41 protein-coding genes and 2 pseudogenes (1 of these 43 running past the window's edge) are annotated in these 57,671 nt (G+C 61.5%); 14 read left to right on the forward strand and 29 right to left on the reverse strand.

Annotated elements, in window-relative coordinates:
• On the reverse strand, positions 1 to 1,683 hold a 1,683-nt coding region (locus tag FJ527_RS26885), incomplete at its 3' end, for a DUF4347 domain-containing protein (protein ID WP_246677823.1).
• Here FJ527_RS26885 and FJ527_RS29755 point away from each other — a divergent pair.
• Positions 1,570 to 1,815: a hypothetical protein gene (locus FJ527_RS29755; protein ID WP_246677825.1), complete on the forward strand. Its 246-nt coding sequence runs from the start codon at positions 1,570 to 1,572 to the stop codon at positions 1,813 to 1,815. The two genes, FJ527_RS26885 and FJ527_RS29755, sit on opposite strands and share 114 nt — an antisense overlap.
• A gap of 26 nt (positions 1,816 to 1,841) precedes the next feature.
• On the opposite strand, the gene FJ527_RS26890 is transcribed toward FJ527_RS29755, so the two are convergent.
• Complete coding sequence (locus FJ527_RS26890; RefSeq protein ID WP_140824469.1) at positions 1,842 to 2,156, reverse strand: hypothetical protein; 315 nt, start codon at positions 2,154 to 2,156, stop codon at positions 1,842 to 1,844.
• 813 nt (positions 2,157 to 2,969) lie between these two features.
• On the opposite strand from FJ527_RS26890, the gene FJ527_RS26895 reads away from it, so the two are divergent.
• The 6 genes and pseudogenes from FJ527_RS26895 to FJ527_RS26920 form a co-directional block, all read left to right on the forward strand.
• Positions 2,970 to 6,779, forward strand: coding sequence for a glycosyltransferase (locus FJ527_RS26895; RefSeq protein WP_140824470.1), 3,810 nt, complete (start codon positions 2,970 to 2,972; stop codon positions 6,777 to 6,779).
• Entirely contained in the window at positions 6,772 to 7,548 is a 777-nt protein-coding gene (locus FJ527_RS26900) for a hypothetical protein (RefSeq protein WP_140824471.1), read from the forward strand. The genes FJ527_RS26895 and FJ527_RS26900 overlap by 8 nt, the downstream gene beginning before the upstream one ends.
• 25 nt (positions 7,549 to 7,573) lie before the next feature.
• Positions 7,574 to 8,650 carry a glycosyltransferase gene (locus FJ527_RS26905; RefSeq protein ID WP_181166503.1) on the forward strand — a complete coding sequence of 359 codons (1,077 nt, stop codon included), beginning with the start codon at positions 7,574 to 7,576 and terminating at the stop codon, positions 8,648 to 8,650.
• Positions 8,647 to 10,755, forward strand: coding sequence for a class I SAM-dependent methyltransferase (locus FJ527_RS29515; RefSeq protein WP_210241270.1), 2,109 nt, complete (start codon positions 8,647 to 8,649; stop codon positions 10,753 to 10,755). The genes FJ527_RS26905 and FJ527_RS29515 overlap by 4 nt, the downstream gene beginning before the upstream one ends.
• 167 nt (positions 10,756 to 10,922) lie before the next feature.
• Complete coding sequence (locus tag FJ527_RS26915) at positions 10,923 to 12,884, forward strand: hypothetical protein (RefSeq protein WP_140824473.1); 1,962 nt, start codon at positions 10,923 to 10,925, stop codon at positions 12,882 to 12,884.
• A 25-nt stretch (positions 12,885 to 12,909) separates the two neighbouring features.
• A pseudogene (locus FJ527_RS26920) lies at positions 12,910 to 13,053 on the forward strand (IS5/IS1182 family transposase); the annotation flags it as partial.
• A 23-nt stretch (positions 13,054 to 13,076) separates the two neighbouring features.
• Here the strand turns inward: FJ527_RS26920 and FJ527_RS26925 are convergent.
• A pseudogene (locus FJ527_RS26925) lies at positions 13,077 to 13,997 on the reverse strand (IS630 family transposase); the annotation flags it as partial.
• A gap of 470 nt (positions 13,998 to 14,467) precedes the next feature.
• Complete coding sequence (locus FJ527_RS29760; protein ID WP_246677815.1) at positions 14,468 to 14,632, reverse strand: hypothetical protein; 165 nt, start codon at positions 14,630 to 14,632, stop codon at positions 14,468 to 14,470.
• 45 nt (positions 14,633 to 14,677) lie between these two features.
• Between FJ527_RS29760 and FJ527_RS26930 the strand changes: the two genes are divergently transcribed.
• The 4 genes from FJ527_RS26930 (at position 14,678) to FJ527_RS26945 (ending at position 21,403) form a co-directional block, all read left to right on the forward strand.
• On the forward strand, positions 14,678 to 15,253 hold the full coding sequence (locus FJ527_RS26930; protein ID WP_246677816.1) for a hypothetical protein: 576 nt from the start codon (positions 14,678 to 14,680) through the stop codon (positions 15,251 to 15,253).
• 825 nt (positions 15,254 to 16,078) lie between these two features.
• Complete coding sequence (locus tag FJ527_RS26935; protein WP_140824475.1) at positions 16,079 to 18,628, forward strand: caspase family protein; 2,550 nt, start codon at positions 16,079 to 16,081, stop codon at positions 18,626 to 18,628.
• A gap of 431 nt (positions 18,629 to 19,059) precedes the next feature.
• Positions 19,060 to 20,157 (forward strand): OmpA family protein, encoded by a 1,098-nt coding sequence (locus FJ527_RS26940; protein ID WP_140824476.1) that lies wholly within the window; start codon positions 19,060 to 19,062, stop codon positions 20,155 to 20,157.
• A 67-nt stretch (positions 20,158 to 20,224) separates the two neighbouring features.
• Positions 20,225 to 21,403, forward strand: coding sequence for a caspase domain-containing protein (locus tag FJ527_RS26945; RefSeq protein WP_181166514.1), 1,179 nt, complete (start codon positions 20,225 to 20,227; stop codon positions 21,401 to 21,403).
• A 61-nt stretch (positions 21,404 to 21,464) separates the two neighbouring features.
• Here FJ527_RS26945 and FJ527_RS26950 read toward each other — a convergent pair whose 3' ends face one another.
• Entirely contained in the window at positions 21,465 to 22,001 is a 537-nt protein-coding gene (locus FJ527_RS26950) for a hypothetical protein (RefSeq protein ID WP_246677817.1), read from the reverse strand.
• Positions 22,002 to 22,177: 176 nt separating this feature from the next.
• Between FJ527_RS26950 and FJ527_RS26955 the strand changes: the two genes are divergently transcribed.
• Positions 22,178 to 22,717, forward strand: a complete 540-nt coding sequence (locus tag FJ527_RS26955) for an OmpA family protein (RefSeq protein ID WP_224644304.1) — start codon at positions 22,178 to 22,180, stop codon at positions 22,715 to 22,717.
• 24 nt (positions 22,718 to 22,741) lie between these two features.
• On the opposite strand, the gene FJ527_RS26960 is transcribed toward FJ527_RS26955, so the two are convergent.
• The 7 genes from FJ527_RS26960 to tagH (FJ527_RS26990) all read right to left on the reverse strand — a co-directional run bounded on the left by FJ527_RS26960 (position 22,742) and on the right by tagH (FJ527_RS26990) (position 35,676).
• The gene (locus tag FJ527_RS26960; RefSeq protein ID WP_140824514.1) at positions 22,742 to 25,183 is read right to left on the reverse strand and encodes a M23 family metallopeptidase; all 2,442 of its coding nucleotides are present in this window, start codon (positions 25,181 to 25,183) and stop codon (positions 22,742 to 22,744) included.
• Entirely contained in the window at positions 25,180 to 25,674 is a 495-nt protein-coding gene (locus FJ527_RS26965) for a DUF1036 domain-containing protein (RefSeq protein WP_181166504.1), read from the reverse strand. Before FJ527_RS26965 ends, FJ527_RS26960 begins: the two co-directional genes overlap by 4 nt.
• Positions 25,675 to 25,686: 12 nt before the next feature.
• Positions 25,687 to 28,368, reverse strand: a complete 2,682-nt coding sequence (locus FJ527_RS26970; protein ID WP_140824516.1) for a serine/threonine-protein kinase — start codon at positions 28,366 to 28,368, stop codon at positions 25,687 to 25,689.
• Entirely contained in the window at positions 28,365 to 29,144 is a 780-nt protein-coding gene (locus FJ527_RS26975) for a PP2C family serine/threonine-protein phosphatase (protein WP_140824477.1), read from the reverse strand. Before FJ527_RS26975 ends, FJ527_RS26970 begins: the two co-directional genes overlap by 4 nt.
• Positions 29,145 to 29,279: 135 nt before the next feature.
• Positions 29,280 to 32,822, reverse strand: coding sequence for a type VI secretion system membrane subunit TssM (gene tssM, locus FJ527_RS26980; protein ID WP_181166505.1), 3,543 nt, complete (start codon positions 32,820 to 32,822; stop codon positions 29,280 to 29,282).
• A complete protein-coding gene (tssL, locus tag FJ527_RS26985) occupies positions 32,819 to 34,174 on the reverse strand; it encodes a type VI secretion system protein TssL, long form (RefSeq protein ID WP_348642626.1) in 1,356 nt (451 codons plus the stop codon). The genes tssM (FJ527_RS26980) and tssL (FJ527_RS26985) overlap by 4 nt, the downstream gene beginning before the upstream one ends.
• A gap of 422 nt (positions 34,175 to 34,596) precedes the next feature.
• Positions 34,597 to 35,676 carry a type VI secretion system-associated FHA domain protein TagH gene (gene tagH, locus FJ527_RS26990; protein WP_140824479.1) on the reverse strand — a complete coding sequence of 360 codons (1,080 nt, stop codon included), beginning with the start codon at positions 35,674 to 35,676 and terminating at the stop codon, positions 34,597 to 34,599.
• Between the two features lie 225 nt (positions 35,677 to 35,901).
• Here tagH (FJ527_RS26990) and tssI point away from each other — a divergent pair, with 225 nt between their 5' ends.
• Complete coding sequence (gene tssI / locus FJ527_RS26995) at positions 35,902 to 38,229, forward strand: type VI secretion system tip protein VgrG (protein ID WP_140620129.1); 2,328 nt, start codon at positions 35,902 to 35,904, stop codon at positions 38,227 to 38,229.
• An 87-nt stretch (positions 38,230 to 38,316) separates the two neighbouring features.
• Positions 38,317 to 39,357, forward strand: a complete 1,041-nt coding sequence (locus FJ527_RS27000) for a HEAT repeat domain-containing protein (protein WP_140824480.1) — start codon at positions 38,317 to 38,319, stop codon at positions 39,355 to 39,357.
• A 42-nt stretch (positions 39,358 to 39,399) separates the two neighbouring features.
• Here the strand turns inward: FJ527_RS27000 and FJ527_RS27005 are convergent, their stop codons facing one another.
• The 17 genes in view from FJ527_RS27005 to tssE are tightly spaced (at most 39 nt apart) and all read right to left on the reverse strand, a layout consistent with a single transcriptional unit that may run on beyond the window.
• On the reverse strand, positions 39,400 to 40,608 hold the full coding sequence (locus FJ527_RS27005; RefSeq protein ID WP_140620078.1) for a TIGR02270 family protein: 1,209 nt from the start codon (positions 40,606 to 40,608) through the stop codon (positions 39,400 to 39,402).
• Between the two features lie 8 nt (positions 40,609 to 40,616).
• Entirely contained in the window at positions 40,617 to 41,099 is a 483-nt protein-coding gene (locus FJ527_RS27010) for a DUF6484 domain-containing protein (protein ID WP_140824481.1), read from the reverse strand.
• A gap of 39 nt (positions 41,100 to 41,138) precedes the next feature.
• Positions 41,139 to 42,116 carry a hypothetical protein gene (locus FJ527_RS27015; protein ID WP_140824482.1) on the reverse strand — a complete coding sequence of 326 codons (978 nt, stop codon included), beginning with the start codon at positions 42,114 to 42,116 and terminating at the stop codon, positions 41,139 to 41,141.
• A 22-nt stretch (positions 42,117 to 42,138) separates the two neighbouring features.
• Complete coding sequence (locus FJ527_RS27020) at positions 42,139 to 42,606, reverse strand: hypothetical protein (RefSeq protein WP_140620072.1); 468 nt, start codon at positions 42,604 to 42,606, stop codon at positions 42,139 to 42,141.
• 22 nt (positions 42,607 to 42,628) lie between these two features.
• The gene (locus FJ527_RS27025) at positions 42,629 to 43,138 is read right to left on the reverse strand and encodes a hypothetical protein (protein WP_140620070.1); all 510 of its coding nucleotides are present in this window, start codon (positions 43,136 to 43,138) and stop codon (positions 42,629 to 42,631) included.
• Complete coding sequence (locus FJ527_RS27030) at positions 43,128 to 43,517, reverse strand: PAAR-like domain-containing protein (RefSeq protein ID WP_246673924.1); 390 nt, start codon at positions 43,515 to 43,517, stop codon at positions 43,128 to 43,130. Before FJ527_RS27030 ends, FJ527_RS27025 begins: the two co-directional genes overlap by 11 nt.
• Positions 43,517 to 44,626: a beta-ketoacyl synthase N-terminal-like domain-containing protein gene (locus FJ527_RS27035; RefSeq protein ID WP_246677824.1), complete on the reverse strand. Its 1,110-nt coding sequence runs from the start codon at positions 44,624 to 44,626 to the stop codon at positions 43,517 to 43,519. Before FJ527_RS27035 ends, FJ527_RS27030 begins: the two co-directional genes overlap by 1 nt.
• Complete coding sequence (locus FJ527_RS27040) at positions 44,626 to 45,645, reverse strand: DUF2169 domain-containing protein (RefSeq protein WP_140620064.1); 1,020 nt, start codon at positions 45,643 to 45,645, stop codon at positions 44,626 to 44,628. The genes FJ527_RS27035 and FJ527_RS27040 overlap by 1 nt, the downstream gene beginning before the upstream one ends.
• On the reverse strand, positions 45,645 to 46,187 hold the full coding sequence (gene tagF / locus FJ527_RS27045) for a type VI secretion system-associated protein TagF (protein ID WP_140715972.1): 543 nt from the start codon (positions 46,185 to 46,187) through the stop codon (positions 45,645 to 45,647). The genes FJ527_RS27040 and tagF overlap by 1 nt, the downstream gene beginning before the upstream one ends.
• Entirely contained in the window at positions 46,169 to 49,711 is a 3,543-nt protein-coding gene (gene tssM, locus FJ527_RS27050) for a type VI secretion system membrane subunit TssM (RefSeq protein ID WP_140824483.1), read from the reverse strand. Before tssM (FJ527_RS27050) ends, tagF begins: the two co-directional genes overlap by 19 nt.
• A 1-nt stretch (position 49,712) precedes the next feature.
• Positions 49,713 to 51,041, reverse strand: a complete 1,329-nt coding sequence (tssL, locus tag FJ527_RS27055; protein ID WP_140824484.1) for a type VI secretion system protein TssL, long form — start codon at positions 51,039 to 51,041, stop codon at positions 49,713 to 49,715.
• The gene (gene tssK, locus FJ527_RS27060; protein WP_140824485.1) at positions 51,041 to 52,375 is read right to left on the reverse strand and encodes a type VI secretion system baseplate subunit TssK; all 1,335 of its coding nucleotides are present in this window, start codon (positions 52,373 to 52,375) and stop codon (positions 51,041 to 51,043) included. Before tssK ends, tssL (FJ527_RS27055) begins: the two co-directional genes overlap by 1 nt.
• A 39-nt stretch (positions 52,376 to 52,414) precedes the next feature.
• Complete coding sequence (gene tssJ / locus FJ527_RS27065; protein ID WP_140620055.1) at positions 52,415 to 52,867, reverse strand: type VI secretion system lipoprotein TssJ; 453 nt, start codon at positions 52,865 to 52,867, stop codon at positions 52,415 to 52,417.
• A 3-nt stretch (positions 52,868 to 52,870) separates the two neighbouring features.
• On the reverse strand, positions 52,871 to 54,328 hold the full coding sequence (gene tagH, locus FJ527_RS27070; RefSeq protein ID WP_140824486.1) for a type VI secretion system-associated FHA domain protein TagH: 1,458 nt from the start codon (positions 54,326 to 54,328) through the stop codon (positions 52,871 to 52,873).
• The gene (tssG, locus tag FJ527_RS27075; RefSeq protein ID WP_140824487.1) at positions 54,325 to 55,392 is read right to left on the reverse strand and encodes a type VI secretion system baseplate subunit TssG; all 1,068 of its coding nucleotides are present in this window, start codon (positions 55,390 to 55,392) and stop codon (positions 54,325 to 54,327) included. Before tssG ends, tagH (FJ527_RS27070) begins: the two co-directional genes overlap by 4 nt.
• Positions 55,356 to 57,230 (reverse strand): type VI secretion system baseplate subunit TssF, encoded by a 1,875-nt coding sequence (gene tssF, locus FJ527_RS27080; RefSeq protein ID WP_140824488.1) that lies wholly within the window; start codon positions 57,228 to 57,230, stop codon positions 55,356 to 55,358. The genes tssG and tssF overlap by 37 nt, the downstream gene beginning before the upstream one ends.
• 1 nt (position 57,231) lies before the next feature.
• A protein-coding gene (gene tssE / locus FJ527_RS27085) for a type VI secretion system baseplate subunit TssE (RefSeq protein ID WP_140824489.1) crosses the window boundary here: on the reverse strand, positions 57,232 to 57,671 show its 3' portion. Its footprint extends 313 nt past the window's final position; 440 of the gene's 753 nt are visible here — the last part of the coding sequence; the start codon falls outside the window, past its right edge; it ends in the stop codon at positions 57,232 to 57,234.

Here is a 57,671-nt window from a genome sequence, read left to right on the forward strand (position 1 = left end):
GGTCGCGCCGGTGGCACCTGTCGATCCTGTTGCTCCGGTATCGCCGGTTGCGCCGGTCGAACCTGTCGCTCCGGTATCACCCGTGGCGCCGGTCGAACCAGTCGCTCCGGTGGAGCCTGTCGTACCAGTAGAGCCGGTCGCCCCGGTCGCCCCTGTGGCACCTGTATCGCCGGTCGCACCTGTGGCTCCGGTTGCACCAGTCGAGCCAGTCGCGCCGGTAGAGCCCGTTGCACCGCTCGCTCCGGTCGAACCTGTGGCGCCGGACGACCCTGTGGCACCTGTATCGCCGGTCGCACCTGTGGTTCCGGTCGCGCCAGTGGAGCCGGTTGCACCGCTCGCTCCGGTCGCACCGGTCGAACCAGTGGCGCCGGACGACCCTGTGGCACCTGTATCGCCGGTCGCACCTGTGGCTCCGGTCGCGCCAGTGGAGCCGGTTGCACCGCTCGCTCCGGTCGCGCCGGTCGAACCTGTGGCTCCGGACGAACCTGTGGCACCCGTATCGCCGGTCGCACCTGTGGCTCCCGTCGCCCCCGTCGCACCTGTGGCACCTGTCGCGCCAGTCGGTCCCGTCGAACCGCTCGCGCCAGTAGAGCCCGTGGCTCCTGTCGCGCCCGTGGCGCCGGTCGAGCCGGTCGCACCCGATGAGCCGCTCGCGCCAGTAGAGCCTGTGGCCCCAGTCGAACCCGTGGCGCCAGTCGAGCCGGTCGCACCCGATGAGCCGCTCGCGCCAGTAGAGCCCGTGGCTCCTGTCGCGCCCGTGGCTCCAGTTGCACCCGTTGCGCCGGTCGAGCCCGTTGCGCCAGTAGCGCCGGTCGGGCCCGCGGGGCCAGTCGCCCCCGGGGTGCCAGCACTGGCGACAGTTAGGGTGCCACCAGCAAAGTGATTACCATCATTGCCCGGCCCGAATTCGTTGATAGGCGTGGTGACGAAAGAATAAGTCGGCGGGTTGGTCAGTTGGAGGCCATTGGCCGGATTGAAGTCGGCGTCGACAGGAGTAAGTGTACCGTACAGGTCAAAGCCACTATCGTAAATTAAATAGGTATGCGTAACGTCTGGAACTGTAATAGTTGCGGAAAAAGTTGGTACTCTTCCGTTGCTTCCAGATGGAAGGTTAAAGCTACCGACGACTGTGTCGTCGGAATTAAGGGTTGTACCATTTGTATCGACCAGGTAGTACGTGTTAATATTGTTTCCGTTACCAGTAGCTATAAGTCCAGCAAGTGTCAGATCGCCCGATGTTGCAAGCACGCCGGTGTAACTTGCCACACCATACGAAGTCAGCGGCGGCAAAGGCGCAGAGGCTCTAGCCTGTGTGGATAATTCCCAGGTGCCGCCCAAAGCCGCTGCGCCGACCAGCGATCTCGATGCGAAGACGTCTGCGCCGATTGCCTCTTCCAGTGCAGCCACGAAGGTCTCGCCAGCATTCCCCGAAGCCGTCTCGCAGCTCCACAGCCGCAGTTCGCCGTCCGCGGTAAGCGCCCTGCCGATTGCGGCAAGATCCTCAGCCTCTTCCTTCAGTGTGGCGACCGACCATTCTCCCGCGGCCAAACTAACCCGGCCAGGCGCGCCATGCGCCAAGACGTGCACCGCGTCGAGCCCTTCGTGCCGCGAGAGCGCGGCGGCAATCTGCCGTGCCGCCGGTCGGCGGCCATCCAGCACTATTGCCTGGACTTCGGGTCGCAAATTGCCAAGGACGGTCTGGAGGTCGGAGATCGAAGGATCGATAAAAAGAATTTCAGAGGCGCGGGCCATGACTGGCTCCTGTTGGCTTTGAATTCAGTTCAAGGGAAAACCGCCCATCGGCTTGGCCGGTGAGCGGTCAGGAGAAGGAGCTTGGGCAGTCATCGTCCAGACGGCCCGACGGCGCCGTCGGGACGTGCAACAGTGGGGCTGTCTACGCGGAGGAAGCTGCAGGCCTGGAAAGTCCCGCCGTCGTCAAACGTGCCAATCGCCAATGAGCCGGCCGCGGCCGGAACCTTGACGGCGACAGCGACGGCGAGGCTTCGCTTGACGGCTTTGGGAAGAATGACCTGACCGACGATGGCGCTCTTGGCCGTGTCGACGATAAAATAAGGCACATTTTCGGTCGTGTCGCCGATAGGCAAGACGCCTCTAACGGCAACTTCCATGACCGCAAACCCTGTTATGTAGCTCATCTGGTCCTCCTCGGTAGCGGCGACTGCGCCGCGCCTTTCGTGTTCGGCCTTCTACAAGCCGCCCGACCGAGCGCGACGCGGACGGTCTGCGGGATGGGTGGGCATCATGGATGAGTGGGCAGATGCCGGGCGCCTTTGTGCGCCACGTGTTCCAATGGCGCGCCGAGCTGGTTTTTGATTGTTCGTCTGGCAAGCGGCAGCTCGATATCCGATCTCTAGATCGGTTCCGATGTCCAGCCGCGACTGGTTGGGTGGTGGCGAAGCTAAGGCTTCACGTTTCCTGCGATGCGCACGCGATCTTACCCGACTCACGAATTCACTCCCGTCATGTTCACGCCGATGTCTCGGCGAAAACTTGAGAGGGACCTCCGGAACGGGAACCCGTCCGCCTCCAGCAGAAGGACAAACGCATACGCGGCAGCGGACGCTTAGCGAACGCACCTGCTTCAGCCGCGAAGTGGCCTAGCTACTCCAGAACTTCTAAAACCCTCTCAAGAACGCCAACCCACCCGCGAACTGCGCGAGTGCCCTCAAGGCTGTACATTAGTAAACAGAAAATTAGGGATTTGTAAACTATAAGCGAACGGATAATTGATCAGGGGGCGGGTGCGGGGCCATTCTTTAACGCAGTTGCTGAAAATTGTTCTTCAGAACCCTGCCCTTAACGTCTCCTCTCCAGCCCTTGCCATGTTGCAAATGTGATCAACGTCAAGCGTGGCACTCCTCTGGCGGGACGCCACTTAGAACCTCCGATCAACATTTCTCGATCTTGACGACACCTGGCAAATGGCGGTGAACTAATCGAGGGGCGGCGTGACGGACCGCCGCACGGAGCCGACGATTCAGATGACAAGCCGCAAGCGCCTCTGCCTCAACATGATCGTAAAGAACGAGATGGCGAACCTTCAGCGCTGCCTCGCAGCGGTGACCGACCACATCGACTGCTGGGTCATCGGCGATACGGGCTCGAGCGACGGGACGCAGGATTTCATCAAATCGTTCTTCGCTGCCCGCAACCTGCCGGGCGAGTTGCATGAGTTTCCCTTCCTGAATTTCGAGCAGGCGCGTAATGCAGCACTTGATCACGCCTACGCCTCGGCACTCGCGTACGACTATCTGCTATTTGACGACGCCGACATGGAACTGGTGGTCGTGGACGTAGGCTTCCGAGAACAACTCGTCAGTCCTGGCTACCGGCTGCTGCAGCGATCGGATTCCGGCCTGGCCTATTGGAACACCCGCCTGGTCAGGCGCGACTCCGGTGCGCGCTACCATGGCGTGACCCATGAATATCTCGACGTGCCCGACGGTGTGCTGGAACTGCGCAGTGCCTGGTACAAGGACCACGCCAGCGGATCGAACCGGGTCGACAAGTTCGAGCGCGACGCGAAGCTGTTGCTCGAAGCTCTTGAGACGGATCCTGAAAATCAGCGCTATTGGTTCTATCTGGCGCAATCCTATCGCGACGCGGGGCGGACGGCTGAGGCTGCGGTGGCCTACGCCAAACGCGCTGCCATGGGCGGTTGGGACGAGGAAGCGTGGAACGCACGCCTGCAGGGGGCCCGCTGCTTGCGCAAGCTCGGCGACGAGCCAGGCTTCGTTGAGCAGGCGCTTGCCGCCTTCAATCAACGGCCGCAACGTGCTGAGCCGCTCTATGACCTGGCCAGGTTCTACCGCGACAAGGGAATGAACGATGCCAGTGTGCTGTTTTCCGAAGCGGGGCTGGCGATCAAGCGGCCCGAGCAGGACATCCTGTTTCTCGAGGACTACGTCTACACGACAGGCCTGCTGGAAGAGTTTGCGATCGCCGCGAACTATTCGCGCGATCCTGTGCGCAAGGACCGCGGCTTCGCGGCTTGCAACTGGCTGGCGCTGAACCGGACCATTGGCGACGGCCCTAGGGAACTGGCGTGGTCCAACCTGTTCTTCTATGTGCAGCCCGCCAAGACGATGATGCCGTCCTTCAGCGCGCGTCCGGTGGGCTTCACGGCGCCCGATGGCTATCGACCGTCAAACCCGTCAGTGGCTCGATTGGGTGACCAGATCGTGCTCTTGCAGCGGACGGTCAACTACACCCTGGCCGAAGACAACCTGCAATATGACACGCCGGGTGGAGTGCCGGTTCACACGCGCAATTTCCTTCTCCGATTGAGTGATGAGTTCGCCATCCAGTCCGCAAGCGAGGTTTTGCCACCGGCCGATATGCCGGAACCCGCTAACGACCGTGTTCTCGGATTTGAGGACATGCGCCTGTTCGCTTGGCGCGATGCGTTGTGGGGCGTCTCTTGCGTGCGCGAATTGACGGAGGAGGGTTGGTGCGAGCAGGTCGTCGCGCGCATTGACGAGGGCGCTTCCTGCCGCCTGGCCGATTGGCGCGTGCTCCGTCCGGCGGGGCCGCGGGTGCACGAGAAGAACTGGATGCCGCAAGTCAGGCCGGGCACGGTGGGGGCAGGGGCGTTGCAATTCATCTACCTCTGCGATCCCACCCGGATCGTCGACGAGCGGGGCTCGACCCTCAGCGAGACTCCTCCCGCAATTGCCGCCACGAGTTTCAGGGGTGGAACGCAGCTGATCGCATTTGCCGGCGGGTGGCTCGCATTGATTCATGAAGTCCAGTGGCGGGCCGCCGAGAAGCGGCGTTACTACCTGCATCGATTCGTCTGGTTCGATGAAGCCAACACCTTGCGAAAAGTAAGCCGTCCGTTCTTCTTCGACAAAAAGGGCGTCGAATTCGCTGCCGGGCTGGCGTGGCACCCTGACGAAAGGCGTCTGCTGATTTCCTACAGCGTCACCGACAGCGAGTCCTGGATCGCGACCGTCGACGAGGCGGAGGTGAGGTCGCTGCTGGAGGATGTGGACAGCCTGCCATTGGGCGCGGCCGGTACAGCGTCCAGGCTGACGGTGGCCTCTGGGCATGGCGCTCCGCAACCGAAAGCAGCGATCAAGCCTGACCGCGCTGACGATGGAGCCATGAGCCACACAAGCCAAGCGCCGTCGGAAGGCAAAGACCTCGGCGCCAGCGGCATGAAGTCGACAGACGAAATCTTTCATGAACTCGCGCCATTTCTGCGCGAGGTCGATTCTTCGCTGCAGCGGCGGGAACGATCGCGCCAATTCGACGCGCGGATGTCCCGCTTCCTTGGCAGCGACGACACGGCACTTCCGCAGATCAACTGCTTTTACCAGGTGATGTTCGACAAGGCCGAGCATCGTACATTGATCGCCGCCACAACGTCGATGCGAGCGACAGGCCATCCGGTGCGGGTATGGAGCTACGCGCCCGAGAAGCTCGATTTCCTCGTCCCCCACGGGATCGAAGTCCGCAATGCCGACGACGTCATGCCGCGGGCCTTGTTCGAGCGCATCGTCGCCGGTTCCGAGATCCGGTACTTCAGCGATATCTTCCGCTACGCCCTGCTTTACGAGCATGGCGGGCTATGGATGGATTCCGACGTCATCCTGCTGCGTCCCTTTCCCTTTTGCGGCGAATACTTCTTCAATCTGCAGTGGCGCGGATCGCACAAGGGTCATTTTGTTTGCGGCAACGTCATCTATGCCAGACCCTACAGCAGTCATCTCAGGGCGCTGTATGAGTTGTCGATCGAACGCTTTCACGCCGCACACGGCAAGGAGTTCGGCGACATCGGCCCCAAGCTTCTGTCCGATTACATTGCTTCCGATGCGGGAGCCGCGCTGCGGGAATGGGTGTTCAGCCCGATGTTCTTCAACACCATCGATTGGAATGAGATCGATCGGTTCGAGAAGCCGATTGGGGAATTGGCCGACTATCTGAACGATGAGCGGGTGTTCGGCATCCACCTGTGGACGGCACGCAACGAGGCCCGGCATGCCGGCGAAGGGGCGCCACTGATCTCGTCGCTGATCCGCCCGCTCGATCGCTTTCCCACGTTCGCGAGCCTCGCCGACCGCTTCAATACCGACAAGAACAGGCACACAGGCAACCGTCACTGCTATGCGAGGATCTACGATCGCCTTCTGTCGCCCCGGCGCTTGTCCATGCAGCGGCTGATGGAGATCGGCCTGTGCCGCGGTCTGGCCGAAGGCAACCAGACCGAGACCCCATCCGTCTCGCTGTGGCAGAGCTATTTTCCCTTCTGCCAGGTGATCGGTGTCGACCTGACGGATTTTTCGCGGCTCAACAACGAAAGGTTCAAATCGTTCATCGGTGACCAATCCAAGCTGGACGATCTGCGCGGCATCGCCGCCAAGCTCGAGCCGGGCTCGCTCGACGTGATCATCGACGACGGCAGCCACGCCTCGTTCGACGAACAACTGACGCTGCGCGAGTTTTTCCCGCTGCTCGCCGAGGGCGGCTGGTATTTCCTGGAAGACCTCGACTGGCAGCCGCCCGGTGAGGACCTCGGCAAGATCACGCTGACCAAGACCCTCCTGCGGGAAATCCAACAGCACGGCACGGCCCGCTCCGTCGATCCGCTGGGGGTGAGCGTGCTTGCCGACCAGTTCTCCGAGATCCTGTTCTTCGACAGCCACTATGAGTTGAACAGGGCAAAGCTGCTTGGTGGCCTTGTGGCTATCCGCAAAGCGCGGGAACTGGGGACATTCGATAACAATCGGAACGAGAACCGTCGGCTCAATGTTTGAGAATTCGAACGATATCCACCTGTTGTCGGTCCCGAGCGACCCGAGGCGATATCTGATTCTGATACGCGCTGGATCGAAGCGTCGCCCTTCCTTTTTTTCCGTGATTCCGCAAGCGGAGCGCCAGTATGACCTCGCGATAAATTACTACGCCACGCCACACCCGGACGATATTCTTCGAAATAGGGCCGAAATCGTTTTTGCTGGCGGCCGATCAAAAATGCATGGCGCTAAACGGTTCTTCGAGACTACAGGTCTTCATAATATCTATGAGGGAGTTCTATTCCTTGATGACGATATAGAAATTCTTTTCAATCCTGATGCGTTTTTTGCCATTTGCGAAGAATATTCGCTTGATCTCGCTCAACCCGCCTTGACCCCGGATTGCATCGACGCGATGGGGCTGACGCGCGAGCATCCCGGCCTCAAGCTGCGGACCACGAATTGGGTCGAGGTCATGGCCCCGTTCTTCAGGCGTGCGTTCCTGAAGGAGATGCTTCATTCCTTTGACCTATCGATCTCGGGATGGGGACTCGATCTATATTGGGGTCATCACCTCTCGGATCGCTGGACGGCGGGCATCGTCGACGAATTTCTTATGCGGCATACCCAAGTAAGCAATCACGAGACGGGTGCATTTTACTCGTATCTTCACTCAATCGGCGTTGATCCTTATGAGGAGATGAAATCAATTCTTACCATGATTGATACCAATCCTTACATGGCTAGGCCGATACGTTTTGTCTACCGAACGTATTCCTTTCGAGCATAGAACCTATGCAAGGCTTCGTGTGAAAGTGGCCGTTTACACCATTGCGTTGAACGAGGCAGCAAACGCGGAGCGCTGGGCCAATTCGGCCGTCGACGCCGACTATCGCATTGTCGCCGACACCGGCAGCACCGATGACACGGTGGCGCGGCTGACCGCTGCCGGCGTTACCGTGCACCGGATATCGGTCCGCCCATGGCGTTTCGACGATGCCCGCAACGCCGCCATGGCACTGATCCCGCCCGACGTTGATGTCTGCTGCACAATGGACATGGATCGATTTCTCGAGCCCGGCTGGCGGCCGAAGCTGGAGGCGGCCTGGACGTCAGAGACGACGGCCCTTTATTGCCAGACCGTCTACAGATCGAGTGTTGATGATCCGACGCCGCTACGAAGCTGGCCGGCGAAAAACTTTCATCATCGGTGGGGCTATCGGTTCAATCGACCTGTCCATGAGGCCCTGGTCTTCACCGGAGAAAGGGAAGTCACGGCGAACAGCAACGACATCGTCATGTTCGAGGTGCAGGATCTCACCAAGCCAACAAGGAGCAGCTACCTGCCGCTGATGGAAGTGGCGCACAGGGAAAATCCCGACGACACACAGATCTGCTTTTGGCTCGGGCGGGATTTGATGTGGGCCAACCAACAGGAGCGGGCCGTTCCGTTGCTCCAGCGCTACCTCGCATTGCCGACAAGCAAGTGGGCGGAAGAACGCTCCGAGGCGATGCGCTACATCGCCCGCATGCTACCGGAGCAAAGATTGTCCTGGCTGGACAAAGCCCGGATGGAAGCGCCTCATCGCCGCGAAATTTGGCTCGACATTGCCGAGGAGTTCCACGGCAAGGCTGACTGGCTGAACCTCTTCTGGGCCTGCGCCAACGGGATCGAGAAGACGCACCGTACCGGGAGCTATCTCGACGACCCTAACTGCTGGGGCTTTCGACTGCATGACCTCGGTGCGATCGCGTCGTGGCGCCTCAATGTCATGGACCGGGCGGTGGAGTGGGGGAGAAGAGCGCTTGAACTCGATCCGAACAATCAGCGGCTCAAAGACAACCTCGATTTCTTTGTTGGTCACCGAGACAGCTTGCGGGCAGGCACATGAACGGTTCGTCTTTCAACCCCGCGCGGCTATTCACGGTATTCGGCACCGTCATGTACGTCGAGCCCATCACGGGTGAGTTGCGACACGGCCCTATCGAGAGCAGCCCGGCGAACGCATTTTTTGAGTCGGACAGGAGTTCGGGAGGTACAAACCGCCAGGGTCGGCTGATCCACGACGTCGACAGTTCGCCAGTACCGATCGCCTGCTATCCTGACACCTGTTTTTCCGTCTCACAGTCGCAACGTGAAAATCGGCCAGTCGATCCCACGGTATTCGAATTGATTCCGCTGGAGCGTGGTTTGCTGACGCTGAAATCCCGGGGGCTTTTTTTGTCGGCCATACCCGACGGCCACGTAAGGCTTGTGGCGTCTGTCTGCAGCACATGGGAATTGTTCATTGCTTCAGAGAACTGGTGCACTGAAGCCACCCCCGAAGATAGCGAGATGTGGCGCGGCACCGAACCCGACTTCGATGGTAAGAGGATAAAAAGCTACATAATCCATCCGAAAATAAGAGCCGCGTCTAATAGACACCCTATCGGCCTCAAGGTTCTAATATATGGCTACACGAAATGGTCGCACGGTCGGGTCTACTATGATCTATCACGCCGCCTACAAGGCAGGGGATTTGTCGTCGATATACTTGATTGGCAAACAAATCACGTCGCATATATAGATAAATTGTCGACGTACTATGACCTGTATATAACGTCTCTTGATGGTGTTTCGACGCTTGCGGACACATACAATATTCCTTACGATAAGATAATTGCTATATCCCATTCAGAATTTGATATTCGTATGCTAATTGACCAGAAAGGGTTGGATGTATTCAAGAAATTCGCAAATTTTGGGGTGGTTAGTGAACAGGTATATTCTGCCTCGGTAACCCGCGGTGTACCGAGAATGCCAAAAGTAGTGCCGCTGGGAATTGACTATCAAAGCTTCTTTTCCAAGCTGCCTGAACGTTTGGAAACAGTCGGGTACGCCACGTCAATGTCCCTAAAGATTTATGATGTGGAGTTGAAGCGCGGAGAACTCGCCGAGGCGGCCACGCGGGAAGCCGGCTTGGCGTTCAAGGTGGCCGGCTCGACAGAAAACCAGATTTCATTTCACGATATGCCAGAGTTCTATCGGAGCGTCGACGCGATTGTGACAAGTTCCGTCAGCGAGTCCGGTCCGCTATCGGTCATGGAAGGGGCGGCCGCGGGAAGGCTCGTAATCGGCACGCCAGTAGGCCACTTTCCTCTAAAGGCCTATCAGGGCGGCGGCATCATAGCGCCGATCGAACCCGACAAATTCAAGGCTTTCACCAGCGCCACCCTTCGCTATTATAAGGAAAATCCCGCTGCCTTTGCCGAGAAGTGTCACGTAACGAGGGAGATTGCGCGGAAGTTCGACTGGCAACACGCAATTGACGAGTGGATCGAGTTAATAGAGAATGCTAGACCGCCGTCCTCGCAGCACACTCAAAGATCAGACCTGGATCCTGGCGAAGAATACCAATTTACTTCAGACTGGTTCTCCAACAATGTACCGGTTTGGAATTCGTTGATTGACGACATAAAACCTGCAAGGATCCTTGAGGTGGGGTCGTTTGAGGGTCGATCAACTTGCTATCTAATCGAGAATTGCTCGAAGTTCGGGCCAATCGAGATTTATTGTGTCGACACCTGGGAGGGAGGGGTCGAGCACGACAAAGACTCTATGGGCGAAGTGGAACGGCGCTTTGATTACAACTCTGCTCTTGCGGGGCGACGAGCCACCCATGTGGCGTCTGTGACGAAGTTGAAAAAAACCTCAACGGAGGCGCTTTCCGAGATGATTGCGCGACGAGACGCAGCGTTCGATTTCGTCTATATTGATGGGTCGCATCAGGCTCCCGACGTGCTTGCAGACGCTGTACTTGCCTTTAAGATGCTTCGCGTTGGCGGCATCATGATATTCGATGACTATCTATGGGGATTGGGGCCGGCTGGCCAGCAAAATCCGCTAAACATGCCAAAACCGGCGATAGATGCATTCGTAAATATGTTCCAACGAAAATTAAGAATCATATCCGGCCTTCCAATTTGGCAATTGTATATCGAAAAGAAATTTAATTGATCTTAGTTTGAATCCACAAGGGTGCTGGTGCGTTGTCTTTATGGCATCATCTGATAGTGTCTGAGCGAGCACAAACAGCTCGCATTCTATGCGCCATCACTTTCCATTTCGATCTGACCCGCCTTGGTTACTTGGCGGAAGTCCTGCGTTCGCTTGCGGAATATCCAGTGGCCGCCATGGACGTGATAATCGTAACTAACACGCTCCACAAAGATGAATTGGGCCTACTCAATCGCCTATCTAGAGAGACGCTGACGAAGAACGGGGTGTCGGTCCGCAGTTACGGTGATCTGACTGACGGTTGGGATCTAACGTGGTGTCACAAGTCGATTATCGCTAGGGAATTCATTGAGGAGAATCACGGCCGCTACACGCATTTCATCTATCTCGAGAACGACATTCGCCTTAGTTTTCTCAATTTTTGCTATTTCGTAAAGTACCGCGAGGCGCTCCGCGGATTTGGGCTACTGCCGTCGTTCATTCGGGTGGAATACAGCACAGCCCTCGGCGGCTTCACCTCCAGCGACGTTTTTTGGCCGGTTTACGTACCGGTTCAATCCCATGTGTTACTAGGTGATATGGTGCTGGTGAACATGCCGAATCCTTACAATCCCCTGTTCATCCTCGATCTCGAACTGGGTGTGGAATATGTCCAATCGCCCTCATTCGACCGACAGGCAAGCAGGACAGTATGTCGATGGGGTGTGGCGGAGCGGGCAGCTATGGGGCTGTGCTTGGAGAATGTCCCGGCACCCTTCCAAAGTCGATACGTTACGCCAATTTATCAGAAAACCGACACAGTTCCGGCCTTTGCATGGGTATGGCACATGCCGAATAACTATGCCGACAATCCGCGCTCGGCTCTGGGTAAGGTTCGGATGGATCGGATGTTCGTCGGCGCGGGAGAACTGGGGCAAGACGGCCGCTGGAGCACAACAGATCCCGTCGCAATCGACGTTGGCGATCGGGACGGTGGGCGTTCGGCTACCGCCGGTCGGCCTGATCAAAGTCACCACGAAAAGCCCGCTGTAGCGGACGTCGATGCTGTCAGTGTCCACGCCTCGGCGGTAGTCGAAAATGTGCAAGCATTCCGGGATCTGTATTACCTCGTGACTCGTCACGATACTGTTATGTTTGTAAATGACGGTTCGGTTTGCCACGCACCTTTTGGTGTCGCGCCGTGGAACCTCGTGATTGAGCTGGCCGCTCAGAAGGGCCGATTGCTGAAGCGAGAAAAATCCCTAGGAGAGGTTCGCCAGTTATCGGTCGGGAGATCGGATAGCGATATGGGTCACACGGATCTTGATTGCGATATTGAGAATTTTTCCGATGGAAGCATCGGCGTCCGGACTGGCGACCACTATCTAGGATCGGACCTCGATGGCGTGGTTCGCGCAAAGAATTGGTGTCGGGATTGGGAGCGTTACCAGCTAGTTAGAGCCGACACGATCGAAGGTTTGGCGCTTCTACGCCGTTATTCCTGGCTATGCCATACTGATCGACAAATATACTCTTTGGCCGCGCAGCCGATTGACTTCGGCAGAGAACTCGCCGCTGAGTCCAGCGCGCTGGCGGCGTCGCTTGCACCAGGAGCAATTGCGTTCCGTCGCAAAATCGCATTTGGGCCAGTTGCTCTGAAACTGACCGAGAGGCGCCCGCAAATCGTCTTTGAGCCATGCAATCCGGCTCTCGGGCAAATCATTCCCGAGCGACTAGAAATACTCGACAGCAACACGGAGGCTCAAAGCGATTTCTCGCTCTTTCGACCGCTCATCCATTTCTCGCTCGGAAACGAGAATTCGGAGCTTGAAAAGCTTCGGCATTCTCTGGACTCGTTAAGCCGCGAGGCAGGGCTTGGTGCCACAATTTGCATTACGAGCGCCCAATCCGCTACTGACCTAATGCAGTTGGTTCCGGAGCAATATCGAAGTGGCGCGCTATTTTTGGATGCCGAGATGACAGGTGCTTTGGTCGGCATACTCGACTTTCATCCTGTGGTTCATGCTGATGCGGGATGCACATTTGGTACCGATCTCAAGGGAGACCTTATAGAGCTGCTCGTCTCGCCCAAGGGAGAGTTGGTGCTAGGCTCTGGATTAAAAGCGTACGCGAGCGCACAAACTATCTGAGACCTGGATGGTCCATGCCGTACTCTATCGTCAGCGCCACAAGATGGAGAACATGTTCGGCAAGCTCAAGGATTGGCGGTGCATCCACACCCGCTATGACCGTTGTGCGCACACCTTCATGTCTGCAATCTGCATCGCAGCCACCGTGATCTTCTGGATCAACCAATGAGTCCTGAGCCTAGTCACCTGAATCTAAAATTCACTGCATAAGGTCTGTTCGGCCTTTTGGCAGAAGCGCTTGACGGATGAGAGGATGTCGTCGGCGGATTTGACCCAGCGATATGGCTTTGGGTTCTCATTGTGCCGCTGAATGAGGCTGGTCGAGGTGTGGACGCCGCGGCGCAACTGCTTGCGGGTGAGTTCGGCAAACCACCGTTCAACCTGGTTGATCCAGGATGCCGATGTCGGCGTGAAGTGGACATGGTAATGCGGCCGTCGCGCCAGCCATGCCCTAACCAGCGCGGTTTTATGAGTCGCGTAGTTATCCATAACGATGTGGACGTCGAGGTCCGGCGGAATACTGGCATCAACCTGCTTCAGGAAGTCGAGGAACTCGGTGGCCCGGTGCCGTTTGTAGCACTTGCCAATAACGAAGCCGGAGGCTACGTCGAGCGCTGCAAACAGCGAGGTGGTGCCGTGCCGGACAGAGCCATGTGTCCGGCGCTCGGGGATGCCCGGCATCATCGGCAGCACGGGCTGCTCACGATCGAGCGCCTGAATCTGGCTCTTCTCGTCGACGCTGAGAACGAGCGCCCTATTGGGTGGCGAGAGGTAGAGCCCGACGATGTCGCGCACCTTGTCGACGAACAGCGGATCCCTCGACAGCTTGAACGTCTCCGAGCGGTGCGGTTGCAGCCCGAAGGCGGTCCAGATCCTGCGGATCGTCGTGTGCGAGAAGCCGGTCGCACCGGCCATATATCGGATCGACCAATGGGTCGCATCGCTGGGCGTGGAGCGCAACGTCCGCTCGATCACGGCTGCGACCTGATCGTCATCGATCGTCCGGGGCCTGCCTGGCCGGGTTTCGTCCAGTAGACCCTCGACGCGATCCTTGAGGAAGCGGCGCCTCCACTTGCCGACCGTATGCTCGTGGACCCCCAGCTCAGCTGCGACGCGGTGGAATTGGGAGGAAGGGCGAATCCGTGACACCCTCCCCCTTCTCCTATCAGGAAATATTTCGGTGTTCTTCGATGCATGCGGCATTCCAAAGGAGGATGGTTCATAAGCCGCTTCGCTAGCAAGTCCGCGATTCATCACTTACCGCCTTCGCAGGTTCAGCCTAAGTGGTGTTCGATGGGGAGGGTTGCGGTACCCTGCGACGAACGCCAGAAAGCAATTGTTGTCTAACGGAGACTTTTTTGGTCAGAATTCAGAATAATGAGGCGCGTCCTCCAGGAGAAAGTTCTCGATGACGCTCCGGCCCGGATAAGTACGTTTGGACAAAGGGGCACCCGCTGACGAACAGGCGAAAGTTTTGCATACGAGCTGCCGTCTCATTGGCTACTTGGCTGGCACCAGCTACGCTTCGGAGCCACTCGCGGAAAGCCTACGCAGCCATGTCTCTCAAGTCTCCCTCGGCCACCTCACCGCCAACCCTCCTCTCCGCCCCAATCGAACTCGCCGGCGATTGGGGCCACATGCTTCCTCGCTCGGCGGATCAGGTCGTCGAGCGCATGCGGCACGCCTGCCTGGATGGCGTCCGCCTGGTCTCCGATCGCCAGCCGACGCGGCTTCGCGTCGACGAGCATACGTCAGGCCCACCGTCTGTTTGGCTGCATCCGGACGGTAGCAGCATGGCGTGGATCATTGTGGATATTGGCGAGCGCGACTGGTCGAAGCTCGCCTACCAGTTCGGCCATGAGCTCGGCCATGTCGCCGCCAACAGCTGGCAGGCCGATGCCAAGCCCGCACCGCCTTGCCAGTGGCTTGAGGAAGCAATGGTGGAAGCCTTTTCGTTGCGTGGCCTGGAGCGCTTGGCGAGAAGCTGGAAGGAGAACCCACCCTTTGCCGGCGACAGCGCTTTCGGCGATGCCATCGCCGAGTATCGCCAGAACGTCATTCGAGGCTATACCGCGCTCGCCGACAGCCAGGGGCTCATCGGCGACGCCGCGGCGTGGTTCGCCGGCCATCGCGGCGAGATCGAAATGCCCGGCCTCAATCCATTCGCTCAGGCGATGTCGGTGACCATCCTCGCCGAATACGACCGGGCGCCGGACTGTGTCGAGGCGCTGGGCGCACTCAACCGCTGGCCCGGCCGCACTGGTGTCCCGATCGCCGACTATCTGAAGCTATGGGAGGCGAGCTGTGCCGAACTGCAAGCCTCGCCTCGACTGCCGGTCCGCCTGCGCGAGTTCTTGCGCATCTCGTAATCAGGCAAGGGGTGCCGGAACAGGTTCGCGCCGCAAGAGCAGGCGCGTTGATAGTTTCTCCTGCCACTTGGCAGCCCAAGCGCGTCGTCTTGGCCGCCGATCCTGCGGATATAGGTGAACTTACGACCTTACGACGACCTCTTTGCGTCGTCCTTTACGGACACGCTGATCGCAGGAGGCGGCTGATCGCGTGAAACGTTCAGGAGGTTCCAGCCCGCCTGTGCCAATCCAGGCCACAGCATCGGCACTGGCTGCGATGCGCAGCGGTGCAGAGGGATCGTCGGCGGGCCGCCAGATCGCTTGGGCGATTTCAGATGACCGGGTCGTCGGACCCGAGCTGTCGCGGATGCTCGCCACCGTGCACTTCGATCTTCGGCATAAAGCCCTCGATCTTCGGCATAAAGCCAGGATTGTTGCGGTCGCGAAGGTGCGGAAACGGACTTCCACCGAAGCGCTCTCGGATGCCGGCACACGGCGCGCGAGAAGCCCGGGGCTAGTCTAAATGGCTCCCAAAGCGGGGAGGGCAGCGGCCGCGACGCAACGGGCCGAGGCGAGATAATGTCATTCAGCCCCGTCCTTTGTTGACCTAGCGGGCGACAGCAACCAGCCCTACAAGGTCCGATCACGCCGCAGCCTCGGTCGCATTCACCCCGCTTGTTGCGGTACCCACGCCACTGGGTTATTTTAGGAGTTGTGGGAACAGCACCTGCCATCCATCGCGGGTGCGACCTTGCCGTTTTGGGCAGATTGTGAAGTCTTTAACAGACCAGGTAGTCGCAAGCTGTGTCTTGTGCCCTCCAGGTCATGAGCAGTTAAGGATGCGCCATGCTGCGATGTTTTGCGTTCATTGCGGCCCTGATGCTCGCGAGCTTCACGGCATTCCAAGCTTGTGCCGATCGTAGGGTGGCCCTTGTCATCGGCAATTCCGAGTACCGCGAGATTCCGGCCCTCAAGAACCCGGACAAGGATGCCGAGGACGTGTCGAACACCTTTCGGCTGGCCGGGTTCGATGTGTTCGTCGCCAAGGATCTCACCAGGATCCAATTCGAAAAGCAGTTCCGCAACTACCTCGCAGCGGCGGACGGTGCCGACCTGGCGATCGTGTATTATTCCGGCCACGGCTTTCAGATCGGCGGAGAAAATTTCCTAATCCCGGTCGATGCATCGCTCAAGAACGCGGCCGACATTGAGGTCCAGGCCATCAAGCTCGACGATGTGCTGCAGCAGTTGCGGACGAAATCGAAGATCCAGGTGATCATCCTCGATGCCTGCCGCAACAATCCGTTTCCGCGCAAGGACTATTGGTTGCGAGACCAGCTGATCGTTGCTGGCAACACCGGCCTTGCCCAGGTGAAAAGTTCGCTGAACACGCTTATAGCCTTCGCCACCGAGCCCGGCGCCGTCGCTTATGACGGAAATGGCGACCTCAGCCCCTTCTCCTCCGCTTTCTCCCGTCGCGCGCTGGCGCCGAATCAGGAGATACGCTCGGTCATGGCGGCCGTTCGCAGGGATGTGGTCCAGGCTACGGCCGGTAAGCAGGTGCCTTGGGAAAACTCATCGCTGATCGACGAGGTCGTCCTCATGCGTCGCGCCAACCGGCCTGCACTGCCGCCGGTCTTGGAAAAGGTCGTACCGTCCGGCGTCGGGCCTGTCTCGCTCGACTTGCCGGAGCCCGTCGATGTCGATGGCGGTGCGGTCACCGTCAGCATCGACAGGCAGCCGTCGCTGGGGCATCTGATTCTGGACGGCAAGCCGGTTGCGGCGGGGGAGCCGATTGCCGGCAAGGATCTCCCGCGATTGCGAATGGACGTGCCCAAAGGTGTGGGTGCCCAGGAAGAAGTCGACATGCTGGCCTATTCAACGCGCGACAATTGGGGTGGCGAATCCCAGGGCATCCTGGTGTTCCGGGTCAAGAATGGTGAGGGCGCCGAGGGCAAGCAAGTTATAGCCTCGCTGGAGTCCGAGCAGAAGCAGCAAGCGGTGGAACGCGGCATTCACATTGCTGGCGCCGCCGAAGCGATCGAGAATCGTGAAGTCCATGTTCCAGTTGGCGTCGGCCCGGTTCCGTTGCAACTGGATTTCCCAACCGCGGATCCGGCGGTCACGCTGAAACTTGCGGGCTATCCGGCAACGGGAACGCTGTCGCTGCCGGATCGGACCTTGTCGCCGGATTCGAGCCTGATGGCCGATGAAGTCGATCACTTACGCTATGAACCCCAGGTTGGCGCCGTCCAGCCACTGATCGTCGGCTTCGAAATCAGGGCCGACAACACATCGTCGAAGCCGGCGACGATGAAGCTCTCGCCAAGCGTCGACCCCTGCGACAGGGAGGCCGGTGAGCCACTTGACCTGCAGGGCGTCGTCCCCGGCCTGTTGCCGAATGAGATCAGCAGCAACGCCGTAGACGTCTGCCGGGCGGCGGTGAAAGCCTATCCCGATGTCCCTCGCTTCCACTACCAGCTTGGCCGGGCATTGCTTGCGGTTGGTAAGGTCGATGAGGCCAAGAAGGCGATCCAGGATGCTGCCGACAAGGGGCATGTGCGGGCACTGTTCGAGATGGGCTATATTGCCGCTTCGGGGATAGGGGCTGCCGTGGATCCCAAACAGGCGAATGGCTTCTATGCGAAGGCGTCCGACAAAGGCGATCCCTATGGGATGACTGCCTGGGGACGTGCTCTGTTCAATGGTTTGGGAGTAGAACGCGATACCCGCAAGGGATTGGATCTACTGCTGAAGGCTGCCGCTATGGGGCATACCTATTCTATGAACGAGCTTGCTTCGATCTTCACCGAAGGTCGTGGCGACGTGCCCGCGGATTATGATCGCGCGGTCGCCTTTCTCAAAGCGGGAGTTGAACGGCAAGACATGTACTCGATGAACCTTCTAGGCCGCAGCTATCTCAGCGGACGTGGCGTCGAGAAGAATCCGAAGCAGGCACAGGCGCTTTTCCAGAAAGCGATGGATCTCGGCCAGCCCTATGCGCCGGGCAGTCTCGGCCGCATGTATCGGGATGGAGTAGGCGTGACGCAGAATTTCGATGAGGCGACAAGGCTTTTCGAGCTTGCGAGCGCTCGCGGAGATTATTCCGGCGCATATGACCGCGCGGCGATCGAGATGCAGAAGGGCGACAAGGCCGATCAGGCTCTGGTCGTCCGTTATTTGGCGTTCAGCATAGGGCTCGATCTTCGCAACGAATTGCCGAGTGCTCGCACGACGCTGGCGCAATTCAGCGCGAAGCCGAAAACAGCCGCCTTGAAGCAGCTGCGCTCGGAACTCAAATCGAAAATTCCGGCGGGCGGCTCTGTGGACGACCAACTTGTCAAGACGGCCAGAGCCGTCTGGGAGCAAGACAACCCGCGCCGGGACCTGTTCTGAACAACAAGGAGGCAATGTGGTGGGCTGGGCATTGAAGCAGGCAATCGTCGCAACAGTTCTATCCGGCGCTCTGGCCGTAGCGGGGTGCACAACGGTGACGCCCACGGTCGAGCCGACCCCGGCGACGAAACACCACCATCGGGCCAGGACCGTTCGCACGACGGCTGCACCGAAGACCATCAAGCGCAAAAAGGTGACGGCCACGAAATTGATCAAGCCGGCCCAAGACGAAGCCCCGCCGGTCGTCACTCCTTTGGGTGGCGGTAGCGGTGGGGGCAGTTCGGGCGGCGGTAGCAGCTGGTGACGGAAATCACCAGCAGGTAACTTCATATTCTGGCATCGCCGCTGCCATGGCCTCGCCAAGCAGGAACAAGTGCTCTATGGTTGCGCCAAGCCGTTAGTGGGATCGGGTTGCCTGGCGGGGGCGTTCCATGTTCGAAGTCGTTGCATTCTGGCGAGCGCGAGCAAAAGCGCAGCGTCGTGGACTTGTCGTCTTAGCGATATTGGGACTGCTATCCCTCGCACCGCAGACGGCGAGTGCCGCGCCGAACTGGACGCTCGATCCGGACGCTTCGGTACTTACCTATCAGTCGGTCAAGAAGAACACGATCGTCGAAACCAACAAGATCAGGAATATCGCCGGCACGCTGACTTCCGCCGGTGATGCCAAGGTCAGCTTCGATCTCAATTCCGTCGACACCGGCGTCGACCTCCGCAATGTGCGCATGCGCTTCCTGTTCTTCGAAACGTTCAAGTACCCGACGGCCGAGCTGACGGCAAAGGTGGACCCGGCGGCCTTTGCCGACTTGCCAGCTAAGCGCCGCATCAAGGTAAGCTTGCCCTTCCGGCTCAGCCTGCATGGCGTCGACAAGGATCTGGAGGCGAGCGTCGTCATCACCATGATCAGCGACACTCAGGTTTCGGTTGCTTCCGAGGCTCCCGTTGCGGTGCATGTGGAGGACTTCGGCCTGCTGCCGAATGTCGACAAGCTGCAGCAGGCCGCCAATGTGACGAACATAGTGCCCACTGCGTCAGTGTCCTTCGACTTCGTCTTTGTTGCCGAGGGCAGCAAGCCGGGTGCTGTGCAGACAGTCGCGGCCAACGCCGCCGAAGTCGGTCCCGTGGCCACCGACGCCGCGAAAGCCAATTTCAGCGACGAGGAGTGCCTCAACCGGTTTGCTGTTTTGTCGCGCACCGGCGCCATCTACTTCCGTGCAGCCAGCGCCCGACTTGATGCCAAGAGCCGCCCGTTGCTCGCCGAGGTCGAGGGGGTGGTCGGCAAATGCCCGACCCTGAATGTTGAGGTCGCCGGCTATACGGACTCGGACGGTTCGCCAGAGGCGAACAAGGCGCTCTCCGAAAGGCGCGCCAGGGCGGTTGCCGATGCGCTGGTCGCCGATGGCGTGCAGCGCCGCCAGATCAGTGCCACCGGCTATGGCGAGGAGCGGCCGGTTGCCGCCAACGATACGGCAAAGAACAAGGCGCTCAATCGGCGCATCGAATTCTCCGCCACGAAGCTCGCGAACTGAGGTCAGGGTGGGCTCCCGTCCATTGGCGTTTTGCGCAGGCTTGTTTCGCGGCACTGGCCTTGTCACGATGGTCTTGCTTTTCACCTTGACCGCCTCCACTGCCGAGCGTCGTGTCGCGCTGGTGCTGGGCAACTCGCAATATCAGCACGCCGCGCCGCTCGCCAATCCCGCGCGCGACGCGCAGGCCATGGTCGAGCGCCTGCAGAACCTTGGTTTCGAGGTGGTCTCCGGTTTCGACCTTACCAGGCAGCAGACGCAAGCGACCGTCGCCCAGTTCGCCAAGCAGGTGCGCGGCGCCGATATCGCGCTTTTCTTCTATGCCGGACATGGCTTGCAGGTCTCCGGCAAGAACTACCTGCTTCCGGTGGATGCCGCACTCGAGGACGAAACCTCGCTCGACTTTGAGGCCGTGTCGGTCGATTTCATTTTGCGGCAGATGTCTCGCGAGACCAGCATCGGGCTGGTATTTCTGGACGCTTGCCGGGACAATCCTTTGGTCGATGTGCTGGCCAAGACCGCGGGCATCAAAGGTGCAAGCAGCGGGCTTGCGGAAATTGGGATTGAGAACGGCGGTGCGGGAACGCTCATTGCGTTCGCTGCCAGTCCCAACCAGCTCGTCTATGACGGGGCCGGCGACCACTCGCCCTTCACGACGGCGTTGCTTCAGCACATTGGGGAATCCAATGTCTCCATTACCGAAGCGATGAACAGGGTAACCAGCGACGTCTTCAGGGCGACAGGCGGTAAGCAGCGCCCCTGGACCAATGTCTCCCTGACCACCGAGGTTGTCCTGCACAAGGTCGATCTCAACGCGCCGCTGATCGTGGGTGAAGCGAGCACCTCGCCTGATGAAGCCAGCTCCGGGACGCGCAACACCGGCGGCTCGTCAGCCCAGACTGACGACCAGCTTGCGCTCGATGTTCTTCGAGCGAAGATCCCGAAGCTTGCCACTGACGGGCCAATCTTTTTCGATCGCCCGGTCACGTTCGGGGATCCGGTGATCGACGGCAAGAGCATCGCCCAATTGATCAAGGGCGAACCGCTTTTCAGTCCGGTCGAAGGTCTCGACAAGTCGGTGTGGGAAGGCAAGCACTGCGACAGCTGCCATGAGTGGAACGAGGCCCGGCTTTGCGAGCAGGCGAAGAATTTCGCTGCCAACGACGTCTCGGTCCTTCGCCTGCAGCATCCGCTGGGTACCCGATTCAAGGTCGCGCTGGCCAGATGGGCGCAAGGCGGCTGCCAGTAGTAGTGCTGGGCTGGTGCCAGCGACGAGGGAGGGCAAGCAGGGGAGGCGAACGGCGAACCCGTTACGCCTCAAGCTGAGCCATCTCGATGCCCATTTCGACAAAGGCGGAAAGCAAGGTAAATCGGTCCGCCAGCGCCGCGCGGGCCAGTCCCGCCAGGATTGCGGCATTGACGGCATGGGCGGCGGGGAATCCGCTGGACTCCATTTTGAGCGTCGGGTGACGCCATACCGCTGCCAGTGCGATCCAGGCGGCCGGGGTTGCCGGCGGCAGCTGCAAGGAATTGCTCAAGGCTGCTTGATGTTGAACATTGTCAGGCTCGCCGACGCGGGCATGGACAAGCGCTAGCAATTCGAGGTCCTGCCCAGCGAGCAGCTCGGCGACATTGCTCAAGCATTCATGTCCCCACCAGACGGCGGCTCGCTCGGGTAGCAGGTAGGCACAGAACGTGACTGCTTCTTCCGGCACGCGCCCGGCAAGCAGGCTGCGGCAAAAATCTAGGGGCGGCTGACCCGTCGCCGGCGATTTCATGTCCCTGGCGATGGCGGGACAAGCAATGAACAGATCCCGTGCCGTTCTGTACCCGAGTTCATTAGCCATGGCTGCCACATCCCCACGAGCCAGCAGAGAAGCACTCAAGCCTGTGGGCGAGCGCCGGTCAAGCGTCAGACCTCAACAGGTGGTCGCCACGAGCAGCATGCGTTTGGTCACAGACAATCGCTTCCCAATTTGCTATGGTAGGCGCCAGCAAATCCACTCACACTGGAGTGACGGTCATGCGATGGGTCAGTTCAGCCTTGGCATTAGCGGCCATGCTTCTTGCAACGCACGTCTGTGCCGATCCGCTTCAAAATTCGGAAGACATCGTGAAGTTCTTCGCCAATCAGCCCGGCAATCTCGGTGCCTCGCGCGGCATCTGCGTCGGTACGGAGGAAGAGTGCAAGAGCAAGGCGGAGAAGACCGGTTCAGCCCCACAAAAAGCTGGTCTCGACATGATGATCAATTTCGCCCTTGATTCGGCTCAACTCGACCAGATCGCGCGCACCGAACTCGATGAGTTCGCAAAGGCGCTCAAGGACAATCGGTTGAGCACGTTCAGCTTTGTCGTCGAGGGGCATACCGATGCGACGGGCTCGGATCGGTACAACCAGGACCTTTCGCAGCGAAGGGCGCAATCGGTGGCGGCATTCTTGACAGCCAACGGGGTAGAACCTGCCAGACTGGAAGCAATCGGCGTTGGCAAATCGCATCCGCGGGTCGCTAACCCTTACGATCCGGTCAACCGCCGCGTGGAGATGCGTGTCAGGACCGAGTAGGCTCGCCGACCGGCCGATCCTTAATTAGCCCGGCTCAAGCACACCTTGGATCGAATTGAGCAGCGCTGTTATCGCCTGCTTGTATTTTTCGAACTCCGGTGACGTCTGCCGAACTTCGGTGGTCGTCGCCGGCTGGCCCGCATCCGTCACCACGCGCGGCACTTTTTGACCCATCTTCCGCTCGGCCCAGTCGATGACATAGCCAGCGGTCTTGCCGATGAGGAAGGGATTGGCCTCGATCACCGCTGAACCCAAAACGGCGCTCAATTGCGACGTGCCGGACGCGGCCAGCACCTGGTGCGCTCCTTCCATGCCAAGGAAGTGGCACAGGTAAAGGCGACCCGCCGTTATCTGGTGGCCGCGGGCGCGCAGATAGGCTTCGCCTTCGCGCGCCAGATTGCGCACCATTTCACGCGACAACGTCACGTCATAGCGAAGCGCGAGCAGGTCGGCGGTCGAGAGCGAACGGGCTAGATCGGGACGATAGGTGTTCATCATCCGTATCCAGGTCTTGGTGATGAACTGGCCAGCCCCGGTTGCCGACGAGTTGGGATTCTTGGCGCGGGCGCTGCCGCCGCTTTCAACATGTACGATCCGGTCGGTTAGCGTTTCGACCGCGGCATCGCCAGAGCCTGCGGATCGGCCAGAGCTGGGGGACTCAGCGCTGGCAACCGTGGTAACCGTCCCGAGCGGATCGATCGCCTCGCCGTTTTGATAAAGTTCGAAATGCAGATGCGGTCCGGTCGAGAGCCCGGTCGTGCCAATATAGCCGATGACGTCGCCTGCCTTCACTTTGGTGCCGACGCCGCTGGCAATGGCGAATTTCTGCATATGGGCGTAGCGCGTCTCGCGCCCGTTTGAATGGGTGATCTTGACCAGATTGCCATAGCTGCCGCCGTCGCCTTGGAAGCTGATCTCGCCGTCGTAGGCGGCCATGATGGGCGTGCCGACCGGGGCTGCCCAGTCGACGCCTTTGTGGATTCGAACCGTTCCGAGGATTGGATGTCTACGCGGGCCGAAGGTCGACGTCATCACCCCGCTCACTGGCGTGATCATGCCGTTGGTGACGGTCTGCGAACGAACCTGATCATCGGCGGTGACGCAGGCATACTGCCCGTCGGCTTGCTGGTAGACGAAGCAGTCGAGGTTTTTGTCCTTACCCAGGACGCCGACGTAAAGCACCCGTCCGGAAATCTCGCCTTGGCCGCGCGGGGTCTGCGAGTAGATCAGCACCAGGCGTTGGTCCTCGCCGGCGAAGGCGTCCAGATCCTGTCCTCTCGACAGATACATGATCGCTTCGCCGATCACGCTGGTCGGCACCTTGTTGCGCGCCGCCGTCGAGTAGATTGCGTCGAGCAGACGGTACTGCCGCTTCGGCCCACCCTGATCCGAACCACCGGAATAGTTGAAGAGGTCCTCGCGCACCCAGGGATCGACGCCTGCAACAAAGGCGCCCCCGACGTTGCGGGTCAGTGTGCCGACGTAAAGGTTCCTTGCGTAGACGGAGACCTGCATCAGCGACATGGTCGTCGTCTCACGGTTCGGCCGGAAACCGCGCAGGGCGACCACAAAACCAGGCTCCAGCCGATCGCGGTTGAACACCGCTTTCAGCGCCTCGCCCGCAAGCCTGGCATCGTCCGCGGAGAAATGCGCGTCGAGCGCGACGCTGTCCAGACTGCGCTCGTTGAGGACTTTCACGAAAGTGTCCTCTGTGGCCTCGTAGCGCTGATAATCGCTGATGACGGTCGCGACCGTGGTGTTGTTCTCAATGGCGGTCTTCTCAAAGGCGGGCAGCGCTTTCTCGCCTTGGTCAATGGTCTCGCCCCAGCCGGCCTCGGGGTCGTCCGCGTCAGCTTTGGGCGCCGAACCCGGGGACATCTCCCCCCCTTCAGGCGCCGCCTGCAGGTCGTTCGCCAGATCATCGCGTTGATCCTCGGACGCGACGGCAGGTTCGGGCGCGGTCGGCTCGTGGCCCTCGGGTGCCGCGGCGGAGGGCTTCGGCGCAGCCTGCCGCTGCGCCTGGAAGAAGGCAAAATCCTCCTGCGTGGAGGGGATCGTCGTCATGAACTTCTCGCTGGCGCTCAACATCACGTCGGACAGGATCTCGATCTGCGGCGAAGCCCCGGAACTGTCGAGTTCAGCCGGGCGCGCAATCGTGCGGCCCTTCGTGGCGGTCTCGTCATCGGGTGCCAGCGTGATCCACATCGGGTCACCGGCAAGATCGATGATGGCCGGCACATAGACCGAGGCGTCGGGGGGTATGTCATCCAAACCTTCGACGGGATGCAGCTCTTCATTCTCGTCGCCGAACGACCAGTCATCCCGGGTGAGATAAAACCCGGTGGCAATCGCAATGACGATGAGCGCGGCAAGGCCAGCAAGAAAGCGGTGCCAAAGTTTGCGTTTGCGCTCACTCTGGCGCGCCAGCTTCTTTTGTTTGAAGCTCGTGTCGATACCGTGCGTCACGGGCCGTTTCCGGTCAGGAAATAGGTCCAACGCACCTGCTCGAGCGTATCGACTTCGACGAAACGGGCCGCGATATGACCGCGCTGCCAGCACTCGTCGATGCCACGGATAGAGAAGCGGTGTCGATCAACACACATTTCAGTCGATCCGCTGAGGATCGCATGGCCGAACACGTCGGTCGCGTAGAGGTATACGTACCGGTTGGTCAGTTCCTCGCGGATGACGTTCACGCATTGGTTGGCGCCAATGGTCCACCAGCCGTCGGTCTGGTCGGCATCGTCGATCTTTTGTCCGAGGGCGAGATTGACGACGTCGAGGGTCTGGTTGCAGACGGTGAATTCCGCATGCGCGCTGTCGGTCGAGACGGCAAGGAGCAGTGCTGCGCCCAACAGCGCGGAAAACGCGACGCGGTTGGCCAGCAAGCGTCCAGACCAGCTACGCTTTATGCGTGCGGAAGGCGGGCAAAATAAATGCAAACCGCGAAGGTCCATCGCTTTTCAAATCTATCCGCCGAGCCTGAAATACTTCGCGGCGGCGGAGAATTGCGAGCCGTCGGCCTCGATCTCCTCGAGGATCTTTGGCAAAAGGTCGGAGGCTGGTGTCGGCCTGGAGAAGCTCGCGGCCCGAATGTCGTGCGGTCCGGTGATCACCAGCATGATCTGCGGCAGGGCTTTGCCGGTCGCCTTGTCGGCGGCGCCCAAACCAATCGGTATGCTGAAAGTCGCCTTGTCAGCTTGCGCCACCATGCGGTCATCAAGGTTGAAGGCGATGCCTCTGTGGTCGATCAGCATAACGTTGGAAACGAGCCCGCCATGGGTTGCCAGCGTGCCCCTGATCGGCGCGCCGTCCGGCACCGCCGTCCGGTCGAGAACCAGTTGCGGCCTTTCCACCTGGTTGCGGTCGAGCAAGCGCAGGAACCTGGTCACTTCACACTGGGGCTGGTCGATGACACGGACGCTGATATCGGGCTCGAGATGGAACCTCGACTGAAAGTCATTGAGCATCTGCTCGAAGGGCTGCACGGCGGTTGCGAAGCCTTCGATTGCGGCGGCGCTGGCGCTTTGGGATGTCAGCGACGCGTAGAAACAGTCGCCGCCACTGAAGTCGCGCACCCACGACGCACGTTGCACCGTCTCGTCGACTGCCGCCGCTGGCGGCACCGCCGGCTTGGGCATGTTGATGGCGACGTCGGTGTGTTCGGGCTGCGTGGTCAACGGCGGCCGCGGTTGCTGGGACGGTTGCGGCGTGTTCGCCGCTTCGGTCGGCGCGGCTGGCAGCGGCTTGCTGGCGATCGCAGTCGGCGGCACCGGCTGAGCCGGCGGGCTGACCGGCAGCGCCGGCACTGGGCTTTGCGCAATCGTCGGCGATGAAGCCTCCGGCTTGGCCATTTTGGAAAGCTTATCGACCAGCTCGGTTGCGCTTGGTTTCGTCGCCGGCGGGTTTGCTTCCCGCGCCGGCTTGCCCTCTGCCTGCGTCTGACTTGGCGCCGACGTCCCCGGCGGCTCACCGACTGGCTGCGGCGGGTTCGCGTTCGCCTCGGGCTTTGGCACCGACACCGCGTTTGACCGGGTCGCGGTGGGCGTCTCGGCAGGCTTGATCTCGACCGGCGGAGTAGCCGTTGCTTCGGGTTGAGCCATGGAAGGTGCGGTCTCGCCGATGGGCGGCACCATAGGCGCCTGCCTGTCGGCGGTCACCGGCTGGCCCGTCGGCTCCTGGCCGGCGACCTGCTGTGATTTTGTTGCCGATGGCAGCTCGGGGCGCGGGGTCGGCACCGGCATTTCGGGGGGCTTGGCCTGATGCCGTTTCTGCTCGCCTGCTGCGTCCGCCTGGTCCGCGGCCGGTATTGGGGTCTTCACCTGAGCATCCGGCAGCGCAGGTGGCATTGCCGTTTGGTCAGTGGCAGCGTTGTCTTGTTTTGACGGCTCCGGTTGCAGCGGTGATGATGGCGCCGGTTGCGATGCTTCCGGTTGCGGCGTCTGCACCACCGGTTTTGATGTCAGGGGCTTGAGGGCCCCTTCGTCCGGCGGCCGCGCCAGGATGCCACTGACATAAATGCCGCCCACCAACAGGACCGCCAGCGTTACCAGGCCGGCAGCGATGGCTGGCATCCGCCCCGACTTTCGCGGCTTAGCCGGAACGGTCGTGCCGGGCGTCGACGCCGACTCTGGTTGCGACAGATGCGCCGGCCGCACATGCTCGACAAAGCGTTGTTCGCCCGGAGATGCCGAAGGCTCGAGCCTGGAGGTGGGCAGTGCCGTCCACCCGGCGCGCGGCAAACCGGAGCGTTCCCGCGAACCATACGATACGGGCGGCAATGTGAGCTCGACATCCTCGCCACGCGTTGCCCTGGCGATCTCGGCCATGCTGGCGGGCCGATCGCGCGGGTCGGGCTGCAGCATGGCGCCGAGGAGATCGTGGAACTCGGGATCGATGTCAGACAGGTCTGGGACGTTCCGGCGTTTTTCGATGACCTCGTACTGCGAGCCGCTCATGTCGAGTGGCTTTCCGCGCAGTGCGGCGGCGAGTACCAAGCCGAGGCTATAGATATCGGACTGCTCACTGACCTCGCCGCCATAGAGGCCGAGCTGTTCGGGCGATACGTAATTGTATTTGCCGGCGAACTTCCCACCGATCAGCGTTTCACCGCCTGCGGTCGCGGAGCGAGCGATACCGAAATCAATGATTTTGGCGTGCTCCACCCGCCCGCCAGGCAGGATGATGTTGTCCGGCGAAAGGTCGCGGTGAATCGCGCCCGCCTGATGCACAGCCGCCAGCCCCGAGGTCAAGCGATGGCAAAGGCGCCGCACATCCTCCCCCTGCATCGCTCCGTGACGCATCACGTCAAACAGTGATTGGCCATCCACGAACTCCATTGCCAGGTAGGGGCGGCCGATCTTCGGATCGATAGTGAAGACGTGATAGCGAACCACCGCATCATGCGACAGATGGTTGAGGATCGATGCTTCCTTGCGGAACAGCGACAGGATCGTCTGGTCACGGGCGAATTCGGGCAGGACGATCTTAATCGCCACGTGATCGCCGGTTTGGATGTTGTGGCCGCGATAGACTTCTCCCATGCCGCCGGACGCGATCCTCTCGTCGAGTTCGTAGATGCCGCTGAGCTGCGTGCCGGCGCCGGCATAGGTAACGTTGGTCGATATCCGTGTTTGATCGTCGTCGCTCATCTCGCCAGGCTCTCCGGTCGGGACCGATCCGGATGGGGCGCACCGTTGCGCCCGCCGCCGATCTTCACGAGTACGATGGTCACATTGTCGGTCCCGCCGCGCGCCAGCACCGTCTCCAGCAGGCTTTGGCACGCCGCCTGCGGCGTTGCCGATCTGACTGCGGCTTCGATCTCGGCGTCGCTGACATGAGCCGTCAGTCCGTCGGTGCTCAGGACAAAAACATCCCCCGCCATCAGCTCGCCCTGCTGGAAATCGATCTCGAGCTCGTCGCTCACCCCGACTGCATGGGTGATGACGTGGCGGCGCGGCCAGGTAAGCGCCTCTTGCGCGCTGATCATGCCGCGATCCACCAGTTCCTGGACCTCGGTGTGATCCTTCGAGACCTGAAAGATTGTCCCGTCACGGATCAGATAGATGCGGCTGTCGCCGGCCCACAGGCCGGCGAACCGTCCATCCATGGCAAGCAAGGCGGCGAAGGTCGAGCCGATGGTGATGCCGCGGGATCGCGAGATCTCGCGGATCTCGGAATTGGCGCGGCTCAGCCGGTCCTCGAAGCGCGCACGAAGGTCGGGTGCCGAGCTCGCTATGCCGATCGTTGCCAGATGGTCGACGATGCTGGCCGACGCGACCTCGCCGGCTTCGTGCCCGCCCATGCCATCCGCCACCACCCAGAGACCGGTCTGCGGCTCTATCAGGTAGTTGTCCTCGTTGTGGTCGCGCACGCAGCCTCTATGGGTCACGCCGAAGCTTTCGATGGAAAGGGCGACAGTGCTCAATTTGCCACCTAGCGCTTCGCGAGCGTCCCCTGTGACCAACCCCGGGCAGCGTGCCCAGGCCACTTTGCCATAAGCGCATCCATTAGAGTACCAAAATGAGTGCCGCAGCCGCCGCTGCGCTTGAACAAAGCCGTGTCAGAACGCCTTCGGACAGCTGAAGTCGGCCAGGGCTGGCAAAAGGAAGGGATTTGCCGCCGGTCCGGTCTGGATCATGTAAGCGACGTCGCGTCCACCGATCACGAAGCGGGCTTCGCCGCTGGCGGTGATGGTCGCCTTGTCCAGCAGACGTTTGAACGCCCACGGTCCCTCGAATTTGATAGCCGAGTCGCGGCCGGGCATTTGCGGCATCAAGGTGAGGCTGGCGGAAGCCGAGGTAGTGCTGTTTGGCCACGTCACCGTGCTCGGCGCGTTGCCCGTCTGACTGCTCTGGATGGTCTGGCCGTCAATGTTGAGAACGGCGTTGTCTGCGTCTCCATTGAGCGTAGACGGCGTGATGGTCATCGAAACCGAGGGCACAGAGCCGCCGGACGGAAAGAAGGCGCTGCGGATCTCTGCGGCCGACTGAAAGGATTTCAGGGTCGACTTCGCCAAGTCGTGGCCGACGCGGGCATCCTGTCTCCAGGTCCATTCCTGGCCGCTCATGTCGATGAGCGACGCAAGGTTTTGCGCAAAGAAACGGTCAATCAGCCCGCCCGGCGCGAAAAGCTTCGCGAAATCCGCTATCGAGATCTCTTGCGTGGCGTCCCTTGCGAAGGGATAGCGACCGCCGACCGCCTCCTCGCAGGCTCGTGTGACCGTCTGGTCGAGGTTCTGGTTGAGGTTGGCCAGCGAGGCTTCGGCGACACTGCCAGCAAACTCGTCCGCTGCCGCGTTGACCATGCGCGCAAGCGGCTTCGGAAGACGCGAGACATTGGCGCGCAGCGTGGAGATCTGCAGCTGCAGGTTGGCGTTGAGGCGTTCGGTTTGTGAAGGATCATCGGCCGAAAGCCTCAGGCTTTGAAAGATATCGCGGAAATTCCGCGTCAACGCATCGATTGGCCGCCCTCCGTTGGCGCCGCTGACCAGGGACTGGAACGATCGAAACTGCGCCTCGACGTTCGCACCGGCACTGTGTGCGACAGCCGAGCCAGAGCCGGCACGGCTCTGCGACTTGCCGCCAGCGATCTGCAGGCCGATGCGAGCGAGGCCTTTGGCCATGCTGGCGAGATCCTCTTGCGCCGCGCCGCCTTCGCCCTCGACCATCTTGTCCTTTGTCAACGCGGTCTCGTCGGCGATCGCCGTGGAGAGCTGAGCAAGAGGCGAGTCCGGCGCGGCGAGAGCGGAAAGCGGCAGATATCGCGGCTTGTCTTCGAGCAATGCCTTGAACATCAGCTGGTCAAGGACGCCGTTCCACGCGGCGGAGAATTCCTTGCCGTAGCGGTCGATCAGTTCTGGACCGAGCTTGGGCAGATCCTGGTCGATGCCGCCCTGTTCCCCGCCGCCGCCAAGCACCCATTGGTCATTGACGAGGATTTGCGCGATGCGCGAGAGCTGCGGCAGTAAGAAACGGTTGAAGCCATCGCGCGTGTAAAGCCCGGGAACGTCGAGATCCGCGAGATCGCCGCCATCCGCGCGTTCGAACACGAGCTGTGCCTCAGGGCCGGCTTTTGCTGCGACTGGGAAGCTCTGCAGCCTTGCCGCGTAGACCGCCGACCTGATCAGCGCTGAAGCGCGGTCGGCAAGGCTCATGCGGCCAAGCGAGCGCTGCGCGGCTTCGATCAATGGCTGGTTGAGCTCGAAGACGGGATCGGAGGCGTCATCCAGGGCAAGCATCGCGCGCAGATGCTTTTCGAGCTGCGCGCGGCCCTCGCGGTTGTTCTCGCCCGGATAGCGGTTCACTTCCCAATCCTGCTTCATCCAGGAAACAATCAACTCGTTCTCGACCTTCGGAGCCTTTCCGCCGAGCATCAGATAGATCTTCAGCGGCTCGTAGAGTGCGATTGGATCGGCAATCTTGGCCTGGATGGTCCGCTCGGCCTGCACCAGGAGGCGGGAGCGGAATGTCCGCTCGAGCGCTTGTCGATAGGCATCCTTGGAGGCCGACAGCAGCCTGTCGCGCTGGCCAAGCCCGAACGTCTCCTCGATCGGCTTTCCCTGGTCGCCGGTCTCGAATCCCGCTGGCAGGTTGCGCAACTGGTCGAGCGGGCCGATGACATTTTCGAGGTCGACGTCGCTCACCATGGTGCTCTTGAGCAGCGCATCGGCGCTGTCGCGATAGTGGGCCATGGCCTGCCTGGTGGACGTGATCAGGGACTGGTTGGCGAAGAAGCTCAGCCCAAGCACGCCGAGCGCCGTCAACATCGCCAGCGCAATCGCGGCGAGGCCACCAAATCTCGCAAGTCTGGCGCGCCGTTCGGCCGCCCGGTCGAAAGATACCCAACCTGATTCCGGGAAGATCACCTTGGTCAGGAGATCGTGCAGGAAGAAGCTCTTGCCGGTGCCCGAAAGATGCGCCTGCGAGGCGGTGCCGAAGCTGCGCCCGATTGTGCCCAGTACCTGGTCGAACGGTGTTCCTTCCTGAGTACCCGAAGAGAAATAGAGGCCCCGCAAGCTGACATTCACCCGCGATCGGGAGGCATCGAACAAACTGCCGATGAAATGCGCGGTCCGGTTCCTGAGGGCGCCGAACTGCGCCGGGAAGTCGAAGATGGCGATGCGCGCCACCGGGTCGGCCTCTTCCTGCAAGCGCTCGACGAGTTCTTCTGCCAAGCGCTGCGCCAGGCCGTCGAACTCAGCCGCTGCCTCGCCGGCCATGTTCCTTGTGCGATCGGCGGTCTGGAACGTCGCGCCCCATACCTGGCGCCTGCGCACGTCATCAAAGCCGCCGAAATAATCCATGAAGCCCGACAAGAGGTCGGCTTTGGTGAAAAGCAGATAGACGGGAAACTGGATCTTGAGCGTCTCGTGCAATTCGCGCAGACGGCTCCTTATCTCGGTGACATGCGCATCGATATGCTGGTCGTCGAGGCTGATGAGATCGGCGAGGCTGATGGCGAGGATCACCCCGTTGATTGGTTGCCTGGGGCGGGTTTTCTTCAGCAATCCCAGGAATGCAAGCCAGCTCCCCTGGTCGCGTTCGCGGTCCGATTCGTGCGTCGTGTAGCGGCCGGCCGTATCGATCAGCACGGCTTCATCGGTAAACCACCAGTCGCATGACCGCGTGCCGCCGACGCCAGTCACCGGCTGGGCGTTGCCGGAGCCCGCAAGCGGAAAGTTGAGGCCGGAGTTGACCAGCGCCGTCGTCTTGCCGGCGCCTGGCGGACCGATGACGACGTACCAGGGGACATCATAAAGGAAGTTGCGCTTGCGGCTGGTCCGCCTGAGCGTCGCGATGGCTTCGCTCATGCGCGCTTCGAGCATCAGTGAATCGTCGTTGCGCTCGTCGTCGCGCGCAATGGCCGTTTCGAGCGCCTGTTGCGCCTTGCGTCTTTGCCAGAAGCCAATGCCGTAGAAAGACGCAAGCACGATCGCGGTCGTGCCGATGATGAGTGCCCTGAGCCACACCGACCCAAGCGGGCGGGTGTCGGCGAAGCGGATCAGGGGTCCGGCATACCAGACGGCGGCCGAGAAGCCGACCAGGGCAAGCGCGCTGAAGATCCGCAGCACCCAGCCGATCAGCTCCTCGCCGCGCCGGCTCATAACGCGTCCTGCTTTGGGAGTATCACGTCGACGCGGCGGTTCTTGGCCCGGCCGTCGGCGGTCGCATTGTCGGCAATGGGTTCGTCTTCGCCCTTGCCTTCGACGCTCAGGCGCGACGGGTCCTTCAATTGCTTGGCCATCATGGCCTGCACCGCTTTTGCACGTGCAACAGAAAGGTCGAAATTCGACTTGAATGTGCTCGACTTCTTCGGCTTCACGTTGTCGGTATGGCCGACGATTTTGATCGGTCCGGGTTCGGCATCGAGCGCCGAGGCGATGTCTGTCGCGATGGGCTGGAACTGTGCCGTTACCCCGGCCTGGCCGGGCACGAACAAGAGCTGGCTGCTGATCTCTACGACGATGAAGTCGCCCTTGGTGCCGACGCTCAGTCCACCGCCCGCGACCTCCTTGGCGAGTGCGGTGCGGATGCGGTCGATCTGCGTGGTGTTCGCAGGCGTAGGTGGTGGCGGGTCGGCTCGCGCCGGCTCGGCGGGCGCCTCTACGCTGGCCCGTTCAATCATAACCGGACTGGATGGATTGAGCGCCAGCAACTCGCTGGCAGTGCCATCGCCTTCGTCGGTGATCAATATCCTCAGCCAGAAAAAGGCTACCGTCACCAGGGTCGCGGCGGCGGCTGCGATCGCCCACAGCGGCAGCCGCCCTGCTGGCCTGGGCATCGCCGCCGCCATGCCTTGCCACCTGGGCGAAATCTCGTCTGCGGCACGCGGCCTAAAATAGCGCAGTGTGTCGTAGACGTCGCGCCGGACGCGCTCGAGTGTGTTGCGCTCACCCGACAATGCCCGATACTGGCCTTGGAAGCCCAGCGAAAGGCAGGCATGCATCAATTCGAGCAGGTCGCAATGCCCTTCAGGCTTGGCGAGGATATTGTTCAGCGCCTCGTAAAAGCCCGTCCCTGTCGGCTGCGTGTGGAAGAACTTCATCACCATACTGTGCCGCAGCCAGGTATGTTTGTCTGGCCAGGGCAGATTGCCGATGAGGTCGTCGGCGGTTTCGCAAAGCGCAAACTTGGCGATCCGCGCGTCTTGTTCGGCAATTCCGGCTTTGGCCGTGGCACGGTCGAAGCTATCGATGTTGTCCGCGATATGCTCGGCTAAAGCGGCCGCTTGGCGTTCGACCGGCATCAGCCGCAACTGGCCGAACAGCATGAGCAAGGGGGCTGCGGTGGCAAGGATGGGATTGGCCGCGGCATACTTCACGCCAGCGGTGGCGTGGAGCAAGGCATCCTGCTGCAACACCGGTCTTTTTGCAGCAACCGCTTCGTTGTCCTGAACAACCACGGTTCCCGACGACCAGCCGGGGGGCAACTGCCGGCCGGCGCCGGGGTCGAACACTGTCGATTCCCTGGCGGGTGAGGGGAGAGGGGGCACGCTTTGCAGACCGGAACCAGCGGGAGCCACGAGCGGCCTTTGCCTTGGCCGTGGCACGCGGATGACGGTTTTATCCGGAGGCTCGGAGGAATCATCCTTCGAGCTCATCGGCGCACCACCGACGAAGTCCAACGGGCGTCTTTCAGACAGGAGGAAAGCGGCATAGGAGGCTCAGTATCAGCAGCGAGCCGGATGGAAGGTCTGATTTTGCCGAAACATGACATTCCTGCACACGCCCCAAGCCGCGCCGCTTGCCAGCTTGGCAAGCGGTCCTATGCCATTCTAGTCGCACAGGAAGCCGATTGAAATCGGAAAGCAGGATGTCAAGGAAGCGGCTTTTCCATGAAGTTGCATATTGAGTGCTACCAACGCCATCTGGCGCGAGGCTATTTCTGCTTGCCAGCCTTGGCGTAGGCTTCGGCGAAATAGGCAAGAAAGACATCCAGCATGCCGTTTTCGTGCTTGTCTTCCATCGTCCGCCACGTCGCGACGAGCGCATCCCAGGCTTGGCTCTTCCTGGATGAAAAGGAGGCAGGCGGGATTCTTCTGGCGATTGCCTCCGGCGACAGGTCGTCGAGCAGCCTTGAGAGCGCGGCCTGCATGGCTGCGTAGGTTGCGATTTCGTGGGTCTTCAGGTCGTCGAACGCATCCTCGATGCTGCGTCTGGCATCCAGATAACCCGCCCGCCGCTTGGCAAACATGATTTCCAGCATGTCGTCGGTGCCCGGCACGAATTTCAGCGGGTTGTTGTCCGCGGCGCCGATCATCGTGCGATGCGCGCTCTTGGCGAGCACCTTGGCCGCCGCGCGCGCCTTGAGCAGCAAGGACAATTGCTCGACTGTGGTTCGCAAAACCGCGCCGATCTCGGCAGCGACATCATGCGGGTCGCGCGACGCCAACAGCTCCGGCGACAAGCCGGCCGCCCTGGCGATATCACCAAGTATCCGGTCGGCTTCCGCCGGCTGCTTGACTGGGACATCAGGGCCGGGGCTCGGCGCCGACGACATCGACATTTTCGCTGCCTGGCCCGGGCTGTGTTCTGCCGGTGTGGGCAACGGTGCGCTGCCGGGCTCAAGCGACCGTCCCGTCGAGGCCGGCAACTCGCGTTGCGTCGAGCCGGTACTGGCTTGCGGATGACCGGCGCCAACGCGCTCTTCGTCGATCGAGACAGTGATGACATACTGGCCGATCAGCAGCCGGTCGCCTCGGGCTAATCGATGGGGCGCATTCAGGCGCTGGCTGGAGCCGTTGACGAAAGTGCCGTTGCGCGACAGGTCGTATAGCCAGAACGAGCCCGTCTGATAGCGGATTTCGCAATGCCTCCCCGAGATGAGTTTGGCAGGGTCGGACAGCGTCCAGTCGCAGTTTTCGCGCCCGATTTCGAAGCCGCGGTCGCGGGCGGCATAGCTCGTCGCGACCCCTGGCGGCAGCCGGTCGACATTGCTGATCTGAAGCGAGATGAACATTGAAAGCCACTGTCCCCTGAACCCAAGGCATTCTAGCAGCTTGCCGGCGCAGTGGGAGAGGCGCCTTCCACGAACAATGCTCGCCAGGTTCATGCGTTGCTTTTATTTGGTCTCCGTCGAAGATATGCTAGCTTGCGGCGGTCAGATGCTGTGAACGTGATGCCGTTCACGGAGCGGGGCTTCAATCCATCATCCCGGCGGCCGCGTCGAGGAGGGGCACGACCCATGCCGAATGAACGTGCCACGGTTCTACAGACGCCGGTTGGGGCCGATGTGCTGACCTTTACCCATCTCGTCGGCCGGGATGAGATCAGCCGATGTTTTGCCTATACCGTGGGGTTCGTCAGCAAGAGCCGTGAGATCGATCCGCTGAAGATGCTAGGCGGCGTCGTTTCCGTCGAAGGCGAATCCGATCCAAAGCGTTGGTTCAGCGGTCTGGTGTCAGACTTCAAACTTACCCGCATAGAGGATCGGTTGACCTATTACGAGGCCAGTGTCAGGCCATGGCTCTGGTTCCTCGGCAACACCACCGACTGCCGCATTTTCCAGAACATGACCGCTGTCGAGATCGTTGAAAAGATCTTCTCGAAATACGGCATCGCCAAGTTCGAGAAGCGGCTGCAGGGGTCTTATCCCTCGCGCGAATATTGCGTGCAGTACGATGAGAGCGATCTCGATTTTGTGCAGCGGCTGCTCGAGCACGAAGGGATCTTCTATTTCTTCGAGCACGACGAGGGCAAGCACACGCTGGTGCTGTGCGATGCCATGAGCAAGCTGAAGCCGGCGCCAGGCTACGACAAGGTGCTTTACAATTTCGAAGGCCACGGCTCGCGCCGTGATGTGGAATACATTACCGAATGGATTCCGGGCAGCGCCGTGCGTCCAGGCGCCTACGTTCATACCGACTATGATTTCGAGAAGCCCGGCGCTGACCTGATGGCGAAATCCGCTCAGCCCTTCGCCCATCAGGAGGCTTCGGGCGAAAACTACCGTCAGCCCGGCGCGCATCTCGATGTCGGGCGGGGCGATAAGATTGCGGGTATCCGCCGTGAGGAACTCCAGGCTGTGCACCAGCACAGCACGGCGGTGGGAACCGTCCGGGGCCTTTTTTCAGGCTGCAAGTTCACGCTCGAAAGTTTTCCTCGCGACGACCAGAACCAGGACTATCTCGTGACCAGCGCCGACTACCGGCTGTTCGATCCGGGCTACCGGACCCAAAACGAAGCCCACAGCGAGAATTTCAAGGTCGTGCTTGGCATCGCGCCCACCAAACTGCCCTACCGGCCGCCGCGGATCACGCCGCGACCGCTCATGCGCGGGCCGCAGACCGCGACCGTCGTGGGCCCGTCGGGCGAGGAGATCTTCACCGACAAATATGCTCGGGTGAAGGTGCAATTTCATTGGGACCGCCTCGGCAAGAAGGACCAGAACTCGTCTTGCTTCGTGCGTGTGTCGCAGACCTGGGCCGGCAGCGGCTGGGGCTTCATCCAGATCCCTCGCATCGGCCAGGAGGTCATCGTCGATTTCATCGAGGGCGATCCTGATTTGCCGATCATCACCGGTCGCGTCTACAACGCCGCTGAGATGCCGCCCTACGGACTGCCGGCCAATGCGACACAATCGGGCTGGAAGTCCAACTCGTCAAAAGGCGGCGGCGGCTATAACGAACTGATGTTCGAGGACAAGGCCGGCTCCGAGCTGGTCAATTTCCAGGCGCAGAAGGACCACCATCTGCTGATCAAGCACGATCGGAACAAGACCGTTCAGCACGACCAGTCCGACCGCATCGACCACGACGCCAAGCACTCTGTCGGCCATAACCTTGACGAGGACGTCGGCAACAACAAGACGGTCAAGGTCGGCGTCGACCAGACCACCAACATCGGTAGCAACGACACCGAGACCGTGGGCGCGAACCGTTCGCTGACGGTCGGCGCCAACGAGACCATCCATATCGGCGCCAATTCGTCGGAAACAATCGGGTCCAACCATTCTCAGACAGTTGGCCTGGTGCAGACGGTGACGGTGGGCGCGGCGCGAATCGACACGGTGGGCGCCACCGAGACAAGAAGCGTCGGCGCGGTGCAGACGAACACCATCGGCGCATCGAGAAGCGTCACCGTGGGTGCGGGGCAGACCCACAGCATTGGAGCCTCGGACAACTGGACGGTCGGAGCCAGTCAAATCGTACAAGTCAGCGCCGACCAGAACTTTGACGTTGGCGGAGCGCAGGCCCTGCAGATAGGGAAATCCCGAGCGACCAAAATTGCCGACGACGACGCCGCCGATGTCGGCGGCGGCCACAATCTGAAGGTGGGTAAATCCAGTGCGGTCGACGTCGCCGACGACGGCAGTTTCAAGATTGGGAAGAATTTCGCGATAGACGCCGGCGACTCGATTTCGCTGACATGCGGCAACGCATCGATCACGATGAAAAAGGACGGAACTATCTTGATCAAAGGAAAAGATATCACGGTCAGCGGATCCGGTAAGATCAATATCAAGGCGTCGAGCGACGTCACCATCAAGGGATCGAAGATCCACGAAAACTGACGGTGGTTTGGGTCGGGAGAGGCGGCGCTGTGCTCTTCGCCGGTTTGCCTGTCCGGCCCCGGCGATGCGATTGGCTGGTTGCCTAAAATGACGGTGCTGGAAAACATTGTCGGGGAACATGCCGAGCGCTCCGCCGCCTTATGGGCGCAGCGGGACAGTTTGGCGCTCGACGATCCTCCCGATCTGAACGCCGTAAGGGCCATCGATGACAGACTGGAAATTAATCTCGATGGCCTGAGGGTTGCTGGCCTCGCAGCTTGGCCGTGCGTCCTTTCTATGGACGAGGAAGCGCCTGGCAAAGGCGCGCTTTTTGTCGTGTCTTGGACGGCTTTCGAATTCGAAACCGCCGATCACGTCGCAAAAGTCGTCGAGATCGGTCGCACCGCAATCGATGGTCCGGCTGGCTTGCTTGGCGCCTTGGCATGGCACGAACCACGCAAGATTGGGGCATGGGTGCGGACTTGGATTGATGAGGGCGACTCGTTCAAAAGGCTTCTTGGAATGTCGGCCTGTCTGGCACACCGCGTCGATCCAAAGCAGGTGCTTTTGCTGCGACTTCGCGACCCCGAGACATCGGTTCGTATCGTCAGCCTTCGCCTCGCCGGAGAGCTCCGTCGTGCCGATTTGACGGCCGAAATCGCGAATGCGCTTACGGATGAAGACCAGCAGGTGCGTTTCTGGGCAGCCTGGACCTTGAACGAACTCGGCCAAAGCGGTCCGGGCCTTGCGGAACTTAGAAGGACGGTTGAGCGAGGTGACCACAATGGGGTGCTCGCTCTCCGAGCCGTAGTGAAGGCGACTCCCGTCAAGCAGGTGCGAAGCTGGATCGGAACTTTGCTCCGCCTGCCGCAAAGCGCCCCTTTCGGCGTAAGAGCAGTCGGCATGCTCGGGGATCGCGCTATCTTGCCGTGGCTGATCGAACAGATGGGCTATCCCGCCCTTGCCGTGGCGGCAGGCGCATCGCTGTTGGAATTGTTTCCAGAGTCGCGGTGGGTGGGCGATCTCTTCACCAACGATCCAGACGCGGCGGGCACTCACTTCCGGGAGTATTTCGGCGACAGGATCGCTAGGGTGCCGCTTAAGGACGGGGTACTAGACTGGGCGCGACGACAGGGCTACGTCGAATGACGTGGTTTTGCAACGACGTAGCGTCAATCCGCCGGATGCAAGCTATTCGAAGCAGCGAGCCGAGCTGTTGACAAGCGGAGTCTCCGGCGCGCCTAATGCCAGGTCCAAAGCGGCGCCCCGTCTTGCACGCAGCGTCCCCTGGGCGAAGGTCTGCGCCAGAGTCTCTGCCCCTAGAGGCTTGCCATGCAAGTATCGCATGCCCTGACCAAAATTCGTTTGGTTTTGCCGCCACCATGCTCGAATCTTACCGACATCTGGCCAGACGAGGTTCTCGTCGCGAGAATAGCCGGGCGGCAGGTTTGCGAGGTCCATGTCTCCAGGCGCCTTAACATGCATTGCTCGTTCCTCAAGCGAGATCCCGGTGATGGTCGCGAAACTTTCGCCGGCCAGCCGGGACAGATCGTGGTCGCGCATTCGTGTAGTCAGCCAAGGTACAAAGATGGGGTCCCCGACAACGGCTGCCCCGGCCGCGATCAGCCTCTCCTTCGAACGATCGCCTCGCAGTCCCAAAAGCCATTCCACGGCGTTTTGATGATCGGCTGCGCGCAGCATAAGTTGCGCGCCTTTCCAGCCGATCCCGTCCGCGCTGGCGTGCATGCGCAGGACCTCCAGTGCCTCACATCTGTCCCCTAAAAGCACGCAGGACCAAGCTGCCCAAAAGCCACATGTCTCGTCGGGGTCATGGAGAGCTGCCTTTATGTCTGAGAGTAGGTCGACGCGCCCAATCTCCCCCGCAAGGCGCAAGGCTCTGGCGCGCACTGCGGGGACTTCGTTGAACAAATTTGACAGACGGGTTGCCGGATCGATGCGACGAACCGAACATGCGGTTATCCCAAGCAGGCGCCTGGAAGGGAGCGGGTCCTCCAACAGCCACGGGATCCATTTCTGGACACGATGCGGCTCTACCCAGCCCAGCGCCGATACGACGGCGCGCAACAGCTGTGGTGATGCCTCGGCAAGATTGAGGATGTAACCGATCCGGTTTTCTGACATGCTCTCGAAGGCGAGAACAGCGGCCACGAAAGTCTCGCCTGGCTCATGATACCGGTCGAAAGCCGTCTCAGCGGCTTGCCACCCCCATTCGCCAGCAACACGCAGACCATCCACATGCGCCTCGATCCGATCGTCCACCCGTCTTAGATTCTTGAGATGCTGATCGGGAGCATCGACTGCTCTGTCACGTTGCAACCAGAGGAATGCCGCGTCTTCGGCATGTTGCTCGACGATATGCTCAATAACGTGGGGTGACATCCGAGGCTCTAGTTAAGCTGGATCGAGCCTCCTTTGATCTTGTTGGGACCGGACGAACGGCTGAGGATATAAGTGCCCCTCAAGATTATCTTGCCGGTGCGGGTCAGTGTAACGCTGGCTTTGCCGCAGCGAAGGACGATTTCGCGCTCAGCACAAAGTTCCAGTCGCTCGCCATCGAGGGTTGCGGCCACGTCCTCGGCGTCAAGCGGCTTCGGATGCTGCAGGCGCCCCAGGATGATCGCCTGGTCCGGATCGCCACCCGCGAACATCACCACCACGTCGGCCCCAAAGTCCGTGGGCTCCAGCAAGATCGCTGCGCGAGCGATTGCTACCCTTGGTTCGATTCCGTCGGGAATTGATACCATTGCTTCGCCGGACTGGTCGCGTCCGATGAAGGTACCGATGATGAGGCCATTGCCGAGATTGCTGCCAGCGCTCGAAAAATTTGGGCGATCATTCATCGTGCTTAACCCCTTTCCAGACTTGTCCAAGCATAGTCGCGCACGAAAAACCAGGCAACTCCGCAAGGCTCACGCGGCCAGCGCGGCATCGGGAGCCGCCATTTGTACACACAGAACGTAGTTTTCCATTGTGCTGTATTTCACCTGCAGCGAATATTCCACGAAGTGCCAGGTTGCATAGCCGTCGAACTCTTCGTCCAGCAATTGATCCGGGGCACGGCCGATCTTTTGCGTTACCTGTTCTGGCGAGTCGTCGAACGAAAGCTCCTTCGGCAACTCCCCGGGCCAGCGTGCACCCTCTGCCTCGTGCTCCCGGTAGAACAAGACGTTTGCGAGCGACTGCTCGCGACCTCCACCGAGATAGCGAAAGCGTAGCTCTATGCCGAAGTGCCGTGTGAGGCTGGCGACCGAGCCGGTTTCGTCTTCCTCCAGATTCTGCTCCAGCCGTAACGGCGCAAAAGTCAAACGAACCTCGGGATCCATTAACGGCTTGGCCATCACGCGCGCGATCTGGGCGATGCTTGGAACCAGGGCGGCATCGTCGGCGTCGGCTGGCATGGCAGGGGGGCGCAGAAGGCAGAGAACAAATCCGATCCGCGCGCCATCATCGACGTAGCTGACGGTCACCCGACACTCTGGCAGTTCCCAGGTGTCGCGCAGATAGGAGCGCCGGGTCGGTTCGTAAGTTGCGAACTTCGCCCTTACACCCTTCCTGTCATCGTCAGGCCCGATACTGAACGGCAGCCGTCCACGATACGGCTTGACGTCGGCATGATTGCGGTAAAAGTACACCTGCGAGAGCACCATGGGTTCGGTCGCGGCATCGAAATCATCCTCGCCCAGCAAGTATGCGCGCGCCACGAACCCGAGTTCCACGCCAAGCTGCAAATTGGTCAGCCAGTCTTCGGCCGAAAGTATCCGACCATCGTCGCCTTCGTCTATGTCCACCGAGGGCTGACGAATAATCTTCAGGCCGGCGAGAAGCGCCTGCACGTCGGGGTCGGTCGATAGTCGACCAAGAAGGTAAACTGATCTGCTGAAATCCATGAATTATGATCGCAATCGCGGTTTAAGCGGGTTCGGGCAGACTCAACATTAGGGCCTCGATCGAGGACCTGTCGCCCGTGTATTGCGCGGTGAGGGTGAGATTGTCTGATATGATCCAGCGGTCCCAGCCGATGTCGCTTTCTGTTTCACTTGGTTTTCCAAACTGAGCGCGCAAATCGGCCTGAGAGGAATCTCTTTTGATGCCGTACGGCAGTGGTCCGCCGTACGGGGCCGCCTTGTTCTTCTCCAGGCGGAGAACCACTCCGGTAAGGACGCAGTTGCCGGATCCGACTGGCGGCAGGTCCTCGAAGAGCTCAGCGTCCTGGAAATTCACGGTCATGCCCGTAATGTCGACGAGAAGATCCAGTTCGTCGCGAGGCATGACAAGCCTCTTGGTGACCCCAGCCGAGCGCAGCAGGGCTTTCACGGCCGGGTCTTCTGCGGTATGACCGAAAAGGCCAACCCAATCTTCGTAGTTCGTCTGAGCCATCGGAGTTCACCCTGTTGTGTGACTACTTGCATTCGTTCACGGCATCTCTGATCATCTGATCGAAGTCGAACTTCTTGAGTTCCTTCACCGCCTCCGCATAAGCTGGACCGCAGTCGGTGGTGTCCAGATGTTTCTGCAACGCCTTTGTATCCCGATTGACGGCCGCGGTCATGCTTTCCTTGGATTTTGCGTCCTGTCGGATTTGCGTCTTGGTGTTCTTGCTGCCGCAGGTCTTGCTGAACCCGCGATGGGATTTGCGGGGGATCACTATCGCCATGCCACGCGATTCGATCTTTCCTTTTGCGCATTCGTAAACGGCTGCAGACATTGTGTTGAACATGACTTTGGCTCGCTTGAAGAGCGTGGCCTTAGCCGGAATATGATCGCGTTCCCACACTCTCGAACCATCGGCTCGGCTCGCCTTGCCGTCGTTCTTGAGGCCGCCATAGCTTCCCACCTCGCCGCACTTGTGCATCGGCTTGGTGTCCGGAGCCTGCTTGTTTCCGGTCGAGGTGGCGGAGTTAGCTCCCATTGTTGGTCATCTGATCGCCGAGCAGTTGGATATTCTTGCCTTCTGCCTTCACGTCCATCGAGCCCGGCGCAACGAACTCGGTCTTTCCTTGCGTAGCCGACGATACCACGCCTCCGCCGGTGCCCTGGCTCGCCACGTCCGGCGACGGGGCGCTCATGTAGTAGCTGCCTTTAATGGCTATTTTCTTCCCTTCGATCATTACCGTCGAGGTCGCGTCCGACAACCGGTCGGCGGAGCGTCCAAAGTTCGGTAGTGGAACAGGCACGAACGGCGCTGGCGGCCCTGGCATCTTGCAGACATTGGGCACGTCCGCAGGTGCCATATCGATACTTCCCTCAGTCACCGGCGTCTTGGGCGGATTGACCCCAACTGAAACCATCACGCGCCCTTTCTTGGGTTGCTAGGAAAGTCCAGCAGCATCACCGCCCGCTGGCCGCCTTCGGATCCGGCCCAGAGCGCCGCCCGCGAACCCCAACTGTAACCCTTGCTTGCGGCGGCGTGGGCAAGCGCCGCGAACAGCGGCCCCGACGCGGCGCCGACATCGCCCCAGCAGTCGGCCGGATGCAAAAAGTGCGTTGCCTGATCTGAAAGATGCTGTACTCGCAGGATTGAGTAGACCAACTCCTCGCTGCGGTAACGCTGGCCGTTGAGATCGCAATATGTATCGGTGATCTTGCGGTGGTCGCTCTCGATGGCGGGGCCAAGTCCAAGGAAGGCGGAACTCAGCCCCTCCCCGACGCAAACCTCCTCCCTGCCGTGACGCTTGATAGTAATCCGCTCGGGCGCGGCGCTGACCGCGGTTAGGCGTCCCAAGAGTGCCAGGCCCAATTCTGATATCAGACTTTTGCTTGCCAGCAGGCAGGCGCCCGCCGCTTCTCCCGGGAAGAAGCCGTCTCGATTCGCCTCGGATTTGAGTTGCCCCGTCTCATCCATCCATTCGAGGGTCTGGTACTCGTGATAGGAATCCACCCCTGCTACAACCGCCAGATCCGTCTTGCCCTCATCGATCGCCTTGGCGGCGACACCAAACGCAAGCATGCCGGCAGCGTGTCCGTGGGCAAGGTATTGCACGCGGATATTCGCCGAGCCGAATCGTCCCATCACGGCACGGCCGAGCGTTTCGGCGACGCCGTCCGGCAACCCCGGCCGTGGCTCCGGCGCACAGATGATCAGGAGCGTTCTCAGGGCGTTAACTGATTGCGTCGCTGCTTGCGGCAGTTGCAGCAACGTTGAAAGCAGCAGTTCCTTCATACGCTCTGGCAGCGGCATATCAGGGCCCATGACCGCATCCTGCGCCAGTCGCATGGGTTCGCCATTGCGGTCGACGAAGAACGGATGCTCGGAAATTCCTGATATCCCCGCCCTCACCGCCGCCGCCGCGCTTTCTGGGCGCAGGCCAACCGGAGTCCGCGCTGCAAGGCCTGCCAGCCAAATTGGCGTCCGAGGGAAATAAGCTGCGAGGCTTGGCGGGGACATCGTCAATACCATCACATCAGCTTTTTCAGGCGGACAGTGGTTTGATCAAGATAGTCGATGTCCTTGTTGCATACGAGCCAACTTTGCCAGGCAATAACCACGCGCGGGGCATCCGGCTCTAGGATCACGGTTGCCAGCGTGCCCCGAGTATGAATCGTCTCGCGTTTAATGCGGGTGGTGAAGCCGAAGACCATTCGCGGCAGATGGAAGCGTATCGGGCCGTTGGGCGAGAGATTGATGATGTGGACGGGCTCGCCGCCGCGCAGGTAGCCGGCTACTTGTTGATCAGGCGGCGCACAGCAATAGTAGTGGGCATCGAGATCTTCCGCCCAGAGCGGGAAGCGAGTTTTCTGCCAGGCCTCATCATAGGTTCCGGCGAGTTCCCGGCGTGGTGACCAATGACAGGCCACGGCGTTGAAGCCAGCCGGTGCCGGGCGACTGGCGACGGACGAGACCAGGTTTGCAGGATCTTCTATGTTGGGGAGCGGTCGCCCGAGACAGCCATTTGGGTTGGAGATGAAGCCCTGCCCAACCGGATTCCTGGCTTCCAGTCGATGATCCTTCGGATTGCTGGCAGTACGATCCCAGCCACCGAAAGCGCGCTCATACTGAATCGGCATCGTGACGAACGGATCAGGGCTCGCAATAACGCGCTGTCCGGCAAGGTTCACGGTCCACCAGCGATTGCCGAAAACCTGCAGGCGCTTTTGCACCGGACCAACCTGAAATCCAACGTCGAGCTCCGTGGTCGGTCTACCATTCGGTGACCAGGCGGTGCCGTTGACGAGCACGTCAGTGCACGGCTTCACCCCAAAAAAATCGGCCTCATAGATCAGGCTTTTCTCATAGTCGCCGTCGAGGGGCTGCCCCTGTATAAACGGTGACACCTGATCGTCCGAGGGTCGCGTCCTTCCGTCCGGCAGTATATCGAAAGTGGCCTTCACACAGACTAGCCAGATCTTGTTTGCGGCCTTGTCCTGAACCCAGCTGCCCATAGCCGGGAATCCTGTGGTGTTGGAGACCTCCCACATCAGCCGGTCTTCCAGCTGCAGGCCAGCACCTGCTCGAGCCCGGGCCGCGGCGCTTGTCTGTCGACGTCGAAAATGTCCGTGTATGTGGTCCACATGACAAGATCGTCGATGAGATCGTCATTCTGTTCGATCAGCGGTACGGGCAGGGCTGCAAGCCGGGCGTCCAATTCGTCCGGTGTCAGCTCCCCCCGTTGCGCCGCAAAGGCCGCTTCCTCGATACTGTCGAACCAGGTGTCCGCGTAAGCCAGCTGAAGCGGAGCCGCGGCAAGCTGCGCCACGACGGTCAGCGGGAATTGCCTTCCAACCCCGTCGGCGCTCTGCAGGACGACGCCCGCCGAGGCGCCGAAGCAAGCGGGGCCAGCGAGAAAGCGAAGCGCTTTATCGTGCGGCCAGGCTTCCGAGCCAAACATCGGCACGATGTGCTGCGCCAGCCAGCGGTCCCATGTGCGCACAAAATCGCCAGGCAGCCGCCGGGTCACGAAATCGCCAGTGGTGGGCATCTTGCCGTAGAAGCCGGGCACGATCAGATCTGTGGCGGACATGTGAACTTCTTGAACATTTCGAGTGTGTATGGGTTCTCGACACTGGCGGCCTTGAGCTCGAAGTCGGCCCACATCCCCTTCGCGCCGAGCCGCAGACTGTAGACGTCAGTGAGCTTGGTCGCCGCGAAGCGGCCGCCGCGCAGCATTCTGAGCCAGGCCCAGCTGCCGGTTTCGTTGAGCATCACTTCAGGCGAGCCGTCGACCGGCTGGAAGGCAAGCGAGATCACCCCGGTGCCGTCCTTGCCGGGCCACGTCATCGGCTGCGGCCGGGTGGCATTGTTGTAGTAAACGAGGTTCTGGCCATCGAGGTTGAGCGTGACCCGCGCCGCGCCGGGTGCAAGGTCCTTGGGTTCCAGGGTGAAATTCATCACCGGGCCGGTGCCGCCTGGAAACAGGTCGTCGCGGATATGCCTGGCCTGCTCGAAGGCTGCGAGCGCCGCCGGGTCGAGACCGAAATCGGCCCGCCATTTCCACGGCTCGCTGGCGGTGTCGACGTAGTTGATCAGATGGTCGTTGATGAAAGCATCGATCAGGCCCGTCGGCCCGAACAGGCGCTGAAAGTCGCGCACATTAACGTCGACCGCGCTGTCGGCGCTGAATGGATAGCGGTTGTTGAGCGCCGCCTGGCAGAAGGGGAGTATGTCGGCCCGCCAGATGGCATTGAGCTCGTTGGTTACAGCCTTCTGCGACAGGCCACTGGTGTCGCCGGCAATACCGCCCAGCCAGTCGTTGACCGGCGAGGGCAGGATCTGTGCTTGTCTCGCAACCGCGCCCGTCAGTTCGGCAAGGCCGCCCTGCTTCTTGATCGCATCCTGGGGGTTGGGATTGGCGGTGACCGTCTGCAGCACGTTCGACAGCGCGGTCAGGGCCACGATCGCCGCGTCGAGCGCCGGCGGCTGGCCGTCGACCTGTGCGATGGTGCCTTTGAGCGGCTTGAAATGGTCAGCCACCAGGCTGCCGGTCATGTCCACCTGGTTGGCGGAGCCGGCGCGAGGCAGGAGCTTGGCGCCTGAGGTCACCACCTTGCCGAGCTTGCCAAGCTTGCTCAGCAGCTTCGAACCGGTCTTGGCGGCAGCGCCGCTTTGGCCCTCGGCCGGCGCCTCGTCGGAGCGGGTGAGGTCAGTCTCCTGCACCACTGCCGTCAACAGGCGCTTAAGCGCGGAGTCGGCGCTTGACAGATCCTTGAGGTTCTCACTGGCAACGTTGAGATCGGTCAGCGGTGAAAGCCGCATGTCCCGCAGGAAAGAGTCCCACTGCGCGATATAGTCGTCGTAGTAGAGCTTCAGGATGTCCTGGGAGAGGGCCGAGACCGACGTCTCCGAATTCTCCGCGCAGCCGCCGGCAAACACCGCTCGGTCCAACGCGGCCTGGCCGGCGACATCCTCGACTCGGTCGAGGATCGCGTCATGGAACCCGGCATAGGTATAGGGGCCCGGAACGCCAACACGCAGTGTTTTGTCGGAACGGCGCGCAAACACCTTGGCGCCGTTCGGCCCGGCGAAATTGGCCGGCACCCATTCCTTGACGGCTGCTACTTCCGGGTCGGCCAGGAGTTGCCTGTAGGCGCGCTCGGGCAGCGAGATCGTGCACACGGTCTTCAGCGCCTCTGCGACCAGTTGCTTGTCGGGGGCGATGTAGCTGTCATCGACTGCCATGCGGCCGATAGCGGCAAGCTGGTGCTCTTCGGCGTCGGCCGTGGGGAAGGGCGGCGCCGGCGCGAATTGCGGCAGACTGTTCACCCACCAGTTCTGGACGAAATCGGTGTCCATTTGCGACAGGCCAGTCATCATCCGGTACGTCTTCAGCGCGCCAAGCATGAAATCCGGATCGCGGATTTGCCGCCACATCGTAGCCTCGAGCAGGGCGACCATATGCGGCTCGAGCACGTTGCGCAGGGCATGGTCGTAGGTATCCGTCTGTGCGCGCATCAACTCCGCCGACGCGGTCGGCCCGAGCAGGTTATGGACGCCGTCTGGCGGCGGCGTTCGTGCCGTCGCGACTGCGCCCATCGCCGCCAGCGCGCCATCCAAGGTCGGCTGCTCGACCGCAGCCGGCATGGCGGCCACCTCGGTGAGCGGCCGCTGTAGGGCTTCGAACTGGCCAGCCTGTTCGGCGATCGCATTGCGGTTGTCGAGGTAGGACCAGGTGAACAGGCCGCCGGCCAGCAGAGCCGCGAGCGCACAGGCGGCGGCAGCCCCGCGCCAGATCCAGGCGCGGCGACGCTGCGCCAGCGGATCGAACGTACCAAGGCCGGCCTCCTTGAAGATAACCTCGGTCAGAAGGTTCCTGAGGAAGAAGCTGCGCCTCTCGACCCGCGCCGCCGGCATGGCGCGGCGCGGCGGCAGGCCGAAGGAGGACGACAACGCCGCGGTCAGCCGGTCGATGGGAGCGCCTTCCTGGGTCGCCGATGTTAGATAAAGGCCGCGCAACCAGGCGGCTTCCTCATAGCGGCTTTCGCCGAATATTGCCTCGATCAATGTCTTGATCGGCTCGCCGAGGCTCGCCAGCTGGGCTGGAAAGCGGAAGATCTCGGCGCGCGAGGCGAGCTTGTCTTCGTCTTCCAGGCGTGGCACCAACCTCCGCTCCAGCTCGGTGGCGAGCCTGGATAGCTCCGCCTGGATCGTGCCGGCGTTGACTTGGGCCTCGAGCGGAAAGGTTGTTCCCCATACCTGCTCGCGCGCGCTTGTCGACAAGCCACCGAAGAAGGCTTCGAAGCCTTTGATCAGATCTGCCTTGGTCAGCATCAGGTAGACGGGCAGGCGGATCTCCAGCCGATCATTCAGCTCGGCCAGTCGGCGGCGGATCTTGCGGCCGTGCGCCTTGATCGCTTCCTCGCCCTCCGAGAGCGCGTCGATCGACAGGGCGACAATGACGCCGTTGAGCGCTCGGCGGCCGCGGTGCTTTTTCAAAAGGTCAAGGAAGCCCAGCCATTCCGCGGCATCGACGTCCGGCTGGCTCTCCTGCTGGACGTAGCGGCCTGCGGTGTCGATCAGCACCGCGTTTTCGGAGAAGAACCAGTCACAATTGCGCGTGCCGCCAACGCCTTGCAAATCATCGGTGAGGTCGATCGGAAAATTGAGACCCGATTGGCGCAACGCCGTGGTCTTGCCGGTGGCCGGAGGTCCGACGATCACATACCACGGCATCTCGCGCAGGAACTTGCGTCCGCCGAGCTTGCGCCGCTTGAGCTCGGCCATCACCTCGCCGAATTTGGCGCCGACGGCTGCAACGCTCTCCTCGCCAGGGGTGAGCTGTTTTTCGGCTACGGGAGCTGCGATCTCGGCGACAAACATGCGATTGGCGCGGATGGCGCGCCGTTGCGCGATGATCAGCCAGATCAGCCATAAGATGATCAGTCCGGCGACAATGGCGATGCGCACATTGTCGGATTCGAATGGCGCGTAAGGACCGACCCTTACGATCGGGCCGAACACCCAGATCAACAGCGAAAGCAGTGCAATGCCGATCAGGGTCCACAGAAATCGCGAGGTGACGACCGCCCACAGGAAGCGCAGGATGAACATCTCAGAGCCTCTTCTCGACCAGGACCTCAACGCGCCGGTTGAGCGCGCGGCCCTCGCGCGTCGAGTTGTCGGCCACCGGATCGGTGTCGGCGCGGCCTTCGGAATGGATGCGCGCCTGTGGCACGCCAGCCTGCACCAGGAGGTCCCCTATGGTCTGCGCGCGTGCCTCCGAGAGCCGCTGGTTGCTCGCCAGCGGGTTGGACCGCTGCAGGCGAACATTGTCGGTATGGCCGATGATGGTGATGTTTCCAGTCAGCTCCTGGTTGGCGAGGATCACCTTGGCGATCGAGGCGATCAGCGGCTCATAGCCTTGGGACAGTGTCGGCCGCGAGGACTGGAAGAGCTCTGGGTTGGAGGACTGGATGATCAGCTTGGCCAGCGAGACGCTTTCGGTGCCGCTGAGCGCGCCCTTGAGGCTTGCCGGCGCTTCAGCCTTGAATGCGGGCAAAAGCGCGAAATCGACCGCCTGTGGCGGCTCAGGTTCGGGCGCATCCTGCTTTGGTGCGGCGCGGGTAACGTCCGCGCGAGATGCCGGCGGCAGGGTGCGCACCAGTGCGGACAGTTCAACCGCCTGGCTGCTCAAGCTCATCGATAGGCCGATATAAGCGGCGGCGGCGATGGCAATTGCAGCAAGGGCCATCACCCATATCGGGACGATGAAGCGCTGTGGCTCGTCGGAAGCGATTACGCCTTTCCAGTTCGGCGATAGCGGCGCGCCGTCCGCGTCCGCATTGCGCAGGACGCGCGCGGCTGCCACACGCACGCCATTGAGCGAGCGGTCGCCGGCTCGGCCGGGCACCCGATACTTGCCGCGGAAGCCGAGCGCCAGGCAGTAATACTGAAGCTCCAGCATCTCGCGGTCGCGGTTGGGATGGCGCTCCAGCTCGTCAAGGCGGGTGAAAAACTGGGTGCCGGCATCGACGTCGCCACGCAGCATGACCACCAGCGGCTGGCGCGGCCAGGCGCTGGCGCCGCCCCATGGCGTGTTGAGCGCAAGGTCGTCGAGCAATGCCGCCACGGCCCATGCCGCCTGATCGGCGCGCTCCAGCGAGGAGCCCGCTGCCATAACGGCGTCGCGCGCCTGAACCAACTCGTCGAGCAGGCGTGTGCGCATTGCTTCGGGGTTTTCCGGCGCCAGAGCGCTTTCGAGCTCGGGGGCGAATTCGAGCAGTGGCGCGAAGATGTTGATGAGCGGGTTGGGATGGAAGCGCGCCCTCTTGACCGGAGCGCCTGGCGTCAGCGGCGCGAGCGGTCGCGGCGCAACGCCCGCCAGCCTGATGCGCGTGCGCTCGCGATCCTCCGACAGACCGAAAGGATCATCCCGGCTCATCACCTGTTCACCGAATAGCAGTCGACCTGGGGCTCGCTGTCCAGGACACCCGACACCCCAATGACGAATCCGGGCGCGTCCAGCAAGGAGGCCCAATGCTCGCTCTTCTGATCGAGCTCCAGGCACAGCCGGTCGCCATCATAGGGAATCTCGCGTGGCTGCGAATGGAGCGGTTTGAGCGGGATGCCCGGCAGGCGCGACTTCCAAAGCCCTTCGAACTGGTCCGCGGCGCCGACTGTCGCCTGGTTGACGAAGATCTTGCGCAGCGCGTCTTCCGAAAGCTCCGATCCGACGCGGATGACGATCCGGCTGGCGAGCAAAAGCTTGGGGTTGTCGATGCGTACTTTCCAGACATTGGTTGCGTGCCGCATCACCGGCAGCGCGCGCGATTTCGGTTCGATGTAGCGCAGGCTGAGGATGAGCGAACGCAAGGCGTCGGCCAGTGCCATATAGGCGGGGCCGGGGGCCATGTGGTCGTAGGCCGGCAGGTCGCCGAGCCGGCGCGAGCTCGAGCCGTAGGTTGCCATCTCGCCGGCGAGTCCGGCAAGTTCGAGATAGAGTTCGGCGGGATGAAAGACATCCTGCGCCAGCATATGGGCAAGGCGCGGGCGAGCGGCATTGGCCAGGTGCAGCATCAAGAGGTCTTCGACGCTACGGCCGGCGCCGCCCATCACCATCTTGCCATGCGCTTCGCCGATCTGCTCGAGGCCGGTGACGACCTCCTGCAGCAATTGCCTGTACCAGTGGACGGCGCCGGTGATCAGCGTCGGCGGCAGGAACATCTCGTCGAGCGAGATGCCGCCGTCGGCGCGTACACCTTTTATGTCGGCGATCGGCAAGGCGGTATAGCCGCCGACCGATTTGCCGGGCGCAAGCAGCGCCGCTTGCGGCCTTGCGATCTCGATCTCCTCGGGATCGCCGCCAATTTGGACGGCATCGCGCACCGATACGATCTTGCCGTGGTAACGCGCGCCCGTCGAGGCCGCATGCGCCGGGTCGAATCCCACGCCTCCGGGGGGCTCGAGCGGCAGTGCGACCAGCACCGGCCCGGCGCCCGTGTCGGGCGTGACCGGTAGCGGCTTCGGCGCATCCATCAGGTCGGGAATGGAAAAAGGCGTGCCGTCCGGGAAAATGCCCCGGGCGGACACGATCGAAACCTGACCGGCGTCGAGCAGCGACTGGTCGAGGGCCAGTTGCTGGAACCCGAAAGTATGGAGCTGGCCGGCCCGCAATGCGCCGCGCACCATGCCTTCGAAGAACCGATCCTGCTGCTGGAAGTGTTGGGTCCTGAGAAACAGGCCCTCCGACCACAGCACCCTGTTTGCATCGCTCATGCCGCTACTTTCTGCATGCAACTATATGCTGCCTTACCGCTAGGCGGAAATGCCGCCCTTGCCCAGGCTGACGTTGACGGTGAATTTCGACCCTGGCGACACCGACTTGGTGGTGCGCCAGTTGCGTCCGCCTGGCTCGCGGATCAGCGCCACGAAGCCGAGCGCCGTCGCATTCGGCTCGACCGTGATGGTCTTGGCCACCGTTTTGCCAGGCGCAACCGAGATCGCGTCGGAGCCGATGAGGTCGGCACCGAGGGCCGAGCCCGCGTCGCCCTGCAGCGCGAAATAGTCGGCCGAGTTGAACTTGCCGGTGCTGGCAAGCCGCATCACCAGCACCGTTACCGGCCGGTCGCCGCCGCCCGGCCCTGGATTCATCCCCGCACCGCCGGTCACATTGACGGAGATAACCGATGGTTTCGGCGGGCCGCTCTGGCAAGCCGCAAGCAGCCCCGTAGCGCCGAGGGCAACGACGAATTCGCGTCTGTCGATCATGTTCTACTCCTCCTCATATGCGTCCCTGAAGTCTGCGCCGATCTCGCCCAGGAAACTCGATTCGGCACTCTGGGCGATGTCGCGATGGCGTCTCTGATAGAGCTCCCACAGCTTGGCGTTGCGCCCGCCCGAGAGCAGATTGCTGATGGCGGAATTGGATTTGAGCTCTTCTTCGATGGCGGCTGGATCAAAACGGTCGATCATGCGCCGAAGTGCCGCCTGAACGCCCCGCCAGGCGCGTACGTGATGCTGTGCAAGGTCCTTCACCGCGTCGCTGATCGCCGCCTCGCCTGAGAGAAAGCCCGGGCTGCGTTCGGAGATGATGGTGACGACGACATCCTCGACCGTGGGCAGGAATTTAAGCGGATTGACCTCGGAGGCGCCGACCACAGTCTGGGCGACGCGCGCGCTTCCCTTCTCCTCGGCGCGTTTGCGCAGCAGCTGCATCAGGCCATCCAGCATCAGCCGGTATTCACGCCCGAATTTTTCCATTTCGGCGATCGCATCGCGCCCGGGAAAATCAGCCTCCTCGACGCCTATGCCGCGCAAGAACGCGGCACGAAGCGCCATATCGCTTGGCGCTGGCTGCGCAGCGGGCGCCGGCTTCGACGCTGGCGCGGCGCGGCGCGGCGCCGGCGATGCGGCTGCCTGCACCGGCATGTCCCAAGGATTGTCGGCGCGCGGCTTTTCAACCTGGTGCTGGGCGCGTCCTAGCGGATCAGCGCCGTTGGTGACAGGCGGCGTTGCGGGGGGCCCGAAACTGAAATCGTCATCGAAGCTGGCCGGCTTCGCCGGCTGCCAGGACGCATCGTTGCGCGAAGACATGTCACCCAGCCCAAACGGATCCGGCTGACCCGCAGCCGGGCCGTCACCGGCCTGCGGCGTGGCCACAGGATCGAGGCTGAACGGGTCATCGAAGGCAGGCGAACTGCGCTGGTTCGATGCGCGATCGTAAGCCGCAGGGACAGGCTGCTCGAACGGGTTCGGCAGATCCGCCGGGCGGGGCTTGCGCGGTTCTTCCTCGATCTTGACCGAGAAGAAGTCATCGCCGCCGATGCTGGCCGGCGTTCGTGCTCCCGGAGGCGACCACGCCGGTATGGGATGGCTGGCGGCCGGGGCCAGGCCGACTGCGGTCTGGCTCATTTTGGACTGAACCTCGACGTGAAACACGTAGTCGCCCATGCGCAGCCGCATGCCGTTCTTCAGCCGCATCGACCTGCCAGGTCCAAGAGGGCTGTCGGCTTCATCGACGAACAATCCGCTGCTCGATGTGTCGGTCACGAAATAGCCGTCCCGGTCGCCCTTGATCGTGCAATGCGCGCGCGAGACGAACATGTCCGGGTCGTCGATCTGCCAGCCCGCATCGGCGCTGCGCCCGATCACCAACTCGCCCTCCTCCAGCCGGCTCTGCCGGACGACTTGCGAGCGGGGGCCCTGTTCCAGGGTCAGCAGCAGGCTCATGCGGCGGCCTCCGGCATTTCCGGCCGCCAGCCGACGATAGTGTGCAATCTCAGATCGTCGGCGTCGCCCATATTCGTGGGCCGTTCCAGCCAGGCCGTGCGGCCAAGCTGGACGGTCCCGACCCGGGGCGGCGGTACGGCATCGCGCGCCAGCACGATGCGCAAATCGACATCGAGCGCCTCGCCGATCATATCGCGCACCGCCTTCTTGAACAGGCCGAGACGCCGCTCGCCAGGCAGGAACGACTTGAACTCGTCGAGGCTCAACGGACCGACGCGCAATTCGATCCTGCTCTGGCGGCTGAACACCCGCGGCCCGATCGTCGCGCCGCGTCCAAGTCCGGCATAGGCCTTGCCGAGACGCGTCTGCAATGCCATTGGAATGGTGATCCAGGCGGCAACGAACTCCTTGATCCGCACCGGAACCTTGAAGGCGGTCGCAAGGAACAAAGTGAGCCGCTCCACGCCGTCGACCTGACTGGCCAGCGACCCAGCCTGTCGCAGTCGCACAGCGTCGAGTTCGGGATCCTGCGTGCCGGGCAGGCCGATGCCGGACATGGCCTCCAGCATGGCGCGAACGCGCCCGCCGACGGAACGCTCGACCTGCACCGCTGGATGCGCGTCGGCCCAGGCGCGGTAGTAGAGCGCCATCATGCGGTGCTGCAGGATGTTGACGAAATCGACGAAAGTCGTGTCGCTGGTCTGCTCGGCATCGGCTCCGGTGAACCAGCGCTGCGAAAGCCGGTCGAGCACCCAGCGCGTCAGATGCAGCGGCATCGGTCCTTCCGGTCCAAGCAGCCCCAGATTGGCGACGGTCACCCTTGCCAGGGCCTTGTCCCCGCCCTCCTGGAACTTGACGACGTCGCGCGCCGAGAAGCTCAGACGCACATGCTGGCCCAGCCTCGCCGGCTCGCGCTCGGCCGTTCCGGAATGGCCGAACAACCCGCGGCGCTGCTCCAGCCGTCGCAGCAACTCGAAAAAGTCGAAGTCCTCCGACAACATTTCGGCCGCGACCGTTGCGGGCTGCGCTAGATCAGGTAGCGATTGCCGGGCGTCATCGGCCATGGCACATCCTCCTGCTTCTGCAGCAACCGCGTACGGGTCCGCACAAAACCGTTTATCCCCGCATGGCGGGCGAACAGCCGCGAAAGCAGGGCCGAAAGCAGCAGTGAGCTTTGCCCCGCCAGCACGGACTGGTCGACATGCAGCGTTACCTCGGTGCCGCGTCCAAAACACATTGGCCCGTCAATTTGCAGCCTCTCAATCACCGGGCGCGAATCAATGCGCACGATCGAATGCACGTTGCGGGCAACGGCCGGATCGCCCCGATCGGCATAGAGGTCGAGCAAGGCATGCAGCGGATCGACTCCCCGGCCTTCCTTGGCAAGGCTGAGGAAGTTGAGCGAGAGCTGGGCCACCAGACGCCAGGCGAGATTGTCGGCGCGCGATTCGCCTTCAGCGCCGCCCGGCAAGGATGCCGGGATCGCCGGCTGCGGCGGCCGCAGCGCTCCAAGCAAGCGAACCGCTTCGACTGGATCTGCCGTCTCCAGCGTCAGCGTCGGCGTGTCGTCCAGGATCGGCAGGTCGCGATTGGTGCAAAGCGCCACGATGCCGAGACGCTTGAGCAGCCGGTTTGGCACGCTTCCTGCCGGCCGCGAGACGGCGATAAAGACGTCGTCGCCGGTGTAGGAGGTGCGGGTCAGGCCGTCGCGCCGCTCGTCCTCGGTGGCCCGGCGCGGACGCCGCTCGGTCGAATAGACCCAGCCGCTGCCGCGGTTCTGCCCCAGGCTGAACAATTCGGGAATCGTCGCCTCGCTGCTTTCGGCGTCGGCATCCTCGACTTGTGTGACCCGAAAGATCTCGAAATCCCGCGCCCGGGTGCGGTCGGCATGCAGCACCTGACGCGTTTTTCGCGGATCGATTTCGATGTCGTTGCATTCGCGTTCGAAGAGATTGATGACCGGCGTCACGAACAACTCGAAATCGGCAGCCGTCACATCGGCGAGTTCTGGCACCGCACGCCGGAACAGGAAGATGATCTCGATCGCCGCCTCGCATGTGCGCACCACCGGCTGGAGGCCAGCAACCCGTACATAATGGAAGCGCTCCGGGATCATGAAATATTCGCGCAGCAGCCGGTAGCCCTCGAAGGTCGTACGGGTTCGTGGCATCAACGCTTCGTCGTCGCGAATGCCTATCATTTCGGGCTCGGGCAGCGCTGATAGCGGATTGGCCTTGCCCTGGGCGCGCGCGCCGAGCGCCGAGCAGGCGCCGAAGATTGCATCGAAAAGCACCGGCGCCTTGGCGCGCCCGGCGAAATAAAGGTCGAGACGGTCGAGCGACAAGTCGCTGAGCTTTCCTTTTCCTGTCCGGGCGAGCGTTACCCGGAACGCCGCCTCGGCGCGCACGCCGCCGATCGGCGCGATTGCGGCGGCGGCGAGCGCGCTGCGATCCTGGAGATAGCTGACCGAGGTGACGGCGATCGGCCACAGCGTCACCTCCTGCGCGGTGGTAAAGGTGGAGCGTGTCGAAAGCCCTGGATGCAGGGCAGAGACCAGCCGTGTGCCGCGCGCGATGGCGTGACCTGCGAGCATCGACTGCACTTGCTGGCCGGGTTTTAGGACCGCCATCGCCGTCGCCGGCGCCGGCGCGACCAGATCGGGATAAAGCACATCGAGCACTGCGCGCGAGAAGCGCGAGCGCTCCGCGTCGACCTTCAGACGGGTCCGCGCCGCCAGGAAGGCGACGCCGTCGAGCAGCCGTTCGACATAAGGGTCGGGACATGGGACCGTGTCGAGGGAAAGATTGCGGGCGACCGCCGGATGCATGTCTGCGAATTCCGCCGCCAGGGCGCGGATATGGGTCAGTTCCTCTTCGTAATACTCCACAAAGACCCGATCCATCTCAGGTCTCCCTGAATTCGGTTCGTGCCAGCCCGTTGTCGAGATTGATCGTGGTGCGCAGCCGCATACGCTCCGGTGTGGGGGCCATGATCAGCACCGCGTCGATCTCGATCTTCAGGCCGATGTTTTTGTCGCCGAGCGTGACGTTGACGATCGTGGCACTCTCCTTCAGGCGCGGCTCGAAGGTGGCCAGCACCGCGCGGATCTCTCGTGCCAGCGAATCGCGGTCGAAATCCCTCGAAGAACGGCCGGAAAAAGAGGGCACCCCGAAATTGACCACGCTTCGGCGCACCTGCGGAAAGTCAGTGAGCGAGGGCAGTTCGTCCAGGGGCTGTTCGTGTTCGGCGTCGGAGAGCATCGGTTCGGATTCGAAGCGCTCGGTGTTGAACAGGGCCTCGATGTCGCGGCGCACGGCCTCTCTCAACACGCGTGCCGAAACGA

Source organism: Mesorhizobium sp. B2-4-18 (genome assembly GCF_006441385.1).
GTDB classification, from domain to species: domain Bacteria; phylum Pseudomonadota; class Alphaproteobacteria; order Rhizobiales; family Rhizobiaceae; genus Mesorhizobium; species Mesorhizobium australicum.

What these genes read in the sequence shown, in the direction of transcription:
- FJ527_RS29755 (WP_246677825.1), top strand. Translation starts at nt 1,570, where the DNA reads ATGCGCCAAGACGTGCACCGCGTCGAGCCCTTCGTGCCGCGAGAGCGC.
- FJ527_RS26890 (WP_140824469.1), bottom strand. Translation starts at nt 2,156, where the DNA reads ATGAGCTACATAACAGGGTTTGCGGTCATGGAAGTTGCCGTTAGAGGC.
- FJ527_RS26900 (WP_140824471.1), top strand. Translation starts at nt 6,772, where the DNA reads ATGTTTGAGAATTCGAACGATATCCACCTGTTGTCGGTCCCGAGCGAC.
- FJ527_RS29515 (WP_210241270.1), top strand. Translation starts at nt 8,647, where the DNA reads ATGAACGGTTCGTCTTTCAACCCCGCGCGGCTATTCACGGTATTCGGC.
- FJ527_RS29760 (WP_246677815.1), bottom strand. Translation starts at nt 14,632, where the DNA reads ATGCTCGTCGACGCGAAGCCGCGTCGGCTGGCGATCGGAGACCAGGCG.
- FJ527_RS26930 (WP_246677816.1), top strand. Translation starts at nt 14,678, where the DNA reads ATGGCGTGGATCATTGTGGATATTGGCGAGCGCGACTGGTCGAAGCTC.
- FJ527_RS26935 (WP_140824475.1), top strand. Translation starts at nt 16,079, where the DNA reads ATGCTGCGATGTTTTGCGTTCATTGCGGCCCTGATGCTCGCGAGCTTC.
- FJ527_RS26940 (WP_140824476.1), top strand. Translation starts at nt 19,060, where the DNA reads ATGTTCGAAGTCGTTGCATTCTGGCGAGCGCGAGCAAAAGCGCAGCGT.
- FJ527_RS26945 (WP_181166514.1), top strand. Translation starts at nt 20,225, where the DNA reads ATGGTCTTGCTTTTCACCTTGACCGCCTCCACTGCCGAGCGTCGTGTC.
- FJ527_RS26950 (WP_246677817.1), bottom strand. Translation starts at nt 22,001, where the DNA reads ATGGCTAATGAACTCGGGTACAGAACGGCACGGGATCTGTTCATTGCT.
- FJ527_RS26955 (WP_224644304.1), top strand. Translation starts at nt 22,178, where the DNA reads ATGCGATGGGTCAGTTCAGCCTTGGCATTAGCGGCCATGCTTCTTGCA.
- FJ527_RS26965 (WP_181166504.1), bottom strand. Translation starts at nt 25,674, where the DNA reads ATGGACCTTCGCGGTTTGCATTTATTTTGCCCGCCTTCCGCACGCATA.
- FJ527_RS26970 (WP_140824516.1), bottom strand. Translation starts at nt 28,368, where the DNA reads ATGAGCGACGACGATCAAACACGGATATCGACCAACGTTACCTATGCC.
- tssM (WP_181166505.1), bottom strand. Translation starts at nt 32,822, where the DNA reads ATGAGCCGGCGCGGCGAGGAGCTGATCGGCTGGGTGCTGCGGATCTTC.
- tagH (WP_140824479.1), bottom strand. Translation starts at nt 35,676, where the DNA reads ATGTTCATCTCGCTTCAGATCAGCAATGTCGACCGGCTGCCGCCAGGG.
- tssI (WP_140620129.1), top strand. Translation starts at nt 35,902, where the DNA reads ATGCCGAATGAACGTGCCACGGTTCTACAGACGCCGGTTGGGGCCGAT.
- FJ527_RS27000 (WP_140824480.1), top strand. Translation starts at nt 38,317, where the DNA reads ATGACGGTGCTGGAAAACATTGTCGGGGAACATGCCGAGCGCTCCGCC.
- FJ527_RS27005 (WP_140620078.1), bottom strand. Translation starts at nt 40,608, where the DNA reads ATGTCACCCCACGTTATTGAGCATATCGTCGAGCAACATGCCGAAGAC.
- FJ527_RS27015 (WP_140824482.1), bottom strand. Translation starts at nt 42,116, where the DNA reads ATGGATTTCAGCAGATCAGTTTACCTTCTTGGTCGACTATCGACCGAC.
- FJ527_RS27020 (WP_140620072.1), bottom strand. Translation starts at nt 42,606, where the DNA reads ATGGCTCAGACGAACTACGAAGATTGGGTTGGCCTTTTCGGTCATACC.
- FJ527_RS27025 (WP_140620070.1), bottom strand. Translation starts at nt 43,138, where the DNA reads ATGGGAGCTAACTCCGCCACCTCGACCGGAAACAAGCAGGCTCCGGAC.
- FJ527_RS27030 (WP_246673924.1), bottom strand. Translation starts at nt 43,517, where the DNA reads ATGGTTTCAGTTGGGGTCAATCCGCCCAAGACGCCGGTGACTGAGGGA.
- FJ527_RS27035 (WP_246677824.1), bottom strand. Translation starts at nt 44,626, where the DNA reads ATGGTATTGACGATGTCCCCGCCAAGCCTCGCAGCTTATTTCCCTCGG.
- FJ527_RS27040 (WP_140620064.1), bottom strand. Translation starts at nt 45,645, where the DNA reads ATGTGGGAGGTCTCCAACACCACAGGATTCCCGGCTATGGGCAGCTGG.
- tagF (WP_140715972.1), bottom strand. Translation starts at nt 46,187, where the DNA reads ATGTCCGCCACAGATCTGATCGTGCCCGGCTTCTACGGCAAGATGCCC.
- tssM (WP_140824483.1), bottom strand. Translation starts at nt 49,711, where the DNA reads ATGTTCATCCTGCGCTTCCTGTGGGCGGTCGTCACCTCGCGATTTCTG.
- tssL (WP_140824484.1), bottom strand. Translation starts at nt 51,041, where the DNA reads ATGAGCCGGGATGATCCTTTCGGTCTGTCGGAGGATCGCGAGCGCACG.
- tssK (WP_140824485.1), bottom strand. Translation starts at nt 52,375, where the DNA reads ATGAGCGATGCAAACAGGGTGCTGTGGTCGGAGGGCCTGTTTCTCAGG.
- tssJ (WP_140620055.1), bottom strand. Translation starts at nt 52,867, where the DNA reads ATGATCGACAGACGCGAATTCGTCGTTGCCCTCGGCGCTACGGGGCTG.
- tagH (WP_140824486.1), bottom strand. Translation starts at nt 54,328, where the DNA reads ATGAGCCTGCTGCTGACCCTGGAACAGGGCCCCCGCTCGCAAGTCGTC.
- tssG (WP_140824487.1), bottom strand. Translation starts at nt 55,392, where the DNA reads ATGGCCGATGACGCCCGGCAATCGCTACCTGATCTAGCGCAGCCCGCA.
- tssF (WP_140824488.1), bottom strand. Translation starts at nt 57,230, where the DNA reads ATGGATCGGGTCTTTGTGGAGTATTACGAAGAGGAACTGACCCATATC.